At 40.7% G+C, this 57,671-nt stretch carries 50 protein-coding genes, 1 pseudogene and 1 riboswitch (1 of these 52 running past the window's edge); of the genes and pseudogenes, 10 read left to right on the top strand and 41 right to left on the bottom strand.

The window, feature by feature from the left end; all coding sequences use genetic code 11:
* From BMW61_RS00250 to aat, 5 genes are all read right to left on the bottom strand, one after another.
* A protein-coding gene (locus BMW61_RS00250; RefSeq protein WP_139176148.1) for a leucine-rich repeat protein crosses the window boundary here: on the bottom strand, positions 1-1,213 show its 5' portion. The gene continues 11 nt to the left of window position 1, outside the view; 1,213 of the gene's 1,224 nt are visible here — the first part of the coding sequence; the start codon lies at positions 1,211-1,213; its stop codon lies beyond the left edge, outside the window.
* 319 nt (positions 1,214-1,532) lie between these two features.
* Entirely contained in the window at positions 1,533-2,801 is a 1,269-nt protein-coding gene (locus tag BMW61_RS00245; protein ID WP_091819366.1) for a leucine-rich repeat protein, read from the bottom strand.
* Between the two features lie 621 nt (positions 2,802-3,422).
* On the bottom strand, positions 3,423-3,959 hold the full coding sequence (locus BMW61_RS00240; protein WP_175475055.1) for a rhomboid family intramembrane serine protease: 537 nt from the start codon (positions 3,957-3,959) through the stop codon (positions 3,423-3,425).
* 39 nt (positions 3,960-3,998) lie between these two features.
* Positions 3,999-4,376: a DUF1622 domain-containing protein gene (locus BMW61_RS00235; protein WP_022759805.1), complete on the bottom strand. Its 378-nt coding sequence runs from the start codon at positions 4,374-4,376 to the stop codon at positions 3,999-4,001.
* 101 nt (positions 4,377-4,477) lie between these two features.
* Positions 4,478-5,143 carry a leucyl/phenylalanyl-tRNA--protein transferase gene (gene aat, locus BMW61_RS00230; RefSeq protein ID WP_091819364.1) on the bottom strand — a complete coding sequence of 222 codons (666 nt, stop codon included), beginning with the start codon at positions 5,141-5,143 and terminating at the stop codon, positions 4,478-4,480.
* A gap of 113 nt (positions 5,144-5,256) precedes the next feature.
* On the opposite strand from aat, the gene BMW61_RS21730 reads away from it, so the two are divergent.
* Positions 5,257-5,394 (top strand): hypothetical protein, encoded by a 138-nt coding sequence (locus BMW61_RS21730; protein ID WP_175475054.1) that lies wholly within the window; start codon positions 5,257-5,259, stop codon positions 5,392-5,394.
* Positions 5,395-5,493: 99 nt separating this feature from the next.
* Positions 5,494-5,943 (top strand): hypothetical protein, encoded by a 450-nt coding sequence (locus tag BMW61_RS21725; protein WP_175475053.1) that lies wholly within the window; start codon positions 5,494-5,496, stop codon positions 5,941-5,943.
* Here BMW61_RS21725 and BMW61_RS00220 read toward each other — a convergent pair.
* The 7 genes from BMW61_RS00220 to BMW61_RS00190 form a co-directional block, all read right to left on the bottom strand.
* Complete coding sequence (locus BMW61_RS00220; protein ID WP_091819363.1) at positions 5,897-6,715, bottom strand: hypothetical protein; 819 nt, start codon at positions 6,713-6,715, stop codon at positions 5,897-5,899. The genes BMW61_RS21725 and BMW61_RS00220 overlap by 47 nt on opposite strands.
* 21 nt (positions 6,716-6,736) lie before the next feature.
* A complete protein-coding gene (locus tag BMW61_RS00215) occupies positions 6,737-7,960 on the bottom strand; it encodes a serpin family protein (RefSeq protein ID WP_091819362.1) in 1,224 nt (407 codons plus the stop codon).
* A 172-nt stretch (positions 7,961-8,132) separates the two neighbouring features.
* Positions 8,133-10,553 carry a phenylalanine--tRNA ligase subunit beta gene (gene pheT, locus BMW61_RS00210; RefSeq protein WP_091819361.1) on the bottom strand — a complete coding sequence of 807 codons (2,421 nt, stop codon included), beginning with the start codon at positions 10,551-10,553 and terminating at the stop codon, positions 8,133-8,135.
* A 25-nt stretch (positions 10,554-10,578) separates the two neighbouring features.
* Positions 10,579-11,598: a phenylalanine--tRNA ligase subunit alpha gene (gene pheS, locus BMW61_RS00205; protein WP_026497609.1), complete on the bottom strand. Its 1,020-nt coding sequence runs from the start codon at positions 11,596-11,598 to the stop codon at positions 10,579-10,581.
* A gap of 322 nt (positions 11,599-11,920) precedes the next feature.
* On the bottom strand, positions 11,921-13,738 hold the full coding sequence (locus BMW61_RS00200; protein WP_091819360.1) for a BspA family leucine-rich repeat surface protein: 1,818 nt from the start codon (positions 13,736-13,738) through the stop codon (positions 11,921-11,923).
* A gap of 31 nt (positions 13,739-13,769) precedes the next feature.
* Positions 13,770-15,386, bottom strand: coding sequence for a BspA family leucine-rich repeat surface protein (locus BMW61_RS00195; RefSeq protein ID WP_091819359.1), 1,617 nt, complete (start codon positions 15,384-15,386; stop codon positions 13,770-13,772).
* Between the two features lie 2 nt (positions 15,387-15,388).
* On the bottom strand, positions 15,389-16,960 hold the full coding sequence (locus BMW61_RS00190) for a BspA family leucine-rich repeat surface protein (RefSeq protein ID WP_091819358.1): 1,572 nt from the start codon (positions 16,958-16,960) through the stop codon (positions 15,389-15,391).
* A gap of 259 nt (positions 16,961-17,219) precedes the next feature.
* Here BMW61_RS00190 and BMW61_RS00185 point away from each other — a divergent pair, with 259 nt between their 5' ends.
* The 3 genes from BMW61_RS00185 to BMW61_RS00175 are packed head-to-tail and all read left to right on the top strand — an operon-like array spanning position 17,220 to position 19,338.
* Positions 17,220-17,711, top strand: a complete 492-nt coding sequence (locus BMW61_RS00185; RefSeq protein WP_091819357.1) for a hypothetical protein — start codon at positions 17,220-17,222, stop codon at positions 17,709-17,711.
* Position 17,712: 1 nt separating this feature from the next.
* Positions 17,713-18,819 (top strand): DUF6765 family protein, encoded by a 1,107-nt coding sequence (locus BMW61_RS00180; RefSeq protein WP_091819356.1) that lies wholly within the window; start codon positions 17,713-17,715, stop codon positions 18,817-18,819.
* A gap of 3 nt (positions 18,820-18,822) precedes the next feature.
* Complete coding sequence (locus BMW61_RS00175) at positions 18,823-19,338, top strand: DUF308 domain-containing protein (protein ID WP_091819355.1); 516 nt, start codon at positions 18,823-18,825, stop codon at positions 19,336-19,338.
* 45 nt (positions 19,339-19,383) lie between these two features.
* Here BMW61_RS00175 and BMW61_RS00170 read toward each other — a convergent pair whose 3' ends face one another.
* Both BMW61_RS00170 and pyk read right to left on the bottom strand, forming a co-directional pair.
* Positions 19,384-20,541, bottom strand: coding sequence for an N-acetylmuramoyl-L-alanine amidase family protein (locus tag BMW61_RS00170; protein ID WP_091819354.1), 1,158 nt, complete (start codon positions 20,539-20,541; stop codon positions 19,384-19,386).
* The gene (gene pyk / locus BMW61_RS00165) at positions 20,541-21,956 is read right to left on the bottom strand and encodes a pyruvate kinase (protein WP_091819353.1); all 1,416 of its coding nucleotides are present in this window, start codon (positions 21,954-21,956) and stop codon (positions 20,541-20,543) included. Before pyk ends, BMW61_RS00170 begins: the two co-directional genes overlap by 1 nt.
* Positions 21,957-22,715: 759 nt before the next feature.
* Here pyk and BMW61_RS00160 point away from each other — a divergent pair.
* The 3 genes from BMW61_RS00160 (at position 22,716) to BMW61_RS00150 (ending at position 25,190) form a co-directional block, all read left to right on the top strand.
* Positions 22,716-23,516 (top strand): heparan-alpha-glucosaminide N-acetyltransferase domain-containing protein, encoded by an 801-nt coding sequence (locus tag BMW61_RS00160; RefSeq protein WP_175475052.1) that lies wholly within the window; start codon positions 22,716-22,718, stop codon positions 23,514-23,516.
* A 59-nt stretch (positions 23,517-23,575) separates the two neighbouring features.
* Positions 23,576-24,058 (top strand): hypothetical protein, encoded by a 483-nt coding sequence (locus BMW61_RS00155; protein WP_091819351.1) that lies wholly within the window; start codon positions 23,576-23,578, stop codon positions 24,056-24,058.
* A gap of 385 nt (positions 24,059-24,443) precedes the next feature.
* Positions 24,444-25,190, top strand: a complete 747-nt coding sequence (locus tag BMW61_RS00150; protein ID WP_175475051.1) for a PDDEXK family nuclease — start codon at positions 24,444-24,446, stop codon at positions 25,188-25,190.
* A gap of 562 nt (positions 25,191-25,752) precedes the next feature.
* Here the strand turns inward: BMW61_RS00150 and BMW61_RS00145 are convergent.
* The 6 genes and pseudogenes from BMW61_RS00145 to rsxC all read right to left on the bottom strand — a co-directional run bounded on the left by BMW61_RS00145 (position 25,753) and on the right by rsxC (position 31,052).
* The gene (locus tag BMW61_RS00145; RefSeq protein ID WP_022759787.1) at positions 25,753-26,550 is read right to left on the bottom strand and encodes an RnfABCDGE type electron transport complex subunit B; all 798 of its coding nucleotides are present in this window, start codon (positions 26,548-26,550) and stop codon (positions 25,753-25,755) included.
* A gap of 89 nt (positions 26,551-26,639) precedes the next feature.
* On the bottom strand, positions 26,640-27,227 hold the full coding sequence (locus tag BMW61_RS00140) for an electron transport complex protein RnfA (protein ID WP_022759786.1): 588 nt from the start codon (positions 27,225-27,227) through the stop codon (positions 26,640-26,642).
* 215 nt (positions 27,228-27,442) lie between these two features.
* Positions 27,443-28,159, bottom strand: a pseudogene (rsxE, locus tag BMW61_RS00135) (electron transport complex subunit RsxE); the annotation flags it as partial.
* 10 nt (positions 28,160-28,169) lie between these two features.
* Positions 28,170-28,772, bottom strand: coding sequence for an FMN-binding protein (locus BMW61_RS00130; protein ID WP_022759784.1), 603 nt, complete (start codon positions 28,770-28,772; stop codon positions 28,170-28,172).
* Complete coding sequence (locus BMW61_RS00125) at positions 28,769-29,719, bottom strand: RnfABCDGE type electron transport complex subunit D (RefSeq protein WP_026497619.1); 951 nt, start codon at positions 29,717-29,719, stop codon at positions 28,769-28,771. The genes BMW61_RS00130 and BMW61_RS00125 overlap by 4 nt, the downstream gene beginning before the upstream one ends.
* A gap of 16 nt (positions 29,720-29,735) precedes the next feature.
* Positions 29,736-31,052 carry an electron transport complex subunit RsxC gene (rsxC, locus tag BMW61_RS00120; protein ID WP_022759782.1) on the bottom strand — a complete coding sequence of 439 codons (1,317 nt, stop codon included), beginning with the start codon at positions 31,050-31,052 and terminating at the stop codon, positions 29,736-29,738.
* Between the two features lie 255 nt (positions 31,053-31,307).
* Here rsxC and BMW61_RS00115 point away from each other — a divergent pair, with 255 nt between their 5' ends.
* A complete protein-coding gene (locus BMW61_RS00115) occupies positions 31,308-32,534 on the top strand; it encodes a ribonuclease H-like domain-containing protein (protein WP_091819349.1) in 1,227 nt (408 codons plus the stop codon).
* Here BMW61_RS00115 and BMW61_RS00110 read toward each other — a convergent pair.
* The 21 genes from BMW61_RS00110 to BMW61_RS00010 all read right to left on the bottom strand — a co-directional run bounded on the left by BMW61_RS00110 (position 32,518) and on the right by BMW61_RS00010 (position 57,185).
* Positions 32,518-33,801, bottom strand: a complete 1,284-nt coding sequence (locus BMW61_RS00110; protein ID WP_091819348.1) for an O-acetylhomoserine aminocarboxypropyltransferase/cysteine synthase family protein — start codon at positions 33,799-33,801, stop codon at positions 32,518-32,520. The genes BMW61_RS00115 and BMW61_RS00110 overlap by 17 nt on opposite strands.
* Before the next feature lie 37 nt (positions 33,802-33,838).
* Positions 33,839-34,063 (bottom strand): hypothetical protein, encoded by a 225-nt coding sequence (locus tag BMW61_RS00105; protein ID WP_022759779.1) that lies wholly within the window; start codon positions 34,061-34,063, stop codon positions 33,839-33,841.
* Positions 34,064-34,079: 16 nt separating this feature from the next.
* Positions 34,080-35,006, bottom strand: a complete 927-nt coding sequence (locus tag BMW61_RS00100) for an FKBP-type peptidyl-prolyl cis-trans isomerase (protein WP_022759778.1) — start codon at positions 35,004-35,006, stop codon at positions 34,080-34,082.
* Between the two features lie 122 nt (positions 35,007-35,128).
* Positions 35,129-36,304, bottom strand: coding sequence for a pyridoxal phosphate-dependent aminotransferase (locus BMW61_RS00095; RefSeq protein ID WP_091819347.1), 1,176 nt, complete (start codon positions 36,302-36,304; stop codon positions 35,129-35,131).
* Between the two features lie 35 nt (positions 36,305-36,339).
* Positions 36,340-37,425, bottom strand: a complete 1,086-nt coding sequence (gene cbiB, locus BMW61_RS00090; protein WP_242876562.1) for an adenosylcobinamide-phosphate synthase CbiB — start codon at positions 37,423-37,425, stop codon at positions 36,340-36,342.
* Between the two features lie 7 nt (positions 37,426-37,432).
* A complete protein-coding gene (locus BMW61_RS00085) occupies positions 37,433-38,215 on the bottom strand; it encodes an adenosylcobinamide-GDP ribazoletransferase (RefSeq protein ID WP_091819346.1) in 783 nt (260 codons plus the stop codon).
* Positions 38,212-38,793, bottom strand: coding sequence for a bifunctional adenosylcobinamide kinase/adenosylcobinamide-phosphate guanylyltransferase (locus BMW61_RS00080; RefSeq protein WP_091819345.1), 582 nt, complete (start codon positions 38,791-38,793; stop codon positions 38,212-38,214). The genes BMW61_RS00085 and BMW61_RS00080 overlap by 4 nt, the downstream gene beginning before the upstream one ends.
* A gap of 2 nt (positions 38,794-38,795) precedes the next feature.
* Positions 38,796-39,896, bottom strand: a complete 1,101-nt coding sequence (locus BMW61_RS00075; RefSeq protein WP_091819344.1) for a nicotinate-nucleotide--dimethylbenzimidazole phosphoribosyltransferase — start codon at positions 39,894-39,896, stop codon at positions 38,796-38,798.
* Positions 39,897-39,975: 79 nt separating this feature from the next.
* On the bottom strand, positions 39,976-41,364 hold the full coding sequence (locus tag BMW61_RS00070; protein ID WP_091819343.1) for a cobyrinate a,c-diamide synthase: 1,389 nt from the start codon (positions 41,362-41,364) through the stop codon (positions 39,976-39,978).
* The gene (gene cobK / locus BMW61_RS00065; RefSeq protein ID WP_091819342.1) at positions 41,364-43,454 is read right to left on the bottom strand and encodes a precorrin-6A reductase; all 2,091 of its coding nucleotides are present in this window, start codon (positions 43,452-43,454) and stop codon (positions 41,364-41,366) included. The genes BMW61_RS00070 and cobK overlap by 1 nt, the downstream gene beginning before the upstream one ends.
* On the bottom strand, positions 43,444-44,181 hold the full coding sequence (gene cobJ, locus BMW61_RS00060; RefSeq protein WP_022759770.1) for a precorrin-3B C(17)-methyltransferase: 738 nt from the start codon (positions 44,179-44,181) through the stop codon (positions 43,444-43,446). Before cobJ ends, cobK begins: the two co-directional genes overlap by 11 nt.
* Positions 44,178-45,239, bottom strand: coding sequence for a cobalt-precorrin 5A hydrolase (locus BMW61_RS00055; RefSeq protein ID WP_091819341.1), 1,062 nt, complete (start codon positions 45,237-45,239; stop codon positions 44,178-44,180). The genes cobJ and BMW61_RS00055 overlap by 4 nt, the downstream gene beginning before the upstream one ends.
* On the bottom strand, positions 45,226-46,251 hold the full coding sequence (locus BMW61_RS00050) for an ATP-binding cassette domain-containing protein (protein WP_091819340.1): 1,026 nt from the start codon (positions 46,249-46,251) through the stop codon (positions 45,226-45,228). The genes BMW61_RS00055 and BMW61_RS00050 overlap by 14 nt, the downstream gene beginning before the upstream one ends.
* Complete coding sequence (locus BMW61_RS00045; protein ID WP_091819339.1) at positions 46,241-47,263, bottom strand: FecCD family ABC transporter permease; 1,023 nt, start codon at positions 47,261-47,263, stop codon at positions 46,241-46,243. The genes BMW61_RS00050 and BMW61_RS00045 overlap by 11 nt, the downstream gene beginning before the upstream one ends.
* Complete coding sequence (gene cobM / locus BMW61_RS00040; RefSeq protein WP_091819338.1) at positions 47,256-48,017, bottom strand: precorrin-4 C(11)-methyltransferase; 762 nt, start codon at positions 48,015-48,017, stop codon at positions 47,256-47,258. The genes BMW61_RS00045 and cobM overlap by 8 nt, the downstream gene beginning before the upstream one ends.
* A gap of 174 nt (positions 48,018-48,191) precedes the next feature.
* On the bottom strand, positions 48,192-49,325 hold the full coding sequence (gene cbiD / locus BMW61_RS00035) for a cobalt-precorrin-5B (C(1))-methyltransferase CbiD (RefSeq protein ID WP_091819337.1): 1,134 nt from the start codon (positions 49,323-49,325) through the stop codon (positions 48,192-48,194).
* A 199-nt stretch (positions 49,326-49,524) separates the two neighbouring features.
* Positions 49,525-50,160: a precorrin-8X methylmutase gene (locus BMW61_RS00030; protein WP_091819336.1), complete on the bottom strand. Its 636-nt coding sequence runs from the start codon at positions 50,158-50,160 to the stop codon at positions 49,525-49,527.
* Positions 50,160-51,677, bottom strand: coding sequence for a cobyric acid synthase (locus BMW61_RS00025; protein ID WP_091819335.1), 1,518 nt, complete (start codon positions 51,675-51,677; stop codon positions 50,160-50,162). The genes BMW61_RS00030 and BMW61_RS00025 overlap by 1 nt, the downstream gene beginning before the upstream one ends.
* Before the next feature lie 12 nt (positions 51,678-51,689).
* Positions 51,690-53,213, bottom strand: coding sequence for an ABC transporter substrate-binding protein (locus BMW61_RS00020; protein WP_091819334.1), 1,524 nt, complete (start codon positions 53,211-53,213; stop codon positions 51,690-51,692).
* A 6-nt stretch (positions 53,214-53,219) separates the two neighbouring features.
* Positions 53,220-54,365, bottom strand: coding sequence for a sirohydrochlorin cobaltochelatase (locus BMW61_RS00015; RefSeq protein ID WP_242876581.1), 1,146 nt, complete (start codon positions 54,363-54,365; stop codon positions 53,220-53,222).
* A 702-nt stretch (positions 54,366-55,067) separates the two neighbouring features.
* Positions 55,068-55,296, bottom strand: a riboswitch (cobalamin riboswitch).
* Between the two features lie 149 nt (positions 55,297-55,445).
* Complete coding sequence (locus tag BMW61_RS00010; RefSeq protein WP_044958430.1) at positions 55,446-57,185, bottom strand: methyl-accepting chemotaxis protein; 1,740 nt, start codon at positions 57,183-57,185, stop codon at positions 55,446-55,448.
* 243 nt (positions 57,186-57,428) lie between these two features.
* Here BMW61_RS00010 and BMW61_RS00005 point away from each other — a divergent pair.
* The coding region (locus BMW61_RS00005; RefSeq protein ID WP_175475050.1) for a transposase zinc-binding domain-containing protein at positions 57,429-57,671 on the top strand (243 nt) is incomplete at its 3' end.

Here is a 57,671-nt window from a genome sequence, read left to right as displayed (position 1 = left end):
TTGTTCCCTTTGAAGATTGCTTTTGAATTTTACTTGCAAGATTCTTTTTTGCTTTTCCTTTACATCCTTTGATAAGAATTGTCGGATTCTTTACTTTCATATTCTTAAATGCACCTTTTCCAATTGATACATTTGCTTTTTTATCAGTCTTAAGAATAATCTTTTTAGCTGCTGATCCAGAAAAAGCTTTACCGTCAATCTTATTAACAGTCGAAGGGATTGTAATCTGTTTTGCCTTTGAGCCATTGAATGCCTTAGCTCCAATTCTAGTAACCTTTGCAGTTGTTCCGTTTGGAAGCTTGATTTCAGAAGGAATACTTATTTTCTTAGCCTTCTTATCTGTTGATTTTTTATAGGTAGCAACGGTAGTTCCATCGGCTTCTGTATTAACCTGATAATCTGCGCCTGATTCCTTATCAGACACTTCCTCATCTTTATATTGTTTTTGTTTTATTGTAAAGGTCAGATCAATGGTTCCTTTATAAGATCCAATACCGGTGATGGTAACTGTAGCTGTTCCGGGTTCAATATTATTTTTATATGTCACAGTGTAATCACGATCTTTTACCAGACCTTCTATAGTAACATCAGGTGTTATAGGACTTCCTGTGTAATCAAATTCTGTTGCCGAAAGTGTGGCTTTCTTTCCGCTGATATCTTCAGTCTTTTTAATCTGGAAGAAAATCTCACCAGTAAGGTAATATCCTGCATTACCTCTTGCCGCTAATACAACGTCTATCGTTGAACTATTTTTAGTAGAGCTTACTGCTTTCACTCTGTCTGCGTTTTCATAAGCAGGTGGTTCAATGCAATCAAAAACGCGAGTCAATGAAGCAGAATCATAGCCATCAGGAATCGGAAATGTTATTCTGACAGTCATGTATCTTTCAGTCCATTTTTGAGATGTAAAAGTCTCTAAATTACACCCAAGCGCAAACAAATCATATCCCTCATCCGCATGCTCCTTTGCTTCCTGATACCACATACCATCTTCCTCAGACAGTTTCCAAAATCTGAATTCTATGGTATCAAGCTCGTTATAAGTATCAAAAGCATCTGCCTCACTAAATACAAGTTTTGCTTTATCATTTGTCTTTTCGGAGTTCTTATCTCTGACAACTACCTCAACCTCAGTCGCAGCACGCGCAACCACCCCAGGCATTAAGCAAGCCACCATCGCAGCGCATAAAATTAAGCTTCCTACTCTTCTCATAAACCTCATAAACGCACCTCTCTTTCGATTAAACACCCTATTTAAATCAACATTTAAGTTATTTTCTTTATCAAAAATCCATAGCTTTTTCACAGATGAATTCATAATTTTATTTTGACATTTATCCTATAGCCTAATCAATACAAGAAGGTAAATTGTCAATGACTTCAGTCATGTCACGAAACGTGCCAAACCATTTTATAAAAATATTATTATTAAATTACCGTCAATTAAGAATAATCAATTATTAAATCACTAAGACTGTTTCCACTTATAGAAAAGAACAAGCAGGCACATGCCTGCTTGTTCCTATAATTGATTATTTAACCTTCGTACCCTTAGGTGCCTGTTTCTTAATCTTCTTTACTAGCTTATCTTTTGCTTTACCTTTGCATCCTTTTATAACAATCTGTACATTCTTGGCTTTCATATTCTTGAAAGCACCTTTTCCAATTGATATATTTCCCTTCTTATCGGTCTTAATTATAATCTTCTTTGCCTCAGATCCTGCAAAAGCTTTACTACTGATCTTAGTTACTGTGCTTGGTATTGTAATCTGTTTAGCTTTGGAACCTTTAAATGCGTTTGCATCTATTTGGGTAACTTTAGCTGTTGTTCCGTCAGGAAGAGTTATACTTGAAGGAATTGTAATCTTTTTCGATTTCTTATTTGTTGGTCCTGTATAAATTGCGGTTGTATTACCATTTGCATCTGTATTAACGATGTAGTTTGCTCCACCCGTTTCATCGACATATTCTGAATTACTGTATTCCTTTGCTTTTATCTTAAATGTTTTTGTTATTTTGCCTTTATAAGCTCCTATTCCGGTAATAGTAACCGTGCCTTCACCAACCTCTATATTGTTTGAATATTCAACTTTGAAATCAACATCCTTAGTCAGTCCTTCAATTTTAACTTCAGGAGTAATAGGACTACCTGTATAGGTGAACTCTTCAGCTGAAAGAACAGCTGTCTTTTGACTAATATCTTGAGTCTTCTTCATCTCAAGAAGTAACTCATCCTTAAGTCCCCATACCTTAGGATCTGCATAATAGTCATGAGCTCGTACACACAAATCTACCGATAATGTTACTGTTGTATCTGTATAACTTACACAATTAACCTTTTGTGCGCTTCCTTCATGCAAATAATGCTGATATATCCTTTTTACAGTTGCAGGACTATATCCTTCAGGCACCTTAAATGTTATATCCGCTTGGATAACGTCCTCTATATTCCAACTTGCTGCTGTAAAGTTGATAAAATACATATCACATACAAATGCATCATACCCCTCATCAACAACAACGCCAGCAAGACTATAAACATCATCTTCAGCAGCAATATATTCTTGTAATACAATTCCTTCCTCAGGATTATATGTATCATAAGGTTTATTGTTATTCTTGAGAACTACATTAGCATCACCTAATGATGTTTCAGAAATAGTATTACCATCATCATCAAGCTTAATTAATTTCACTGGGGCTTTAAAATCAGTAGCTGCCTTAGCTGTTCCCATTGGGAACAAACATGAACACAATGCTATGCAGATAATAATGGAAAAAATTTTCTTGATTTTTCTCATCAAACCCACCTCCTAAGTATCATTATTGTCAACCATATTCCCATTATAAAACACGCCCTCTATCATATGAGCGTGTTAATCGTTTTTTAAGCAAAAGGTTATATATAGTTTTTATTTAAAATAATGTACCACCGTAAACACAGTAGATATTCCGCAATATTCAAGTTCTCTGCGACTAATCAGATACTATCTATATTTGGTTTTATCAAGAACTTCTTCAAGTTGGTGACAACAAATGTCATATACAATAAATAAACAAGAAGCACCGATTTTTGTTGTACCTGAGGAAAGGCTCAAACAACAATTCAAGTAGCATTATCAATATTTATTGTGCTTAGAAAAAGGTCAAACAACAAATCAAGATGATATAATCACATTTGTTGTTCCCAGAAAAAATATAAACAACAAATCAGAATGAAATTACATTTTTATTGTTCTTGGAGAAATGCCTAACAACAAATCAGAAGGAAACACTCACTTTTATTGTGCCTGGCGAAAGGCCGAACAACAAATCAAGAATTAGTGTTAGAACTTGTTGTTTCCATAAAAAATCCAAAGCCCACATTTACCTTTTTACAACAAAGCAGGCACTTAAAGGTAATCAGAATAACAAGAGAAAGCTCATCCGAAATGATAGATATTCACTAACACAATTCCTCCAAGAATGCCGCAAAGAAGGCCTGTGAAATGGCCGATGGAATCTATCTTCTTGGAAGTGGTCATAAGAGCGAGTATAACAATTGTTGGAATCATGGAGGTTAAGGCGGAAAAGCCCCAGACAGAGAATGCAATTACCATGTAAATCCCGATGAGGCCGCAGATGACGCCGGAGGCTCCGATGCTGAGAGTAAAGGGCGAACCCTTTTTATGAAGTCTTGCGGAAATCGCGCCGCCCACGATCATGGTAGTGAAATAGCATACAGCAAAGACATCGGACTTCAGTGCGTTTTCGAGCACACATCCGATGTTATAAAGAGAATACATATTACAGGCAAGGTGCAGGAATTCCTTCTGAGTGAAGGCGCTTGTGGCAATCCTGTAGAACTCTTTCTCCTGCAGCGTCTTGATATAGGACGAGCCAAGCTGCCCTACGCTTAATACCTTGCGATTTATTAGAATGAAAATGATTATATTAATTGCGATTAACCCGCATGTCACGGGATATGTCATTAGATTTAAAGTATTCATAAGATGAAGTCAGACTTTATGCTCTTCCTTACTTTCAAGACTTTCCTTGAGAGTAGGCTGCAAAGCTTTCTCCTCGTTTTTAATTTCCCAATGGATAAGGAAGGTCAGCGTTGCCCTGAGCGCAATGATAGCGCCGAGAATTCCAAGCTCTGCCCATTCTCTGACAACTACTGTTCTAAGTACCTCGCCGCCAAGCTTAAATTCAAGCGCGAGGGCAATCCCCTGTGCAAGCTCCAGTCTTATAGAGCCATCCTTTTTTATCCAAAGGTAAAAGCTTTTTAAGCCGGTATACACAAGAATGCATATGCCAAAGAATTCCAATAATAAGGTTGAAAATTCAACTATGTAACGAAGCAGGTTTTCAGCGCTAAGGTATAATTCTTCCATACAGATATTCTCCCCTAAAATGCCGCCATCTTCTGGTAAAATTATAACATCACATATGAATAATAGTTGATAAAAAAATAATAAATTATCAAAAAATCCTATTATTTCTCTTTCCGTTCAAAGCCCTTGGTAAGGAGCTCCCTATACTCCTCAAAGCTGATCATTTCACCACCCATACTTTTCAGATGCTCTGTCTCAAACTGGCAGTCGATCATTACATAGTCATTTTCTTCAAGTACCTTTGAGAACAGTATAAGTGCGATTTTTGATCCGTTTTCCATCTCAGAAAACATGCTCTCTCCGAAAAAGCATCTGCCAAGGCTGACACCATAAAGACCGCCTGCAAGCTCCCCATCAACAAAGGATTCCACACTTAGCGCAAATCCGTTGTCACAGAGTCTCTTATAAGCCACTTCCATGTCATCGGTTATCCAGGTTCCCTCTTCTGTGAACTCCCTCTTGATCCTGCATCTGTGCATCGTGTCTGCAAAATCACGATTTATACGTATTGATATCTCATGCTTTCTGAAAAACTTTCTCATTGAATGAGACACATGAATGTTAGCAGGCCTGATAATAAAGCGTTCCTTGGGAGCCCACCACAATACCGGTTCACCCTCCGTATACCACGGAAAGATTCCATTGCTGTAGGCCAGAATAAGCCTGTCCATAGAAAGATCCCCGCCAATTGCAAGAAGACCGTCATCTTCTGCAAGCCGGGGATCGGGGAACATGATTTTTTTATCATCAAGTCTGTATACAGGCATTAATATCCCTTTCACAAAAAGCCTAAAGATCACATATAAAGCACATTTACATATGGTGCACCTTATGCTATCAAATAATAGTCGTGGGTCAAGCGAGAAAGGAGCGAAATATCATGGAGAATGAAGAAATGACTAACTATATGTTCATAGGCATCATCAAAATGATTATCAAGCTAATTGAAGAAGATACGCCAAAAGAAAAAATTTTGGCGTATCTTCAAGAACTAATCACAGAACCTGAAAATAAATAATTACTAATTAAGGGTCTCACGAGTGGAGCGAGCCCAAAACTTCTGCATCGCTCCACTCCGATTAGTTTTATTATAACAACTATAGGAGGTGATTACAACATGCCTGTAGGCAATCCAAAAAATCAAACAATATGGTCACAGCGCTATCAGGAGAAGGTCGGCTATATTACAAAAGGTTATAAATTAAAAAAAGACCTTACCGACAACTTTAAAGAAGCTTGCTCAAAATCCGGCATATCTCAAGCCGCTGCATTAACACAATTTATGGAAGTCTTCATAGATGCTTCAAAAAATAAAGCTTCAGCAAACAGCGATTCCTCTTCCACTCCTGAATATATGATTAATTCTGAGGATCCAAAACTTTCATTTATTATTGAAACATACGATAATCTCTCAGATAATCATAAAGATTCCATCTATAAATATGTCAAAAAGTATTATTCCAAAAAAAACAAAGTAAGCGTAATGATCAATAATCATTCGCTTACTTTGCATTTTCCCTTTAAATTGCGTCATTCTGATATCTTATTTGATTATTATAACGCGTGAATAATACAACTGTTAGTACCACCATGATAAATGCCACAACGAATGCAACACTTCCAACTCTAAGAAGTACCTTTCCCCATTTCATAGCTGCATCAATTGATTCCTGTCCCTGCAACAGTCTTCCGTTTATTTGTATTCTTGCCCCACTCGGATTTTTGGTAAATACAGCACCAAGAATGGATGTAATTGTTCCCATAAACGCGAATACCGCCGCATAAATACCTGAAATAATTGGTCCTATCGGAAACTTACCATAGTTTATGGATCTTATCTGTTCATTCATATATTTTCTTGAGAACATATTATAGACTTGATCATTCTGATAGTTTTGATAGTTCTGCTTTTCCTGCTTTATCTTGGATATTTTCTTTCTTAAAATTGTTATAAATACTGTTATAAATCCAAATATCGCGGAAACAGCCAGGAGCACAAATCCGTATATAACATGCTTCTCTTTACTAACAGTTTCCACATTTTTCATATATACAGGATCAAGCCATGCCCTATCAAGATTCTCGTTAGGAGCTATTCTGCTTACCTTTTCGACTTCATACTCCTGCCCTTCATAACTATAATGAAGTGTATAGTAATATTTCACATTATAATGACGTATATGCGAATGTCTGAAGCTTACATCAGTTATGTAAGCCGGAACCTCAACATATCTTTCCATCATTTTTGAAGTGACTATATTTGCTATTCCAAGCAAAAATGCACTAACTGTCAACGTAACAAATATCATATATATAAAGCTTTTTAATTTTCCATTCATGTCTAAACCCTTCTTGTAGTTTTATTCAACAATCTGTCCGTAAAATAGTAATTCCGGATCATCCGAATGAGTCATAATCATATACTTAAATGGCTCATCTGCATTAAATTCCTTTATTTCTTTCTCTTCCGGCATAGCGCAGGAATCGCATTTTGCAACCATTGTAACAGCGGCTGCCTCAACACCTTCTTCATCTATCTTTATTTTGGTCTTCTGAATTATCTCTGTTATTTGAACATCCATGGCTTCACACATTTTTGAATAATCCGCTTTATCATTAAATGCATCCTGTACACCCAGACTGTTCAAATACCCCATAAGCTCAGAAGATGTAAATTCAGATTCTGTCTCAAACCTGGGAAGTCTGACCGATACTGTCTCCTTTTTAGCCAGGTTCATTTTCTCCCTGGGATCATCTATATCACCCAGTATGAAAACTGCATCAACTCCACCATTCATAGGAATCACAACCAGTTTTCCGTTTTTATCCTCGTAGTATTTATAATCTTCCTGCTGTTTCATGAAGTCCTTAAGGGCTGTTTTGCCTTCAAAGGTCCTAAAATCACCGGGCTCTGTTCTGCCCTCATAGAATTTATTTACCCATGAAGATTTAAGATACAAGGCATTTATCAGCAAAAGATCATATTCTGAAAGGTCGCTGCTTATTTCCTTTATCATTCCATTAGTCTTTTTATTAACCCAGTCATTTACCTTACTTGTAATTTTCTCAGGTGATACTTCCTCTGCTTTAGCATCATAGTGCTTCGCTACATACTTTTTGTAGGAAGATAAAAATTTTCCGTTTGCCTTAGTATTTCTCCAGATTGAGTTTGATGAAATAAATGCTGATTCTTCAGAAGAATCCACCACAGATGAATACCACTCATTTACTTCTTCAATGCTGTTAAAGCCCATCGCGTGAAGAAGTTCTTCTTTGGTATTTCCATCAGCTCCTGCAACTGACATAGCAAGTGCTGCTCTGAAAGATGTAGGCGATATCATGTAGTTCTTGTTTTCGTACCCATTCTCTTCTATAAACTCAACAAGCTTCTTATCAAATTCTTTTTTATCCGTTACTCCGTAGGAATTGCTATTTTCACTGTATTTTAGCTCTGTTTCGCTTTCTTGAGCCATAGGCTCAGCAGGTACCAGTCTACGAGAATAAGCAATATATTTTCCGGCACCTACGAACAAACCGGATGCAAGTATAAGTCCTAATACAACTGCGATAATATTCTTTTTCATAATAAATCCTCCGAATAAATCTGCGTTTTTGAGGTTCTATACTATATACAGATTTGGAGGCAAATATGTTGCATCAGGTATCAAAAAATTTATGCAAATAGATTATGGGCATAAAGAAGCCTTCCACCCATTTATCTGAGGGAAGGCTTCCATCATTTTTTAGAAAATAATATTAGCTTCTAAGTGAGATGTTAAGGCTTTCAAGGCCATTAAGAATCTTCTTCATAGCTGCGTTTACTTCATCATCTGCAAGAGTCTTTTCCTTGTCTCTGAAGGCAAGTGAGTAAGCCATAGACTTGAAGCCCTTCTCAATCTGTGAACCTTCATAGATGTCGAAAAGTTCGAGTTTCTCAAGCTTCTTGCCACCGCGCTGCTTGATCATCTTCTCGATGTCACCGGCTGTTACAGCTGTAGGAACAACCATACTGATATCACGGGTTACAGCAGGGAATTTTGCAATACCTGTGTATACGCGCATGTAGCTTGCGTGCGGAACAACTGAAGGAAGGTCAAGAACTGCAATATATGCTCTTGTTCCGATTCCGTAGTTGTCGAGTACCTCAGGATGAACCTCTCCGAGATATCCGATAGTCTCACCCTTGAAGCTGATAAGAGCCTGACGTCCGGGATGAAGGAAAGGCTTGCCTGCCTTAGCATCATATTCGAGGTCATCTGCCATGCCGATCTGGCCAAGGAACTCTTCAACAGCACCCTTCATTGTGAAGAAATCGCCATCTCCATAGAATCCGAGAACAAACTGTGATCTCTCATCGGGAAGTTCCTTGAGCGGAAGCTCTTTTGCAATATAGATATTAGCTATCTCATAGAGCTTAACATCCTTGTTTCTGCGCTTGTAATTTGTAGCAAGGCTTGTAAGGATAACGTTAAGCGGGATTGTTCTCATAATTGAGAAATCCTCACCAAGCGGGTTGGAAATCTTAATCGCATTTCTCTCAGGAGCATCCTCAGGTAAAAGAAGCTTATCAAATACCTTGGGGCTCTCGAAGGAATAGCCGTATGCCTGTGAGAATCCGCAGAACTGAGCGACTTCGCGTGCTGTCTTCTCAACTGTCATCTTGAAGGTAAGCTTACCTGTTGTAGGTGCGTTCTTAGGAAGAGTTGAAGGGATCTTGTCGTAGCCATAGAATCTGGCAACTTCCTCTGCAATATCACACATACCGATAAGATCCTGTCTGAAGCTGGGAACAACGATCTCATTTGTTTTTTCATCATATACGAGCTCTTCTCTTGCGAAGATATCAAGCATTGTCTGTCTGTCGATATCAGTTCCGAGAAGTGCATTTATTCTGTCGGGCTCAAACTTGATTCTGTTAAGCTCCTTGATAGGTGACTTAGCCTCAACGATTCCGGATGTAACCTTACCGCAGCCAAGGATATTTACAAGCTGGCATGCGCGATTGATTGCGTCCTCAGCATTGTTGGGATCAAGGCCTTTTTCGAAGAAGCCTGAAGCATCTGTACGAAGTCCGATTCTCTTAGCACTCTTACGGATGTTGGGGCCGTTAAATGTAGCAGCCTCGAAGAGAACTGTCTTAGCGTCCTCTGTGATCATGGAGTTCTCGCCACCCATGATACCGCCGATTGCAACTTCCTTCTCGCCATCGCAGATCATGATAACTTCGCTGTCGAGATTTCTCTCCTGTCCGTCAAGTGTTATGAACTTCTCGCCGTCCTTAGCGCGCTTTACTACGATCTTGTTTCCTGCAATTGTGGAAAGATCAAATGCGTGCATGGGCTGACCATACTCGAGCATTACATAATTTGTGATATCAACGATGTTGTTGATAGGTCTTACACCATTTGCAGCAAGTCTTCTCTGCATCCATTCGGGTGAAGGACCAACCTTGATGTCTGTACAAACTCTTGCGCAGTAACGTGAGCAAAGGTCTGCATCCTTAATTTCTACTGAAATGTAATCAGAAGCCTTCTCAGATGTCTCCTCAACCTTAACAACAGGAGCCTTGAAAGGAAGCTTAAATGTAGCAGCTGCCTCTCTTGCAATACCGAGGATGCTGTAACAGTCTACACGGTTACTTGTTACTTCGAACTCGAATACTGTGTCGTGAAGTCCGAGTACTTCTACTGCATCTGCTCCAACCTCAGTGTCCTCGGGAAGTATATAAAGTCCGTCCTCGGGAGCATCGGGATAAAAGTCCTTGCTTGAGCCGAGCTCTTCAATTGAACACATCATGCCCGCACTGGGAACTCCGCGGAGCTTACCTGCTTTTATCTTGATTCCTTCCTCGGGATTCGGGCTGCCGTCATGTCCACCGGCAACTCTTCCGCCATCAAGAACTACGGGAACCTTGTCCCCTTCTTTCATGTTCTTTGCGCCGGTAACGATCTGAATCTCCTCGGATCCGATATTAACCTGGCAGATTACAAGCTTGTCAGCATCGGGATGCTGCTCGATCTTGTCTATCTGACCAACTACGATTTTCTCTAAGTTTTTATCAAGGCGATGGAATCCCTCGCCCTTTGTTCCGGAAAGTGTAAGTGCATCGAGGATCTCCTGATCACTTGCGTTTAAATCCGGTACGTATGCTTTAATCCATGATAAATTTGCGTCCATTGCGCAACCTCACTTTCTATTTAAGTTAAAACTGTTCTAAGAATCGAATGTCGTTCTCGTACAGAAGTCTCATGTCGTCGATTTCGTACTTAAGAACTGCGATACGCTCAAGTCCGAGTCCAAATGCGAAGCCTGTGTACTCATTAGGGTCGATTCCGCTCATCTCAAGAACGTGAGGATGAACCATACCGCAACCGAGGATCTCGATCCAGCCTTCACCCTTACAGAAACGGCAGCCCTTACCGCCGCACTTGAAGCAGCTTACGTCCATCTCTGCAGAGGGCTCTGTGAACGGGAAGTGATGAGGTCTGAACTTAACCTTAACATCCTCGCCGAAGATTTCCTTTGCAAACTCAGCAAGTGTTCCCTTAAGGTCTGCAAATGTGATGTCCTTATCAATAACAAGTCCCTCAATCTGGTGGAAGCTGGGACTGTGTGTTGCGTCAACTTCGTCTGCTCTGAAAACACGACCGGGAGCAATCATCTTAATAGGAAGCTTGCCCTTCTCCATCTCATGTACCTGTGTAGATGAGGTCTGTGTACGAAGAAGCAGATCTCCGCTGATATAGAAAGTATCCTGCTCATCCTTTGCAGGGTGATCTGCAGGAATATTGAGTGCTTCAAAGTTGTAGTAATCCTTCTCAACCTCGGGACCTTCAGCAACTTCGTAGCCCATTCCAATAAATACGTTCTCAACATCCTCAAGTGTAATTGTGTTGGGATGACGATGTCCTACGTTATTCTTCTTTGCAGGAAGAGTTACATCGATGGTTTCGCTGGCAAGCTTAGCTTCGCGAACAGCTGCTTCCATCTTCTTCTTGGTAGCTTCAAGGCTCTTCTCAATCTCCTCGCGAACCTCGTTAACCATCTGACCAACCTTAGGTCTGTCCTCGGGAGCAACATCCTTCATGCTCTTAAGGATGCTTGTAAGCTCACCCTTTTTTCCAAGGAAATTAACACGAATATCATTAAGCATATCGAGGCCATCTGTCTCGCCGATCTGCTTAAGCGCGCTCTCCCTGATTTTTTCCAATTGTTCTTTTATCATGTGAATCCTCCTTAAAAATGAAGTTCTGATATCGTTTTATCTAAGGAACTTTTTCTAAATACCAATAAAAAATCCCTTACATCAAAAACGATGTAAGGGACGAATATAATCCGCGGTACCACCCTGATTCCTGTCATCAAATGACAGACGCTTAATTCTTAATGAAATTGTAGCTCCGATGCGAAAATTCCGAACTGTCTTTACCAAACTGGCTCTCAGCCGCCGACCAGTTTCTCTGTTATGGAAAACAGAACATCTTGGGGCACGCCCCACATCTTCAACGCTCTGCAAACTAGTTTAACTATCATGTAATGAAAAGTCAAGAAACAGTTGCATTTGTTTGCTTCTTTATTGCCTTAACGAGCTTCTTCTTAGCATGGCCTTTGATTCCTTTGACATGAATCACAGCCCTCTTGGGAAGCTTTTTGAAAGCACCTTTTCCAACCTTAAGATTCTTATTGGCTTTAATTGTTACTTTCTTGAGTTTTTTGCAGCCCTTGAATGAGTTTTTACCAATAGATGTCACTTTTGAACCAATGGTAAGTGACTTTATCTTTTTATTTCCCTTTGCTGCACTATCTGCAATTTTTGTTACAGGGTGCTTAGCTCCGAAAGCTTTTACTTCGTCTATTTTTACTTTTCCTTTAGCTGCGATCTTAGTTACCGTAGCAGTTCCGTCAGGATGAATTATGTAGGTATTGCTGCCCACTTTTACAGTCTTATCGACAGGCTTGGATTCTACAACCGTATCATTTTGGTATTCCTGAGATCCGCTGTAATCTCCCGTCTGCTTCTCATCAGATATCCTGATATATCTGTGACTTGTCTTTGATATAGGAAATACTTTGTATTTTTCAGCAGTATCCGGCTTGCCATCTTTATTATCATCAAGAGCAAATGTCGCCTTAAGCGGTATAGCCTTGGTGACATTTTTAGGTGATGTAAGTACTTTTAAATTATCGCACCCTAAAATCAAATCAGCATAATAGGTTTTACTGCAAACTGTAGAAAAGTCCAAATCCTTTAAATCCAGTGATTCCAAGGAGCTGCAGCCGTAAAACATTTCAGCAACCGATTCAACTTTTCTTATATCAAGGCCGCTTAAATTGACTGTTTTCAAGCCTGTGCACCCTTTAAACATGTGTCCCATATCGGTAACATTTGATGTATTAAAAGTATGAAGGTCAGCAGATTCAAGGCTTGTACAACCCACAAACATCCATGACATATCTTTCACCTTAGCTGTATTAAGCTTTGACAGGGTGATCGACTTTAAGGATGTACAGCCATCAAACATCTGCTGCATATTGGTTACTTTTGCTGCGGTCATTTTTCCGAAATCAACAGACACAAGACTTAAGCAGCCATCAAAACAGAACATCATATCTGTTACATTTGGCATCGTAAACCAATCAGGAAAGACTATGGTTTTAATTGACTTGCAGCCGTGATATACGCCTTTCATCGTTGTAACTTTAGATGTATCAAACTTTTTCCAGCTTATATATTCAAGATTACTGCAACCATCAAAGATGTAGGATAAGTCTGTTACAGAACTCAAATCAATCCCGCTAAGATCAATACTTTTTAAAGACTGACATCCTGCAAACATTCCATATACATTTGTCGCTTTGATTCCCTTGAACATCTTTGCGTCAAAATAGGTCAGCTTTTTGCAGAAGTCAAACATATTCTTCATTCTTGAAACCTTAGTTACATTAACGCTTGAAAGCTTATCATATGTAATAGTTTCCAGATTATCAAAACCGGTGAACATGTTGCTGCAGTCGGTGTCAAAAATCATTTGATTTGCTGAGTAAACATAAACAGTACCTTCCGCTGCATCATAATAAGCAGTAGCGCCGCTTCCAACTGTTTCCTTAGGTAAAGCTACTGTTCTATTTTTTAATGCCTGATACGTTTTACTATCTCTTGTAAAAATAATTTTCTTAACACCACTGGCAATATAGCTGATATCCTCTTCGCCAACCGTAATCTTCTTGATTTTTTTATTAAAGGTTGTCCCATTATAGAGCTGTCCGGTAGTTTTACTTGCCGCTAAAGCTGTCTTTGGCGTAAGAACAAGTGCAAATAAAACAGCAAAGACAAACATCATATATCTAAATATCTTTTTCATACCTTATTTCCCCGTATTTCCTTCATAAAGGTCATCTTACCTTAGCATTTGTATTCTTTTTAATCGTCTTTACAAGCTGTTTCTTTGCCTTTCCCTTGATGCCCTTTACTTGTATCACGGTCTTTCTGCTCATCTTTTTAAATGCATCAGAGCCCACATGCAAATGATTATTCGCATTTATAGTTACCTTCTTAAGGTTTTTGCATCCGTAGAATGCACTGTTACCGATAGACTTAACTGAAGAACCTATTTCTATAGTCTGAATATTTTTGTTTCCTTTGCATGCGCCATCCGCTATCTCTGTTACGGGGTATCTCACACCCTTTGCTTTAACAGTATCTATAGCTACATTTTCCAGGACACTTATCTTTGTTACGACTACTCTTCCATCCGGATGTATATCATAGTCGATACCAAATGAGTGTACCTTGGTTATAGTCGGAGTCTTTTTAGGCGCTACAACGGGCTTTTCTACCCAGAATATGTATCTGTTACTTGTACTTGCAACCGCCATTTTAGAATATTTTGTCTTTGTATCAGGATTTCCATCTTTATTATTGTCAATATAATATTCGATTGGAAGATCAATCTCTTTTGCAACCTTCTTCGGTGCATCAAGAATAGTAATTGCTTTACAGCCCTTCAGGAATCCCGCACCTGTAATTGTATTCTGCGAAAGCTCAAAAGAGCTCAGGTTCAGATACTTAAGGCTGCGACATCCGTAGAACATCGCATTAAGATAAGTCGCACTGCTCACATCAAAGGAAGACAGATCCAATGACCCAAGATTCTCACAGCCTTCAAACATTGATCCCATGTTTAATACTGCCTTGGTATCGAAGGAGCTGAGATTCAAAGCTGTAAGACCATTACACTGTCCAAACATATAACCCATATACATTACTGCGGAAGTATCGAATGTTGAAACATCCAGTTCTTTAAGGTTTCTGCATTTTCCAAACATTCCTCTCATGTCACTGGCGTTTGATGTATCAAAGCTTCGAAGCGTCAGATTCTCCAATCTCTCACATCCGTAAAACATCCTTTTGAAAGAAGTAACCTTAGCAGTCTTATAATTTCCAAGCTTTACGCTCGTTAAGCTTTCACAATCTTCAAACATAGATGTCATATCTGTAACATTTGATGTATCGCAGGAGCTAAGGTCAACAAATTTAAGCTTCTGGCAGTATGCAAACATATACCTTGTTGAATCCGCATCTTTTGAAAAACAGACATTAGCCTTTGAAAAATCAATTTCTTCAAGTGCTCTAAAGTCTTGAAAAGTGCCCTGGGGCTGATCAAAAATAATCTTAGAAGCTGTTGTACATACATATGCTGCTCCGGTACTTTTATCATAATATGTAGATACTCCATACCCCACGGAAGCGCTGGGAAAGCTCTTATAAGGAGTCACATCAGCATTTGTTATGAAAATCATCTTCTTTATATTTTTATTTATAAGTGTTTGCAACGTAAAGCCTGATGACGCTGTATAAGACTCCACTCCTGCCAGACGCTTTAAATCACTCATATTGTTAATCGTACCGTTTTCGGTTGAATAACTTCTTGCCTCACAGTTTAATGTTGTCATACAAAAAATAAATAAAAATCCTGCGGCGATTATAAGTGCATTCTTTACTTTTTTCATACTCACGCCCCTATCTGTTTCTTAATTGCTTTTACAAGTTTGGATTTCTTCTTACCTTTAATACCCTTTACAGAAATCGTTGCCTTCTTTGCAATCTTTTTAAACGCATTTTTCTCGATCTTCAGGGATTTATTTGCATCTATAGATATCTTCTTTAATTTTTTACAGCCTTTAAATGCATCCTTTCCAACCACAGTTACATTTTTTCCAATGGTAAGCGATTTGATTTTTTTATTTCCCTTGCAGGCGCCTGCTTCAATCTTTCTTACAGGATGTGTCATCTTTTCATAAGTAACTTTATTGATAGACACCTTTCCCTTTGCCGTAATCTTTGTAACTACCGCACTTCCATCAGTATTGAAGCGATATGTTACGCCTTTTATAGTAACTTCCTTTTCCCCATACACATTTTCATTTACATTTTCAACAGGTTCATCCTTAGGAGTGTCCAATGCAGGTGCATAGGTCATTGTGTTTTCATCAAAAGGAATCATTCTATTAATAGTGTCTGAAACCGGGTTTTTATGGTAAGTACCTGCAACATCGGGTTTTCCGTCAGAGTTATTATCAATAACCATTAAAGTAGGAAAATCCATAAAGCCTCTGGTAGCCTTGGGTGTAATAACTGCTTTTAAGTTATAACACTCGTATAGCATTGAATCCGTAACTGGTGCTGCAGACAGATCAAGGCTTCTCATATCTATATATTCAAGTTTTGGGCAATTGGCGAACATGCTGTCAGCCTCGCAAACATTTGTCGCACTAAAATTGGGAATAATGATATTTTTCAAAGAATCACAGGCATAAAACATATTATTGATTTTTACAACCTCAGAAGGGCCGAAACAACTTAAATCAATGCTTTCAAGGCTTTTGCAATTAGCAAACATACTGCTCATAACTCCTACGCCTTTTGCATTGAATTTTCTGAAGATCACTTTTTTAAGCATGTCACAGCCTGTAAACATGCCTTCTGTAGAATAAACTCTGTCAGACTCAAAGCTGCTAAGATCAAGGTCTGTAAGGTTTTTACAGCCTCCAAACATCCAGCTCATATCATAGGCATTCTTTGTATTAAAATTCCCGAAGTTAACAGTCTTTAAACTGGTATCGCCACGAAACATGCCGGACATTTTGACTGCATTTGATGTATTTATTCTGCCGTTTCCAAAATCAATCTGTGCAAGGTTTGCATAATAAGAAAACATATATGCGGAATTTTCCGGAAAGATTATTTTCTCAGCAGCACTGTATACGGAAACAACGCCCTTTCCGTCATAATAAGCTGTAACACCTGTCCCGACAGATTTGCTGCCCTTTTGACCTGTAGGTGTTTTAGATACAAAAACAATCTTCGTAACCTTATTATCTGTAGTGTTGTATTGCATCCAGGTCTTACCGTTAGCAAGATTCTTAACTGCAGCACAGAAAGACTCTCCTTCCAAAAGAGTTCCGTTCACTGTTGCAGTTTTCGTTTCAGCTGCTTTTGATAGTATGGAAGAATTTCCGGATAATACAAAAAAACACAGCAGAGCTGTGATGACGAATAACAGATTCCCCAATTTCCTCTTCATTTAAAATGTCCCCTTTTAACTTTCTTCATGCCAACAGAAGGCACTCTTTAGTTCTTTATTTTACCAATTCCTGACTGCCTTTATCAATATGAAAATTGTTTAGTATTATTTTTTCATCATTTAATCATCTTCCATTATCACATATTCAAAAGTTACAATTATTCTGAGCGTTGTAAAAAGAATATTGCTAAGTTAAAATTATATTAAGTAGATAAATACCTATTTTAAATTTTACACTTTTCTTACCAGGGGTATAAAAATGGACAAAACAGAATTGGAAAGACGCCTTCGAAAATATAACAATGGTCTTGTTGTAAGTGGTGTAGGCATTATTATTTTCGGTATCTGGACTATAATAAAGGCTATTGAAGAAATTGCTTTCGGAGACATTGATTTCTTTGAATTTGTTACCGGCGGTAATACTGAAATTCCTTTTATGAAAGGAATAGTAACAGGTATTTTAGTCTTTGTTATTATCCTGATTCTTTTATGGCACCTTTATGTTGGAGGCTGTGCCATTCTTGTAGGTCGTGGAAAAAAGAACAAGAAAGCTTTCCTTTTTTGGGCTTTTTTTGCACTGATTCTGACCTTTTCCGGTTTTAATAGATTTTTTATCGAAACCAGCTCAGACCCGAATGATACTACCATTGCTTCATTCTTAACTGATGTTGCTTTTTGCTTCGCTATTCTCGATATGTTCGTATCATATTTCCTTTCGGCAAAAACCAAAAGACAACTGGGGAGGATGTGATATGCAGCTTGATTTTCATTATTACGCAACCTACTGTGCCGCATTTCTTGCCGGATACTCCCATGAAGAATGTATGGATATCTGTTACAGTGCCCAGTTTGTAGATGAATGCACGGCAGCTTTCCTGTCAAGGATAATGGTGCCTGATAAGTATGCCACAACACAGCTTAATCTTGAGCTCATGGATATGCCCACTGATATACTGGGGTTACAGAAAATCACAGGAATTTGGACCGCTTTTCACTTTTTGCCCTATGATCTGTATGCAGAAAAAAAGTGGGCTTCAAAAAGGTATAAAAACAAATACAGACTAATCTGCGGCCCCAACGGAGAACTGGTTTCCAAGACTATAGACCTTGCAAAGGACAAACCTCTCCAGGCGGTGGGCATTGCCATGCACATCCTTGCCGATACCTGGGCTCATAGGTATTTTGCAGGCACTCCTTCCCTTGTAATAAACAATACAAACTATGATTTTTATGAGCTTATTCCTGATGGAAACGGTTTTACTGAGCGACAGATCAGCTTCAGGCACAATGCAACTCTTCCCGATGATATAGAAAAGGGACTTTACACCAATTCTCTGTATCAGGGAAACGAAAACTCCATAATGAATCTCGGACACGGAAGAGCCGGTCATTTCCCGGATTATAGCTTTGCAAGATACAAATATACTCCTATGTGGGGGAATTATTCTATAATACTAAAAGACAATCCTTCCGATTATATGAATGCTTTTTGCCAGATGATATATGCAATGAAGTATCTACGCGGAAGTAATGATGTTTTCGAGCTTGAAAAATATGATACTAACGCCATCGCCGATTACAAAGATCGTATCCGCGGTATTCTCGAAAAGCGCCAGCTTAACGCCAACGCGGATTGGAAAGCTTTCGGAGAGGAACTCTCCGGCATGGAGATTGAGGACTTCAACATAAATAAATATCTGGATGAATACCGGGGCGCTCTTATTGAGCAAAAGAAACATACATTTCTCGGAAAATTTCTTAACGCTGCTTTAGATCAAAAAATGATGGTAAAAAGTGAGATTCAAAAATCAGGAAATTTCCTGGCAGGTTTTTCCTCCAGGAAAATAAAGAGGCACTAATATATGACCAGAGTTCAAAAAATCAAAAGTTTCATATTTTCCATATTTATGATCATCGCTGCGGTAGCACTTATTTTATATCCCGAGCATGCATATTCTTACATTGTCCTTATTCTTGGCGTCGGTCTTTTGTTTTACGGAATTAATACCCTAATATATTTTTTTACCATGGCACGTCATATGATAGGCGGCAAGTATATGCTGTACAAGGGTGTAATTTTCACTGATTTCGGATATCTGACTTGTACGCTGAACAATATTCCACGCATCTATGTTATTCTGTATCTTGCAATTTTACATAGTTTTACCGGACTTGTGGAAATTCTTCGGGCACTGGAAAACAGGAGCCATGGCGGAGCCTTTAAACTTAAATTAGCACACGGAATATACGATATGATTCTTGCAGCCTGCTGTATAATCTTTATAAAAGAAACTCACACGGTTGTAATTATATATTCCGTCGGGCTCATATATTCCGCACTATTTCGTTTTGTCGGGGCACTTAGAAAAAATGTTTAAAAAAGTACTGTCTTCTCGTAAATCGAGTCTGACAGTACTTTTTATTTATTGTGCAAAATAATTATCTATACCGTTTGCAATACCAAGCATCATCTTCTGCTGATACTCAGGTGATGCCATATTGGTATCGTCTGTAGGATTGGACATATAGCCCATCTCGATAATGGTTGATGGAACAGTCGCCCAGTTGATACCTGTCATGGTATCCGTCTCCCAAACATACTGCTTCTTAAATCCTGTCGCAGCAATATATGCATCCAGTACACAATCCGAAAGCTTTCTTGACTGAGAATACATATTCGCATTATAAGGATTTGAAGGAGTCTGACAGATAGTCATTGCTCCGTTTACAGAAGTATCGTCGGAACCGTTTGCATGTATTCTTACAAATGCTTCTGCGCCAGCATTATTTGCTATCTGTGCTCTCTCAATATTGGTTATCCTTACATCGTTGGATTCTCTTGTCATAATAACAGTATAACCGCGTCTTGTGAGCTCATCCTTAAGCATAAGTCCGATAGTAAGAGCGAGCTGATATTCTGCAAGGCCTGTGGTTTTTCCTGCCGTACCGCCGGTAACCTTCATTTTCATAGTGCTTGAACCGGGTCCGTTGGGCTCCTTATCCGTCATTGCACCATTCTGATGTCCGGGATCGATACATACGATGTGACCACCTGTGTGAGGTGTTTCAGCAGGAGCTGCCACAGTTTCAGTCTGTACTTCCTCGGCATTTGCCTGTTCCTCGCCTTCAACCTGAGTATCTTCGGAAGATGACTCTTCCTGAGCTGCATCCTTAGCATCCTCTGAATTTTGAGCATCTGCTTCATTCGTCTGTTCCTCATTTACATTTTGAGTATCTTCAGCTGTTGCCTGATCTTCTGCTTCGCTCTGAACTTCTTCTGCGCTTGTCTGCTCCTGCGCCTTGTCTGCCTCGGAATTTTCTGTATTTACGCCTTCACCCTGCACTTCGGCAGATTCCTCTGTTACTGTCTGATTATCAGTTGAAGTCTCGGGATCCTCCGCTGCATTTTCAGCGGCATCTACAGTCTCTGTCTGTGCTACAACCTGCTCGGCCTCATCACCTGAGTTTTCTCTTACCTCTACGGGATCCCGAAGCAAAACCGCAACAACTACAGTTAATAACACTACAAAGCTTACCCCTAAAGCTATAAAGGGAACTGCTCTTTTTGCTTTCTTACTCATTAAACATCCTCTATCTTGATAAGGTTTGTGTTACCTGATTCGCCGTTTGTAACACCACCTGTTATAACTATCTTGTCGCCTTCCTTAAGGTCAAAGGTTTCAATTGCAACCTTCTTTGCACTGTAGAAAAGCACATCCGTTGAAGGGAATACATCACACATCTTGGGTGTAACTGCCCAGGAAAGTGAGAGCCATCTCCAGGTCTTTTCATTAGTAGTAAGGCCGATTATATCAACAGGTGAGCGGAATCTTGAAACCATTCTTGCTGTGCGTCCTGAAAGTGTGCAAGCAACAATTGCCTTTGCGTCAAGGTCTATAGCCATTCCGCAGGTCGCATGAGAAATTGCATCCACATCACTTTTTATAATGAAATCATAGTTGTAGAAGCGCTTGTTGTAATGTATATTCTGCTCGGTTGTCTCCGCAATCTTAGCCATGGTCTCAACCGCCTGAACAGGATAAGCACCTGCAGCTGTCTCGCCTGAAAGCATGATTGCACTTGTTCCGTCATATACAGCGTTTGCAACGTCAGAAGTCTCAGCTCTTGTGGGACGCGGATTGTGGATCATAGACTCAAGCATTTCCGTAGCAGTAATTACACGCTTTCCGAGCATACGACACTTAGTGATAAGATCCTTCTGAATTGCCGGAAGCTGTTCAAACGGAACCTCAACACCCATGTCGCCTCGCGCAACCATGATACCGTCACACTCCTTGCAGATATCTTCAATATTGTCATAACCTGACTGGTTCTCAATTTTCGCAATAAGCTGAACCTTGTCATCCCCGCCGTTAGCCTTAAGGAAATTATGAACATCCACAAGATCCTGCTTTACAGAAACGAAGGAACATGCAATGAAGTCCACATCGTTCTCAACACCGAAAAGGATATCTGATTTATCCTGCTCTGAGAGGTAAACCTGCTTGATGTGTTTTCCGGGGAAGCTCATGCTCTTCTTATCCGAGAGCTCACCGCCTGTTACAACCTCTGTCTCAATCCTTGTGCCGTCTGTACTAAGAACCTTAAACTCCAAAAGTGCATTATTTAAAAGGATTCTGTCGCCCTTGTAAAGCTCCTTCGCAAGGTTTTTATAGCTAACTGAAACGATGGTGTCGTCACCCTTTATATCCTCGGTTGTAAAGGTGAACTTTTTACCTTCTTCAAGATGAACCTTGCCATCCTTAAAGGTTCCGATTCTGTACTCCGGTCCCTTTGTATCAAGAAGAATAGCGATGGGAAGTCCAAGCTCCTGTCTTACTTTCTTGATTCTCTTTATTCTAGTGAGCTGCTCTTTATGATCTCCGTGTGAAAAATTGAGACGCGCAACATTCATGCCTGCCTTGCAGAGAGCTGCAATCATCTCCTCTGATTCACTTGCCGGACCGATAGTACATACAATTTTGGTTTTTCTCATAAAAATCTCCTATATTAAATATATTTTCGAAACGCATGCCCTAAATATAATACATCTTATATTTTTTATCTACCCATTTATAATAAAGAAATCAAATTACAAAACTTCTTATTTTTTATGAGATTTTCCCTAACGTCAATTTTATTACTGCCTACCAAGATTATTTATTAAATAAGGATATCTTGGTATACATGAGCATGGCCAATGCCAATATATCGAGTAATTCACAATTTTATTGGTATGATGAAATCGTTGTATTACCAAGAAATATCATATTTACCCATTTTCTGGGTATAAACAGGATTGATAATAGCCAATATTTTTCATATATTTCAAATATCTTGGTTCGGTAATAACTTTTTTATACCAAGATTTTTATATAATTCCATATTTCTTGGTACGATATCGATTTTTCATCACCCAAATTTCACGAATTACATGTATATCTTGGTACTGTAACCCATTTTAAATACCAAGATATTTTAATATTAAATTTTTATGGGTACAGGTGCAATTAAGCATTACCAAGATAATGCTAATTTATAAAATATTCAGGCTCATAAAGCGGTCCTTATCCCAGAAGACTTGAGATCAATAATGTACCTGAGTCCAATGATATACTTCAGACAATTGTCCCCAAGATACACTACTCCTCTTATCTGATAAATAATAATCAAAATATTGATATTCAACTAATCATAGTTATCCAAAGCTGTGTTATCATAGATGAATAGAAAAACGATGGGGGAAATAAAAAAAATGCAGACCAAAAATCGACTTGAATCAATAGATACGATAAGAGGCATAACTGTAATCAGTATGATACTGTATCATTTTTGTTGGGATCTTAAGTTTATTAAAGGATTCAACATGCCATGGTACGGAACCATCGGAACATATATGTGGCAACAGAGCATATGCTGGAGCTTTATATTGATATCAGGCTTTTGTCTGCACTTTGCAAGACAGCCAATCAGGAATGGGCTGATCGTATCATTATGTGGGTTCATCGTTACAGGAGTTACCCTGATAGTACTGCCGGAGGATCCGGTTTATATTGGTGTGCTTACTCTCCTTGGCTCATCTATGCTTATTCTTGGACTGGTTATTTTTTTGCTAAAAAAGCTTGGAATCATCGATAATGCCAATCACACAAAAGAAAACAAGCATCTGTTTGATCCACTATGGGGATTTTTTATTTCTGCCATATTATTTGCAATCACAAAGAAAATCAACGTCGGATTATTGAATTTTGGAGTATATAAACTGGCTCTTCCCGATGCATTATACGGAAGAGGCCTTAATGACGGAATGTCCAATTTGCATCTGACTTATCTTGGATTTATGCAGGAGGGCTTTATTTCATCAGACTATTTTTCAATTATGCCCTGGTTTTTCCTTTTCCTCACAGGATTTTTTCTCTATGGTATTCTTGAAAAGCGGTTTAGTAAAAGTTATTTCAAAATAAAAATACAGCCTTTTTCCTGGATTGGAAAACATTCACTTTTAATATATATGATACATCAGCCAATTTTATATGGAATTACGATGCTATTATGATAGAATAAGCATATATTTTTTAGAGGGGATTATTGCATCATTAGGAGGAGACATAAGGTATGAAGAAAGAAAAAACTAAAGGTATGGGGTTTGCGATAGTTTTTACCGTTGCTTTTGTGGGAGCTATTGCATTGATCGCAGTTATTCTTATAATGTCAAACAAGCTCCGCAAATTCAAAGTAGATATGTTTGTCCTTTTCAATGAGGCAGATATATGCGTTGGTGAAGGCGTTGACGGACAGTACAGGATAAGTCGCGATAACCTTACAGCACTAAGCGCTATTCTCCAATCAACGAGAGGCTATTTTACTTTTGATAAGCCCGAGACGAGTGAAGAAATCAATCTTAAAATAACTCACGACGGTGAAGACTGGAATCTGTCCATTGCAAGAGCCGGTGATAATAAGTTAAAACTTGTTCTTACAGGAGAACGAAACTATGAGGTTTATGTAAAGGATAATAAGAAATTTGAAGATATACAAAAATGTGTATCCGGTAACGGCTATATTGCTGCCAATAAGCCGTTTAATGGAAAAAAATGATAATTATTTTAGGCATGGTTAAAAGTGAGAATAAGCACAGCTTTTACTATAAAGTATAAGCTTGTGCTTATTTTTATTTGTCGCCTTCAAAGTATGCATGTAAAAATCTACTGTTAAATTCGCACAAATCATCTCACTTGACATGAATGCAAATTTATGGTTATATATGATTCGTTATCAATCCGATAATTGATATGCGTTCAGCATATTATTTTCACAACTATGACATGTTGATATGTGAAACTAAATACACCCATAGGCCATGGGAGAAAGGAATAAATCAAGCAAAATTATTTTATTTTTTGCAATATAAAAAATGAACAAAAGTAATAATATAGTACCGGAGTATGAATTCATACCATTTCTTAAAAAAAGAGCTGAATTTTTGAAAAAGGAAATTGCAACTCGTAAAAAACGTCTGAAAAGTGCTCCCGCCGGTAGTCTTCGAATAGTAAAGAAAAAGCACTGTAGCCAATATTATCTTGGTGGTAAGAATAACATAAAAGGAAACTATATTTCTAAGTCAGAGATGCCATTAATTAGGTCGTTGGCTCAGAAAAAATACGACAAGAAATATGTAAGCGCCGCAGAAGCAGAACTTAAAGGCATTCAGAAATTCATCAATAGCAATCCCGGCAAAACAGCCACAATTGTGGCTACTTTTCCTGACGAATTAAGAGATGCATTGGATTACGCTGATATGACAATAAATGACTATTCTAATATCTGGCAAAACTCACCTTATACTGCTAAGAAAAATGATGGAGATAATACCTTACATATGACAAGAAGAGGCGAACATGTTCGATCAAAATCAGAGGAAATCATAGCTAATGCATTATTTAGACATGGCATCCCTTATAAATACGAGTGCCCTGTTTCACTGCACAACGGTGAAATCCGATATCCTGATTTTACGATTCTGCATCCTCATAACGGAAGTATTGTATATTGGGAGCATTTAGGAATGCTAGATAATCCTCAGTATATTGAAAACAACATATTGAAGTTCAGAGATTACGAGAAATCAGGAATACAATTAGGAAAGAACCTATTGGTAACATACGAGAATTCTAAGTCGCCATTAAATTCTATGATAGTTGAAAACTTCATAAAGGTTCACTTTTCCTGATTCATTGTTTCGTATTATCTTGGTTGTCGTAAATTACACTTGTACCTATATATTTTTTATATTTATTGTTTCTTGGTCGCGAAAATGGGTTATCGTACCAAGATATATAGTTTTTTCAGAAAATCTAGGTTATTAAAAATCAGTATCAAACCAAGATTATGCGAATTCTTAAGATATCTTGGTAATAATATTTCGTTACCAAACCAAGATATTTGAGATTTGTGAAATATATTGGTAATTAACAATTATGTTTATACCAATATATTGGTATATCTCGCTTTTTCTTGGTAATACATCAATTTCATCATACCAATATATCAGTGAATCACTCGATATATTGGTAATGGTCCCATTTACGCGCACCTATATATTTCGGAAACATCAGTTATCTTGGTATAGACTGTATTATCTTGAACTATCTTATATCCAATTTCTTGTACCAAAATGAATAGATAGAAAAATAGCCATAAAAACTGGGCATGCCTTTAATGGCATGCCCATATGTAATAAAAAAATAATCTAAAAAGTACCAGTACAGCAAGATATTCTTCTAAGAATTTATTCAGGAAATAACCTCTATTGCCTTCTTCGGGCACTTCTGCGCGCAGAGGCCGCAATGTGTACACTTGTCCTGATCGATGGAGGCAACGTTGTTCTCTACGGTAATTGCACCTGCGGGACAGTTCTTCTCACAGATGTGGCAAGCGATACAGCCGACCTTACAGTATTTGTTAACTGCCTGGCCTGGATCATTTGACTTACAACGAACCGACTCTGTTGCATCGTAGGGAACAAGGTCAATAAGGTGTCTGGGACAGATGTTGATACACTGGCCACAGGCCTTACAAGCTTCCTTATCTACTACTGCTATTCCGTTTACCACATGAATAGCATCAAACTGACACACATTCACACAGCTTCCGCCGCCTAAACATCCGAAGGTACAAGTCTTGGGACCGGCACCGGGAACCTGATTGATAACTCGGCAGTCTTCTGCTCCGTAATATTCATATCTCTGAGTTGCCTGTTCGCAATCGCCGCCACAGTGGACATAAGCCACCATACGCTTTGCTTCGCCCGCATCAACTCCCATAATTCCTGATATAACAGCAGCTACCGGAGGTCCTCCAACCGGACACTGTGAAACCGGAGCTTCACCTTTGGCGATAGCTGCAGCGCATCCCGAACATCCGGGGAATCCGCATCCACCACAGTTATTTCCGGGAAGTGCTTCCAAAATAGCCTGTTCTTTCTCATCTACATCTACATGCAGCTTCATGTCGGCAACGCCAAGGATTATTCCGATAAGAATACCAACACCGGCAACCACTGCAGTAGCAATGAGTACACCACTAATCATAATTTTCTCCTTTTTCCCCTCATCCGTCAGACTTCGTCTGACACCTTCCCCCCAAGGGGAAGGCAGAGGATTTATTCAGAATCGCTATCTCACCTCAATGCTGAGAATCCTGTAAACGCTATCGCCATAAGTGCAGATGCAAGAAGTACGGTGGGCATTCCTCTGAAAGGCTTGGGAATGTCATTGAACTGAATCTTCTCACGAATGCCTGCAAGAATTACGATGGCAATCGTAAAACCAACTGCTGTAGCAAAGCCGCAGATTGTACTCTCAAGAAGGCTGTAACCGTCTGTTACATTGTTGAGCGCAACACCGAGAACCGCACAGTTTGTAGTAATAAGGGGAAGATATACACCCAGTGACTGATAGAGAGATACCACAAACTTTTTGAGGAACATCTCAACAAACTGAACCAGCATCGCTATAACCATGATGAAAACGATGGTCTGCAGGAATGATAAATCGAGTGGTGAAAGTATAAATTTGTAAATTGCATTGGTAACAAGGGATGCAAGCGAAATAACGAAAACGCACGCCATACCCATACCGAAAGCTGTCTCTGTTTTTCTTGAAACTCCAAGGAAAGGACAAAGTCCGAGGAACTGGCTAAGTACTACGTTGTTAACAAGAGAGGCTGTAATCATAATGGACAAAAGTCCTATAATCGTATCTGTCATTTCTTATCCTCCTCTCCCGGAACAATTACTTCTTTGATCTGTGGCTCCGATACATTACCAACTACTACAGGCTCTTTCTCGGGAACCTTGATATCGGAAGGCTTTACCACATCTGCTTTAGCTTCTATTGGCTTAACAACCTCAGCCTTTGCCTCTGCCTTCTCTTTTGCAAGAAGCTCTTCCTTAACTTTCTTTGGATCCTTGATCTCCACATCACTACAGCAACCGCCGACACCAAACTTGGAAGTATCCTTGCCCTTCTTCTCAAGATTGAACTTAACCTGATTCATTATTGCAATCAGAACTGCAAGAACAATGAATGCACCTGCCTGCTGAATGAAAATACGAATCGGCTGATACTGGCTGAAGAAATATCCTACAGGTCCGGGAACAACACTGCCCTCACCAAATACCTGTACATCAAACATTGTGCCGCCACCGATAAGCTCACGGAAAAGACCGATAACTGTGATAGCGCAGGTAAAGCCAAGTCCCATTCCTATTCCATCGAAAAATGAAGGAACAACGTTGTGCTTGGAAGCATAAGCCTCTGCTCTACCAAAAATAATACAGTTAACAACGATAAGCGGAATGTATACGCCCAGTGCCTGATACATAACCGGAACATAAGCCTGCATAACAAGCTGAACCAGTGTAACGAACGAAGCAATTACAACGATGAATGCAGGGATACGAACGGTATCCGGAATCACTTTTCTAAGGAGTGATATAACCGCATTACTGAGTGCTAAAACGAATGTTGTAGCAAGTCCCATGGTTACACCGTTTATAGCGGAAGTCGTAACTGCAAGCGTGGGACACATTCCGATCATGAGAACCAGTGTGGGATTCTCAACTATAAGTCCATTCAGGAAGCGCTCGATAGGAGTGTCCTGTGTAAAGCCCAAGGCTCCTTTTTTCTCTTCACTCATACGAACCTCCTTAACCGTTAAGAGCAGCCTGGAAATATGCAACAGCTGCATTTACGCCGTAAGTAACCGCTTTAGATGTGATTGTTGCACCTGAAATAGCTGCTATCTCACTATCTGAAGAAGCTGCATTTTTTGTAACAGAAAACTGAGTTGCCGGTTTTCCCGGGAACTGAGGTACAAGTACCTTCTCAGCATTCATTCCAAGACCCGGAGTCTCATTTATGGAAATAAGTGAAATGCCGTTAACCACGGATTCATTTGTTATACCAACCGTGAAGACAATCTTATCTCCGTATCCTCCGCTTGTAACCTGAACGACATATCCAAGACCGTTGCCGGAACCGTCAACTGCTTTTTTCACACTATTGATCTCTATCTTGCTGTAATCGGGGCCGCTGAGTACCGAAGCAGCTGTAGCTTCATCAAGATCAACATCCTCGAAATTAGCTGCATCAGGAAAAACTGCCTGATTAGCTTTAATCTGTGCAAGCTCATTCTGATATGCTATCGGATCCTTCGTAACCTGATAAACAAATCCAAGAGAAACACCTGCAACAAGAGTGATTATGAAAAGAATGAGTGCATTTTTCAGCATAGTTTTTACATCTGTCATGCTTTTTTCTCCTCCTTCTTTTCTACGGGTCTGATACCGAAGGCTCTCGGAATTGTGTACTTCTCGATGAGCGGAACGATCAGATTACCGATGATGATTGCATAGGAAACACCCTCTGCGGAAGCTCCGAATACACGGAAAATTCCGGTAAGTACTCCGAGGAACACGCCATAAATATATTTTCCTTTTGTAGTTATGGGACTCGTTACATAGTCGGTAGCCATGAAAAACGCACCAAGCATAAGTCCGCCACCTGCAAGCTGTGCAGAAATATATGTGCCGTTTAATCCATGTCCTCCGAAAATGATAACGAACAGTACAAAGGAAGCAATGTATGTTCCGGGAATCTTTAAATCAATGATTCCAAGCATGATAAGAATACATGCACCTATCACTATCGCAATCATTGATGTCTCACCGATTGTACCGGGGATTTTACCAATGATCATATCGATAACGGTAACCTCTTCTCCTGCCTTAAGAGCAGCAAGAGGTGTGGGTGATGTATAAGTATCCGTTGCAAAATTGGTCATAAGTGCCGGGAATGATATAAGCAAAAAGCATCTTGCAGCAAGGGCAGGATTCATGAAGTTCTGTCCAAGACCTCCAAAGAGCATCTTTACAACAAGAATCGCAAACACGCCACCGACGATGGGAAGCCACCAGGGAGCTGTGCAAGGCAGGTTCATTCCAAGGAGCAGACCTGTAACAACTGCAGAAAAATCACCTATAGTGATTTTCTTATTCATTATCTTTTCATAGCAGAACTCGGTAGCGACAGTGGAGAATACCGAAATCAAAAGTATTATCAGGGCGTCGATACCGAAATTATAAATGCCAAAACCGGCAGCCGGAAGAAGTGCGATGACAACCCACATCATTATGTTTGAAGTTGTCACACCGGACCGAACATGCGGATTTGACGAAACTTTCATCATATCGCTCATTGTTTTTTCCTTTCTGTTACTTCTTCCTCTTTCCAAGTTGAATCTTACGCATACCCTTGATCAGCTGAGTAAGCTGTCTTCTTGCGGGGCAGATATAACTGCAGCATCCGCATTCGCAGCATTCCATACCATACTCGGCAAGGAATTTTTCTTCCTGACCATTCTCAACATCATCCGCAAGGTTCTTTGGGATGAGTCTCTCGGGACACACATCCACACATTTCGCACAGTTAATGCAGGCACTGGGCTCAATTGCGGAAACAGCATCCTCAGTAAGACAGGTAAGCGCTGAAGCAGTCTTGGTTGTGGGAACATCAAGGTCAAACAGTGCAAATCCCATCATGGGTCCGCCTGAAATGATCTTAGCCGGAGTTCTTACAAATCCGCCTGCGTCATCCAGAAGTTCTCTGTAGTTTGTTCCGATTCTGACCTTATAGTTACGGGGATCAGCTACTGCATCTCCCGTGATGGTAACTATTCTCTCCATCAAAGGTCTTCCCTCGGTAACAGCTCTGCTTACCGCACACAGAGTATCAACATTATCTACGATGCATCCTGCATCAGCGGGAAGCATTGAAGAATTGATTTCTCTCTTTGTGCACGCATATATGAGCATACGCTCTGCACCTTCAGGATATTTTGTCTGAAGGGCTTTTACCATGATCTTATCGTCATCCTTGGTAAGCTCACGGAATTTTGCTATACAATCCGGTTTGTTATCCTCGATAGCAAGAATACCTCGCGCATTCGGGAAAAGCGAAACCGCAATTCTAAGACCGCTGAGAAGGAGCTCGGGTTCCTCAACCATACGACGATAGTCACTGGTAAGGTACGGCTCACATTCAGAGCAGTTTGCAATTACATACTCGATTTTTTCAGGTTCTTTTGGAGATAATTTGACAGCAGTAGGGAATCCGGCACCACCCATTCCGACAACACCGGCCTCTCTTATGAGGTCAATCTTTTCCTGCGTGGTAAGTTCCTCCAAGGGTTTGGTAGGAAGCATCTCGCCTTCCTCGTATAGACCGTCATTTTCAACGATAATGCTGTCGCACATACCGCCGGTAGCCAGTCTTCTCTTCTCAATTCCCTTGACTGTTCCTGATACAGTTGCATAGATTGGTGCTGAGACGAAGCCTCCTGCTTCAGCAATCTTCTGTCCCACCAGTACATGATCGCCCTTCTCAACGATAGGCTTAGCAGGTGCCCCGATATGCTGAGATATCGGATAGACAAGATCACCCTTTGGCAGGACTTCCTTGATGGGCTTATCCTTAGAAAGCTCTTTGCCTTCGTAAGGATGAACTCCCCCCACAAAAGTTAATTTAGCCATTTCCTACCCTTTCTTTTATTGCCATATAAGGCTAATTTTTGCCCAGAAAAATATTACTTAAAAATGGAAAAATATAAAGAAAACACCCCCACCCCAAATAATGTTATTCTGAACGAATAAAAATACTGAAATTATTATACTACAATTATTTGGAATTAGTCAGATTTTAATAAGAAATATACTCATTTATTTTCACTATTTGTGTGCTACAATGAAAATGTTTATAGTTTTTCTAAAATTTTACGGAGTATTGGTATGAAAATAGTAAATGAAAAAATAGAAAATACTGCAGATGGATACCCGCTTAGCAGGATTTGTGATAATCCTGCAGATATCCTTTTTTTAGATATAGAGACCACCGGTCTTTCTCCGAAAAACAGTGTCATTTATCTCATCGGTTGTGCTTACTACAAAGAAGGAACCTGGCAGCTCCGTCAGTTCTTCGCCGATAAGCGCGGTGAGGAAGACGAACTTTTAAAAGCGTTTCTCGCATTTGCAAAGGACTTTAAGGTTCTGTTACATTTCAACGGTGACAGATTTGATCTGCGTTTTATCAAGTTCAAATGCGAAAGGTTCCATATCGAAGACACTCTCGAAACCGCAAAATCCATTGATATTTACAAGAGGGTTGCTCCATATAAAAACATTCTCGGAGTCCCTGACTGCAAACAAAAAACAATTGAGTTATTCCTGGGTATCGACAGAACAGATGTCTACACCGGAGGCGAACTTATAAGTGTATACAAGGATTATCTTATTTCTCAGAGTGAGCGCTCCTATGATCTTTTGCTGCTTCATAACGCTGATGATGTCCGCGGTATGTTTGCGCTACTGCCTGCTCTTTACTATCATGATCTTTTCCAAAAGCTTATAAATCAGAAGGTTATTCTGTTCAATACAGATGCTTCGGTATTCCCGGAGGTTCGCACTGGATTCCTGGTTGATGAAGGTTCTGAAAACGAAAATCCCGATGCTGTGATAGACCTGCCTATTCGCGCAATGAAAGTCCAGGCAAACTATTATAAGGATATTGACGGAACAAAAAAGGAAGAGATACTTATGAAAATATCTCTTCCCGATACGCTTCCTTCTTCTATAGGTGCATCCTATAAGGGCTGCTACTTCAAGGCTGAAGGCGACACTGCCACTCTTCGTATTCCGCTCCTTGAAGCCGAGCTAAAATTCTTCTACAACAATTACAAGGATTATTATTATCTTCCCGCTGAAGATCAGGCACTGCATAAGTCCGTCGCACAGTTTGTTGACAAGACTCACAGGGTTCAGGCAACCGCAGCTAACTGCTATACCAGAAAACCCGGGCAGTATCTGAAGGAATGGGATGCCATTTTCTCGCCTGTATTCAAATGGGACTATAACGATAAGACCATGTATTTTGAGTTGACCGATGCACTAAAGCAGAGCCGCGCCGCTATGAGCTTGTATGCGGTGCATGTGCTGGGGCATATTATAGCGAATGCATAGCCTGCTCGATGTCTGCGATAAGGTCTTCCTTATCTTCAAGTCCGCAGCTGATTCTGATAAGTCCAGCAGGAATTCCGGCTGCTTCGAGCTGCTCATCTGTAAGCTGTCTGTGTGTTGAAGTTGCCGGATTGAGGCAGCAGGTTCTTGCATCTGCAACATGTGTCTCAATAGCACAAAGCTTTAATTTACCCATAAATTCTTCGGCTGCAGCTCTTCCACCTTCAATTTCGAAGGATACAACTCCACATCCGCCGTTACCCATATACTTCATAGCTCTGTCGTAATAAGGATCAGATTTAAGTCCGGGATAGTTGACCTTAACTACCTTGGGATGCTTTTCAAGGAACTCTGCAACAGCTGTTCCATTCTCAACGTGACGAGGCATACGAACATGAAGTGACTCGAGTCCGAGATTCAAATAGAATGCATGCTGAGGGGACTGGATACTTCCGAGATCTCTCATAAGCTGTGTTGTAGCTTTAGTAATGAAAGCACCTTCTTTACCAAACTTCTCTGCATAAATAATACCGTGATAAGATTCGTCGGGAGTTGTAAGTCCGGGGAACTTGTCTGCATGTGCCATCCAATCAAATTTTCCGGAATCAATAATAGCTCCGCCGACTGCAGCTCCATGACCATCCATATACTTGGTTGTGGAATGTGTAACAATATCTGCACCCCACTCAATAGGTCTGCAGTTAACAGGTGTCGGGAATGTGTTGTCTACAATAAGTGGAACACCGTGCTCATGTGCTGCCTTCGCGAATTTCTCAATATCCAAAACAGTGAGCGCAGGATTAGCTATTGTCTCACCGAATACAACCTTGGTATTGTCCTGAAAAGCAGCGTTCAGCTCTTCCTCAGTACAATCAGGATCAACAAAGGTAACCGTGATTCCCATCTTTGCCATTGTTACAGCGATAAGATTAAAAGTTCCACCGTAAATTGAAGCAGAGGATACAATGTGATCTCCCGCTTCACAGATATTGAACAGCGCAAAAAAGTTTGCTGCCTGTCCTGAGGAAGTGAGCATTGCTGCTGTTCCACCCTCAAGCTCAGCAATTTTTGCTGCTACATAATCATTTGTAGGGTTCTGAAGTCTTGTGTAAAAATAGCCGGAAGCCTCGAGATCAAACAGTTTTCCCATATCACTGCTGGTGTCATACTTAAAAGTAGTAGACTGAACAATCGGAATCTGTCTGGGCTCTCCGTTAGTCGGAGTATATCCTCCCTGAACACATTTAGTGTTTAACTTGTAATTTTTCATAACTCCTCCTTATGTAGAAAGTTCATTTATTCACATATCAAAGCGTTCTGCCGCCCTTAAACCAGAAAATTATGGAAAGAATAGCAAGAACCAATGTAGCCACAACAAGAAGCGCCTCAATAAGAAGCGGTATCTTCCACTTAAGATTTAACTCTTTTATTTTAATCTCCTGATTATCCGGCCAGGAAATTACAAGAATCGCACCGAGAATACCACTCAGTGTCAGGGTTGTAGCCCCAATTATAATGAATTTATCCAGCATATTTTCACACCCGAAATTATACTACTTCAACAAGCTCTATCTTGAAATTGAGTTCTTTTCCCGCCATCTCATGGTTAGCATCAAAAGTGATAGTCTTCTCATCCTTAGCTGTAACCTTCACAGGAATCGGTCTTCCGTACATATCCTGGAGATAAACCTGCTGATCTACGGTAAGTTCCTCTGATCCCGGCATCTCTGCGATTTCCACAGTGAAAACAGCCTCAGGGTCAAACTCGCCATAAGCTTCTTCAGGCATAAGATGTACATCAACAGTCTCGCCTACTTCCATATTTGCAACAGCTTCGTCAAAGCCGCGGATCATCATGCCTGAACCACAGATAAACTGGAGAGGCTCACCTCTGTCATAGGAAGAATCAAACTGTGTGCCGTCATTAAATGTGCCCTTGTAATGTGTGCGGCAAATCTTACCGACATTTTTACCCTCGATCGGAGGCTGGGAACTACATCCGCTGCAGCCGCCGCAGCCGCCTTCGTGTCCGCACATAGACTCCTCTTCTTCGCCGCAGCCATGGCTACCGCAGTGGCCACCTTCTTCGTGAGAACCACAGGAGTGTTCCTCACCGTGATGATCTCCGCAAGTATGTCCTTCGCCGTGATGGTCACAGTTTACACCTGTGCTTTCAAGCTCTCCTCTAAGATAAGCCTCTACCGCTTCATCAGCATTTCCCTGCGCTCCTGCGCAAAGCTCAATTCCGCATTCATCAAGAGCAGCCTTAGCGCCACCACCGATACCTCCACAGATAAGTACGTCGATGTCATTGTTGCCAAGAAGTCCTGCAAGGGCGCCATGTCCCTGTCCGTTTGATCCGATTACTTCCGAAGACTTAACTTTTCCATCCTCTATTTCATAGATCTTGAACTCTTCTGTATGTCCAAAGTGCTGAAACACTTCACCGTTGTCATAAGTTACTGCAATTCTCATTGTATTACCTCCTAAAACTTTGTTCCGCCAAGCGTGTATATTCCCGACAGAACGTCGAACAATAATCACGTTCGACACTTACTCAAAACTTTCTACATTATAACAGTAAAAGCACATTATTTCTATGAGAAAAAGCAGTTATTGCAATTATGCATCAGTTCACAATTCGATAAAGAATCCTTTATGGCAATTCTGTAAAATCCTTCCTCAAGGCCTTTGAAGTTTGAACAGTCTCTTATCAGAATCCCTTTTGATAATAATTTTTCATATAAATTGTTATCACTTTTGATAAGAAGATAATTTGTATCGGAAGGATATACTCTAATTCCTTTTTCAGAAAAAACTTTTATGAGTTTTTCTCTCTCTTCTTTAATCAGCGCTTTGGATTCTTCTTCGAAGTTTGTATCAAGCAAACTGTTTGTGCAGGCTATCCCTGCCTTCTGTGCGAATATAGACATATTCCACTCAGGCAAACACTGTTTTAGTCTTGAAATGTTTTGTTCGCTCGAAATAGCATATCCGATACGCACTCCGGGAATTGAGAACAGCTTGGTATAAGCGTTAATAATATATAGGTTATCTGATCTATCAAGATATTTTACAGCGCTCGCCGCTCCTGTTGAAAGATGTAAGAAGCATTCATCAACTATCAGATTAGTTTGAGTTTCATTGCATTTTCTTATGATTTTCTCGAGGATGTTTTCGCCGACGCATCTGCCTGTGGGATTATTTGGATTTGCAAGAATTACAGCATCTGTATCATTTGTAATATTCTTTATAAAATCATCCTTGAGCTCAAATTGTTCTTCCGGCTTTAAAAGATATTCGTCTACAATTATCCTACCCGTAGCCTGTCCAGTATTATCATCTTTGCTATTCACGATATTCTCTGAATTATTCTCTGTGCTATTAAGTGCCTTCAAGGCATGTCTGTATCCGTAAAAGCTTGGAATAGGAAGAAGAACTTTCTTAGGCTGCAGCATCTTAATAATTGCAAGTATAAGTTCTGATGCCCCGTTACCACCAATGATCATATCAGGAGAAATATTCAAGTTCCTCGATTCATTATTTGCATTATTCTTTGTGCGGGTTAGGCTGGCTTCCTCTGCAAGATATTTATTCTCTGCTTCTGCCACCTTCTCCCTGAATTCTCTTTGTGTTATATCAGGATATTGATCTACCTGCTTTATAGCATCCACTAAAGACTGTCTTACGGAATCCGGGCAGGGATTTGGATTCAAATTTACCGAGAAGTCATATTTTATTTCTTTGTCGTATATTTCTCCGCCGTGAAGCACTTATTTCTCCTGTTTCATTTTTCAACTTACGTATATTATTTTGAATATACTTTTAAAATAATAATAACGGCCATAAATAAAATCAGCATGACTGCACACAAAACTTCAGTAATATACATCAGTTTACATGCGCGTCTGATATCCCTTCGTTCAATTTCACGAATGGGATCACCAATGAAAGGCTTTTTTACTAGCTTTCCAAAATAATAGGCGTCACCGGCGAGCTGTACTCCCAGTGCACCGGCGCAGACACTTTCTGCCTGAGCTGAATTGGGGCTCTTGTGATTGTACCTGTCTCTTCTGAAAATTCTAAATGCCCGCTTTCCTGAATATATGCCGGGCTCGATGAAAACCGAAGCAATAAATGTTGAAGCTATCATTAGAACAGCGCAAATTCTTGCAGGAATGAAATTCAAAACATCATCTGTTTTGGCTGCAGCTTTTCCAAAGTACTCATATTTGTCGTTATGATAACCTACCATTGAGTCCATTGTGTTAACAGCTTTATAGAAAAAACCAAGGACAGGTCCGCCAATAAAGGTATAGATAAGCGGAGCGATGACCCCATCCGAAGCGTTCTCTGCAACAGTCTCAACGGCAGCTCTGATAACTCCGGGTTCATCAAGATTCTTGGTATCTCTTCCTACAATCATTGAAACTGCGTATCGTGCATCCTCTATAGTTCCGTCTTGCAATGCTTCAGACACCTTAAGGCTTTCGACCTTAAGACTTTTTGCCGCAAGAATATAACAGGTGAGTATGGCTTCTACTATCAAGCCAAGATATATGCTGATAAAATAAGACGCAAACATTATGGTTCCTGTGATTAAAACTGTAGCAAATGTAACGCATATAACAAGAAGGATTCCTCCACTAAATTCAGCACTATATTTTCTCTTCTCAGCATCTCTAAGGTGAGCTTTACTTTCTAAGCCATTATTTTCGTGATTTCTCTGCGCAGGATTAAGTTTATGATCCAGAAAACCGATAAATCTTCCGATTAGTCTGATGGGATGCGGAAAGTTCATGGGATCACCGATTATCCTGTCAAGAACTGCGCCTAGAATAAAAGCGATGATATGCGCAAGTATTATGCTTTTTATATCCAATGAAAAATTCATTAATCAATCAGCTCCAAATCGAAAAAATTGCCAGTGCTACTGTAAGCAGACACTCCCCTGTTACTACAAAATATCCGGAAGTATCTCCGGTTATTCCTCCGAAAGTTTTGTCGCAAACTCTTTTGTAATAAAAAGTATAGAGTAAAATTACTGCAGTACAAATCGGTGCTGCTATTGTCTTTATGAACCCCATCAAAAGAATTGCTGCCAAACTCTCAAATATAAGGAAGATGAAATCTCCATTTCCTGCTCTCCCTGATTCCATATTCAGCATGCTGTCCTTTTTTGCATTTTGAATTTTGACGCAGGTAATGCCGCAAATCCCACGTACAAAAGCAAAAACAATTGCATAGATATATACCGTTTTGTAGCAACCCGTCTGCAGAGCTCTGTAAACAACATAATAAAGTGAACATATCCAGATGAGTCCAAGTCCTACAAGACTGATAACAGCGAAGGCTCCGATATGAGGGTCCTTCATTATCTCAAGTTTCTTTTCCTTCGACTGATATGACTTTATCACATCCTGGACATCCATGAATCCATCCAGATGAAATCCGCCGGTAACAAGAATTGGGATCAAAGTCAAAATAAGAGTTATGACCATACATGGCAATTCAAATAATATGCTAAGTCTTGCCACTGCGTAGCATATTCCACCAATCACCGCTCCGACAAGCGGCAGAAATGTTATCACATGCTCCATGTCCTTTTCATTCCAGGTAAACATAGGCATAGGGATTCTGGAATACATTGAAAATGCAATTATTATACTTTTAAAAATGCTCAATTATGTGTCCACCTTTCGTCTAGAAATTCGTAGACTTCATCCGCATATTTTTTCAGGTCATTGTTAACCAAATCTATTAGGCGCGTATACCTCTTTGTATCTTCATCATAGCCTTCGCCTTCAAGAGAAAAACTGTTGGATACGATGACCAGATTCTTTACACTTTTTCCAAAAGCTTTTACGGACTGCGTTATGTATTTTACAAACTCATCATCTGAAAGCTTACTATTATCATCTGAGTGCATCTCATTTCCAACAAGGTTTGACATGCATTCAAGCAGGCAGGTGTCCTGCGATTGAGGATGGATGCCACTCATGTTTTCAGTTTTGGTGCTGTTATCAGAATACACAGAAAAATCCTCTATCAGGCTTTGAATTTTCACCGGGCATTCAATGGTTTCAAAGCCCTTTCCTGCACGGAGTTTTCTGTGCTTTTCAACACGCTTTTTCCCTTCTTCTCCGAATGGAATCATGGTCGCTATATAAATTTTTCGCCCATCACCGGCCAGTCTGACAGCAATCTCTTCTGCTTTAGATGATTTGCCGCTGTCGGGAATTCCTAAAACAAATACAATCATATTCAAAACCTTTTATATTCGTCTATCTCATAATCGCTAAACTTGGCAGCTTTTTTATAAAAATCAAAAACCATATCGATAAGCGGAAACAGCATAAGTGCACCGGTGCCTTCACCAAGGGCCATATTTCCTTCGATGTAGGGCCTTAGTCCAAGTTCTTGAAGAGCCAGTAAGCATCCTGATTCTCTTCCGGCATGTGATGCAATCATGTAATCTTTCACACCGGGAATCAGTCTCTCAGCAATAAGTGCTGCGGTCGCACTGATTAGTCCATCAATAACAATAGGTATATGGTAGATAGCGCCTCCGATAAAAGTTCCTGTCAAAGCCGCTATATCAAGTCCGCCAAGGGTTCTTAATATTTCTAAAACACTATGCTTGCCTGTATCATCATCTCTTTCCAATTCTCCAAAATTGTTCCTATCTGGATATTTATTTATAGCAGTCTTTATTACCTGCCTTTTTCTGGAGAGCCCGTCATCATCAAGCCCTGCTCCTCTGCCGGTAACTGTATCACTATCAATCTGTAGTAGACATGCCAAAACTGCAGCTGAAGTTGTAGTATTTCCGATTCCCATTTCTCCGGTAGAAATAATACCATATCCCTTCTCCGAAAGTTCCTTCACAAGGTTGATCCCGCAGTCTATCGCCCTTAAGGTCTCCTCCAAAGTCATCGCCGGTTCTTTTAAAAAGTTACGAGTACCTTTTGAAACCTTCATGTCTCGGACACCGGGTATCTTTTCTTCGCAGTCAATTCCGACATCCACAGGGATGATATCTACACCCGCGTGTCCCGCAAGTGTACATGCAGAACTAATTCCGCTTCCAAGCGCCTTTGCTACAGATAATGTTATATCCTTTGAACTCTGAGATATTCCTTCCTCAACTATGCCGTTATCTGCGCAGTAAATAACCGCAGCACGCTTTGATATCACAGGTGTTTCCTTCTCCTGTATCGCAGCAATGCGGCATATAAGTTCTTCGAAATCACCAAGGCCATCAAGAGGTTTTGAGATATGGTCCCAGGAGGACTTAACGGAGTTGTAGATGGCTGCGGATGGCTTATTTATTTTTATATTTATAATATCTTTTTGCATTCTCATTAAGATCCCCTCATCCGTCTGCTGCGCAGACACCTTCCCCCAGTGGGGGAAGGCTATATGTCCTCCAAGGGGATAGTTTTTAATATAGGAATTTCCTTATAAAGTCTTTGCAGGAAGGATAGTAAAGGTGCGCGAATCCTGCAAAAACGTTGTTCATTGTCTGGTAGCCTTTCCATGAACGGGTTCCGGAAGGCTTTACGATGTCGCAGATATCTCCGTTATCAGTCGTATCATAATAATGATATTCATGACCGCGAACTGTACTTCCCACTTCAAGATAGGGATTGGCGCTTACAGCAGATACGTTCACATATCCAAAATGCGTTAGCTTACCTGTCATGTATGCTTCTCCGGGAAGGACATCTGCCATTTCAAAATTGTTACCATCAAGGTCTCTTAGACTGCTTTTCAGGTACAAAAACCCGCCGCATTCAGCAAGTATAGGCATTCCGGAAATTGCAGCTTTTTTTATACTCTCTTTCATGGATCTGTTTTCTGAGAGTTCTTTTGCATACAATTCAGGATAGCCTCCTCCGAGGATCAATCTTGAAACCTTAGGGAGTTCCTTATCATGAATAGGTGAAAAGGACACAATCTCAGCCCCCATCTCTCGGAGGAGATCAAAGTTGTCTTCATAGTAAAAACAAAAGGCTTCATCCATTGCGACGCCGACTCTGATAGGTGTATATGGTTTAGTCCCGTAATTCTCCTCAGCACTAATTTTCAAATCTTCAGCTTCCCGCGATATTTTTATAAAAGAATCAAAGTCAAACCGCTCTTCAAGCGCATCACAGACACGGTATATCTGAGAGAGTATCCCAGGAATCTCTGAAGGCATCACAAGTCCAAGATATCTGCTTCCTATTTCTATATCCTTCAGATCAGGAAGGTGTCCTATAACAGGTACACCGGTTTCCCGCAGAATCAACTCGGAAATCTCATCGCATAAATGATCAGAAATATTGTTAAGAAATAAGCCTTTTATATTATTTGAGCTAATTCCAATATTGCTATCTCCGGCTACATCATTTAAACAATAATCACAAAATCCCTTAACCATCGGAAGAATCGATCTGCTCATGCCCTTGCAGTCAACCACCAGAATCGCAGGAGTACCGGTAATTCTGCTGATGTCGTAAGATGATCCCTTCGCCGAGGTTGCACTCATTCCATCAAAATAGCCCATTACCCCTTCGATAATACCGATGTCATGTCCTTCCGAACCTTTGCGAAGTGCTCTGATTATCCCTTCTTCCTCCATGAGAAAAAGATCTATGTTTCTGGAAGGAATACCAAGCACGGTTTTATGAAACATGGGATCGATATAGTCCGGACCGCATTTAAAGGATGCGGGTTTATAACCTTTTCTTTCAAGCAGCCTTAAAATCGCGCAGGTAATCAGAGTCTTACCGCTTCCGCTTTTAGGCGCACTTATAAGAATTCTTGGAAGATCTAAGTCATAGCTCATCAGCTTCTCTCCTTTTGGAGCGTAATAATATACACAGGATTAATTGCATCAGACAGATGATAGTTCCCTGCCTTCTTAAACCTTGTAACTTGTACCTGAATAATGTCCGCACTTATATCCCGGACACGCCCCTTTAACTCCTCAAGTATTTGAATTACTTCCGAAAAGGTTTCCAAAGTTACACAGTTTATTACAATTCTGGCATACTCATTTTTCTCAAAAACAGCATCCAGAATCTCTCTCATGTTGCCGCTGCTTCCGCCTATAAATGCATGCGTCGGAGCAGGAAGTTCTGTTAATGCCAAAGGCGCTTCACCCTTTACTATTTCCATATTTGAAAGCGCAAATTTCTCTTTATTTTCTTTTAAAAGAGAAACCGCCTCATCCTTTTTCTCTATGGAATAAACTTTTATCCCCGGTGCTGTCAAAGCTGCTTCAAGCGATATCGAACCTGTCCCCGCCCCGACATCATAAAGGATTGCTTTTTTTGTAAGTGCCAGCTTTCTCATCGAAAGAGCTCTTATCTCCTCCTTCGTCATCGGTACTTTCCCCCGAATAATCTCATCATCGGAAAGTCCTTTTATGACCGAAGAATTATCTGCATTTTTATCAAAAATATAAAGAAGGCATTTACCCTTTTCCAGGCCGGTTAGAGAGTTTAAATCAGTCTCATCAAAAATCTCAATAATTTTTTCGTTCTCTGTTCCAAGCTCATAGCCTATCTTTATGACATATCTGTTCCGGCTATTATCTCCCCAAAGAAAAGCCTCATTAAGGATTTCTCTGCATATTTCAGCTGCATGTTCTACTCCGGAAGGCAAAATAATAAGTTCCTCTTCCCCTCGAATTGTTCCAAGGACATTGCACTCGCGGCCATGAGCGCTGACTATTCTGACATTCTCAAGGTGCAGTCCAAGCTTCTTAGCAAAAAGAGTTACAGAGGATATTCCCACTATGCGATGAAGATCGTAGCCATGTTCAGCAAAAAATTCAGTCGATGAAGAAGCTCCGCTGCAAAGACTTATGTCACCTGAATAAGCCACGACCGGACATTTGAATTCAGGATGAGCCTTCAGATATTCGTGTATTTCCTCCCCTCTGTAAACAGGGACTTTAGGGCAATCATTTTTCTCAAGCCTTGAAATTACTGTCTTTGCACCAAAAATGATGTCTGCATTTTCTAGTGCATCTTTTAATTCAAGAGTAAAATACCTTGCATCACCGGGTCCCACTCCGGCAAGAACTATTGTCTTTTTATTTAACGAACTACTTTCAGTCAAAGCATACTGAGCTTTTAAATTAGGATTTTCAATTCCTATAATCCGGCTTATTTCACTGATGATTCCCTCAAGGTCGTAGCAATCTCCCGCTTCATACTTACTTTCAGGATTCTTTATTACAACAGCCTTTATATTGCATTCCGCTGCAGCTTCAAGCTTTTCATCAAGGCCGCCAGTCTTCCCGCTTTCCTTCGTAAGTATTACCGAGGCATGCACTTCTTCAAAAAGAGCTTTGTTCATAGTTTTTGAAAAAGGTCCCTGCATCGCAATTATCTGTTTGCCCGAAAGTCCGGCTGCCGTGCACTTGGAGATACTATCCTCATTTGGAAGGACTCTCGCATATATTCGTGCAGTATCGTCTATACTTTCGCAGATCTTATTTAATTCCTTACTACCGGTCAAAAGAAGTATATTACCTTTTTCCTCTCGCAGTACTTCAAGTGCTTTATCAAGAGAATCCACATATAAAATATTTGCCGATCCGGATGCATTTGTTCCGGTATTTCTCGAAAGTCTCAAATATGTAACCCCTGCATTTTCGCAGGCTTTTTTAATCTCTCCTGAAGCAATCGTAGCAAAGGGATGTGTCGCATCCACAACAATATTATAGGAATCTTTTGCAATGAGCTTCTCAATATCCTCTGCATTTTTCCTTCCCACAAGAAGACTGTCCTCACCGTTTTCACGCAGTATCTCTTCTCCATACTGCGTTGCAACGCTGACGGCATGAGGGATATCCTCGCTTCGCAAATAATTCGACAGTTCTCTTCCTTCTGTAGTTCCGCCAAATAAAAGTATCTTATCCTTCACTCTTATATCCTCTTGAAGTTACCATCAAATCTTCTATCTTCTTCGTCGTTGAGTTACCTATAAAAACTGTTGAAAACATATCCGCATCTGCAGATTTAAGTTCTGATATCGTCATTACTTTTTTCATTTCACCATCCCGGCCAATGTTTTTCACTATGCCGCAAATCCTGTCAGGCTCCACAGTCTCAAGCAAAATATCGCAGGCATGAGATAAATATCCGCTCCGGCTCTTACTCTCCGGATTGTATAAAACAATTACCATATCGGCCTGAGCAGCAGATCTTAGCCTTTTTTCTATAAGTTCCATAGGTGTTAGCCTGTCACTTAAGCTGATAAGACAAAAGTCATGAATAAGCGGTGCTCCAAGGAGCGCAGCACCGCTAAGAGCTGCCGTTACTCCGGGAATAACCTCAAGTGATACATCACTAAACTCTAAGGACATGGAGACAGCAAGTCCTGCCATACCGTAGACGCCCGCATCTCCGCTGCATATAAGTGTAGCCTTACAACCCTCATCCGCTTTTTCAAGAGCCATACGTACGCGCTTTTCCTCAGTCATCATTGGCGTGCTTATGTATTCTTTGTCAGGGAAATGAGGCCGCACGAGATCGCAATATACCGTATATCCGATTATGCAGTCGCACTCCGCCAAAGCCCGCGTAGCCCTTATCGTCATATCTTCATAACTGCCGGGGCCAATCCCGACAATCTTTAATTCCTTAGTCATTCAGGTAATTCTCCCATATAATCCAAAAATGTATCCATTATGCCGAGGGCAAGCGTCATACCGTCTCTGGCTGTCTTTTTAAGAATCAGCCTCTTACAGCCGTAGGCCATAACCGCGCGCTCGCAGACATTATCCGCACCTGTCACTTCAAGCGCAAACTCAGATGATGAAAAATCTCCCTGCTGTTCCATCAATTCAGTCGAAGAATACGTTATGAAAGGTATTGCAAGATTTTCCGATAGTTCCACCAGACCCGGTTCATCCTTCTTTATATCTATTGAACATATCGCTTTTATAGCTCTGATATCTATGTTTTCCGTTTCAAGCATGCTCATTAAAAACGCGCTAAGTTCATCGGAAGATTTTCCTTTCCTGCATCCAATCCCCGCAGCGATGCATTTGGGAATCAATATGAGTGGTTCTTTATTATCACCGGAATTTTCTGCTGCTTTTTGAGGAGATATGAAAAACTGTGGACTTTCAGTTTCCCTTGTAAATTTGATATTCTCAGGAATTCCGTTCACATGTATTTCATCTTCGAACCTTTCATCAATGCTGTAAAAAGCTTTTCCTAATCTAAGAAAATCTGCCGTAAACCCCTTTGCCATCTTTATATCACTTATGGCCATGCCGTTCTTAGTAGCAAAGACGTCCACGGAAAACTCTCCCCTAAGGTCAGAGGCTGTGGTTATAACCGCCTTCGCTCCGATAAGCTCCGCAAGCTTTCTTGACGCATCAACTGCCCCTCCGATATGTCCTGATAATATCGGAATTACGTACTTGCCCTGTTCATCAATCACGATGACTCCAGGATCCTTAGTCTTATCATCTACGAATGGCGCAATAGCCCTCACAGCAATGCCGACTGCCCCGATATATACAAGGATATTTCCTTTCCGAAAAAAACTTTTTGTCCATTCGCCAAGGCTTGATTCCTTGTTAATCCGCCCTTCTTTTGCATCAGCGCTCGATAGCTTTTCTGCAATTTCCTGCATGAGTCTTTTTCCGGCATCGGTAAAACATATGAATTTATATTCAGAAACCTCAATGCTTTCCATACATTTTTTCCTTGAGTTTTTTTATTACAGCGCCGTAGTTTTCTCTCTTATGAGGAAACGTACAATTTTTACAGTTCTTAGCGCCCTTATCGGTATAGGTGAATTCTCCGCCGCAATCCTCCATGTCATATAAAGGGCAATAGCAAAACATACAGTTGAAATCCTTTTCATCAAGATCATGACATGGATAATACTCGCACTCTTTGTTTATGAAATAACTCGAATGACGTACAGTATTATCTTCAGCCTCATTGCCCGACAGTGTACATTCGAGCTGCATTTTTACTGACTTATACATCTCATCCGTAAGTCCGTAAAGTTCCTTTAGTGACCCGCTTTCAAGCACCTCTGTCGGTGTGGAACACTCCACACCCCCATCGCTTTTAACCATAAGGATTCTGTCTGATATCTGCAGTGCAAGCTGCGGTTCATGGAGTGACATTATTATTGTTGTTCCTTGCTCCGAAAGTCCTTCAAGTACATTCATCAGCTCCATCTTATGCTTTATATCAAGATAAGAAGTCGGTTCATCCATGATGAGATACTCCGGCTCCTGACATATTGCTCTTGCTATAAGTGCCCTTTGTTTCTGACCGTCGCTTAATGCGTTGTAATACTTTTCTTTAAGGCCATCAATTTTCATTAACGTCATTGATTTATCAGCAGCCGAATAATCCGTATCACTATATAGACCGAAACTGTCGCTGTAGGGAAGCCTTCCGGATAAAACCACATCTCTGCAGGTCATATGTTCCGGCTTTATTCTATCTGTGGTTACAATAGACATTTTCCTCGAAAGTTCTTTTAATGGAATCCTGTCAATTGCATCCTCACCAATAAAAACACTTCCACCGAGGAGCTTTATCTGGCCCGATATACTCTTTAACAGAGTTGACTTTCCGCCTCCGTTAGGACCTATCAGCGAAATGATCTCTCCTTTTTCAAACCCGGTATTAAGGTCTTTCACTATTATATTTTTATGATATCCCGCTTTCAGGTTTTCAATTTTCATGATTTCTATGTCTCCTGATTATCATAAAAATAACTATTGGCGCTCCGAAAAGTGAAGTAACCGCAGAAATGTTGAGCTCTGTTGGCGCGAATATTCTTCTTGCCAATAAGTCACTTAATAGGCAAAAGATCGATCCCGACAAGAACGATGCAGGTATCAGAACTATTGGTTTTGACGACTTCAAGGACTCTCTCATCAAAAACGGAACAGCGATTCCGATAAACGAAACGGGCCCCGCAAAAGCTGTAACGCATGCCGACAATATGCTTGATAAGAGGATTATCACCACCCTGCAAAGTCTTACATTGACTCCCACACTTCTTGCATAATTCTCGCCAAGCCTGAAGGCATCAAGACTTTTCGAAAGCAGCATTACAAAAAACATGGATATACCAACTATTACAAGGCAGTATATTGCACCGTTCATGTTTGCTCCGGAAAAGCTTCCCTGCGACCAGCTGTGAAGATTTACGATATCCGAATCATCCGCAAAGGCAATGAGAAAATCTGTAATCGCGCTGCAGATATATCCGATCATTATGCCGGCAGCAAGTAGCGATGCCATGTTCTTTACATTTCTCGATATCAGAATAATAAAACCGGTAGCTATGAGAGCCCCGGCAAATGCCGCAATTACAAGAAGCAGTGAGGATGTCTTTCCTGTGTTTCCTACTATAAAAATAAGAAACAGTGCAACCGTCATCTTGGCGCCTGAGGAGATTCCGAGAATATAAGGACCCGCAATCGGATTTGAAAAATACGTCTGCAAAAGGAACCCAGAAACTGCCAGACCGCCTCCCAGAATCATCGTCATAAGTGCTCTTGGAAGTCTGATATCCATTATTATGTTTTTGCTTTTTTCATCACCGCTTCCGGTAAAAATAATTTGTGCGATAGTTCGTAAGTCTACGTGAACATTTCCTACACAAAGATTTACCAGAAAAGCTGCAAGTACAAGAATAAATAAAATCACAAATACTGCAGCAATACGGCTGCTTGTCCTTTTATGCATCTATGCCCTTTCGATACTCTGTCGAAAAATCCGCAGCATATAATCTGGACTTTTCGTAGCCCGACTGCGCAACTGATTTTCCTACAATAATAAGTGCTGTCTTTCTTATTCCATGTTCGTTCATCTTATCCGGCAGTTCCTTAAGCGAACATGTGAATTTATCTTCATCCTCCCAGGTTGCCTTATAGACGACGCCGCAGGGAGTGTCGTTTGAAACTCCGCTTTTTATAAGTCTTTCCTGCAGTCTTCCTGCATCACCTGAGGATAGGAAAAATACCATTGTTGCACCGTGCTTTGAGAGTTCCTCAATAGATTCCTTCTCAGGTACCGGTGTCCTGCCATCCATCCTCGTTATGATCACACTCTGGGTAATTCCGGGAAGTGTATATTCCATATTAAGGGCTGCTGCAGCACCGCAAAAAGAGCTGACACCCGGAGTAACATCATAATCAATATGAAGCTTTTCAAGTTCATCCATCTGTTCTCTGATTGCGCCGTAAAGAGATGGATCACCGGTGTGTAGCCTGATGACATCTTTGTGATTTTTTTCAGCATTTTTGAAAAGTTCTATAACTTCTTCAAGATTCAATTTGCTGCTGTCATGTATCTCGCAGCCTTCCTTCGTATAGTTTAAAAGCTGCGGGTTCACAAGTGATCCGGCATAAATAATTACGTCGGCTTCCTCTATAAGTTTTTTACCCCGAAGGGTTATAAGATCCGGTGCTCCCGGGCCTGCGCCTACAAAATGAACCATGTTACCTCCAAGCTGTTGTATGAATCCCCTCATCCGGCACTTCGTGCCACCTGTCTTCGCTCCGCTTCGGTCCGCGCTGAACCGACGGTCTACGTTCCACTCCGGTCGTTGCTAAGCACTCGTCCCCCGGACGAGTAGCAACCCCGGACGTCGAGCGCCCCCAGAGGGAAGGCATTATATATTCCCAAAGGGGAAGGCATATATTAAATCTTTAAAATTATCTGTTTGGACAAGCTCCGTGTTTTCGTTTGAAAAGACGATCACCTCAACCTGGATTCTGTTATCAGCCCAGGCTTCCATGTTCTCTTTTATTCTTCCAGCCATCTCGGGAAATACTTTGTCTGCTATACCGGCCTGAGTAATGATCCTTACTGCTTCATCGGTCATGACACACTCTGAAAGTTCTTTATCGAGGTTCATGTATTTCCTTGAAATATCAGCAAGTATCTCCATCCTGTGGTCGCCGTACTTTGAATGAGTATTTTTAATTCCTCCTGCGACCTTTACAAGTTTACCGATATGGCCTGCAAATATAAGCTTTTCAAAGCCTTCATCAAGAGCAATGCGAACTGTATCATAAACAAAGTTGGAACTCATTACGGGAAGAGACTTATCAATTCCGTACTTTTCTTCAAGAAACGAAAGTCCGTAATTTCCCGGAGCTGCAAGCAATATAGGATATCCTTCTGCTTTTCTTACCCTTGTTTCAACCTTGATGGTTTCTATAATTGCATCATCACTCATAGGCTCCACTATTCCCGTGGTGCCAAGAATTGATATTCCGCCGGTTATTCCCAGCTTAGGATTGAAGGTTTTCTGAGCGAGCTCAGCACCTTTAGGAACCCTTATTATTACAGATAGTCCTGTATCTTTAAGTCCGTATTCTTCCAGGGTACTTTCCAGATTTTCTCTAATCATTTTCCTTGGTACGGAATTTATTGCAGCCTCGCCGATTTTTTGATCAAGCCCCGGTTTTGTAACTCTTCCTACTCCTTCGCCGCCGTCGATAGTTATTCCTGCTTCGCCTGTAAGAGACACTTTTGAATAAATAAGCGCTCCCGTTGTAACATCAGGGTCATCTCCGCCATCCTTTACAACGGCGCAGGATACGCTTTTTTCAGATCTTTTTATATCAAGTATTTCTGCGGTATAGATCGGGCCCTTGGGTGTCCTTATACTTACATTATTTATTTCTTTGTTTGTGAGAAGCATAATGAGGGCTGCCTTAGAGGCCGCGGCAGCGCAGCTTCCGGTGGTGAATCCGCATCTTAAATTTTTTCCGGCTTTTTCTATGTATAGGTCAGGCATATTCCCCTCATCCGGCACTTCGTGCCACCTTGTCTACCCCTCATCCGGCACTTCGTGCCACCTTGTCTACGCTCCGCTTCGGTCCGCGCTGAACCGACGTCCCCCGGACGTCGAGCGCCCCCAAGGGAAAGGCTGTAACTATTCTTTGCCTTCCCCCTCTGGGGGAAGGTGGCGCGTAGCGCCGGATGAGGGAAAGGCTTTAATTTATGTTATATAAAATGGAGTTGCAGATTGCGGCGGCGACGCCACTGCCTCCCTTCCTTCCTCTGTTAACAATAAATGGAACATTAGAGTTTATAATAAGTTCCTTGGCTTCAACAACATTAACAAAGCCTACCGGAACGCCTATTATCAGTTCCGGTCTGAAATTTGCTGTTTCATCATTCATTAGCTCCCACAGCTTAACAAGGGCCGTTGGAGCGTTGCCAATCGCAAATATCAAAGGCGCGTCTATCTTCGCTGCCTTTTCCATACTTACATAGGCTCTGGTAACCTGTCTTTGTTTTGCTTCAATAGCCACCTCTTCGTCAGCCATAAAGCAGTGAACTTCACCGCCATATTTTGCAAGAGTCTTCTTGCTTATTCCGGACAGCGCCATGTTTGTATCAGTGACAATATGCGCACCTCTCCTTATGGCGTCCTTTGCCTTTTCAATAACATTATCAGAAAACATTAGGGTATTGGCATACTCAAAATCTGCGGTAGTATGAATCACCCTAATTATCGTAGGTTCTAACTCCTCCGGAAGAGTTCTTCCCGCTTCTTCAAGTTCACTTTTTATTATTCTGAAACTCTCCTTCTCAATGTCGGAAGGAAGTATATGTTTTATATTCATTATCTGTTTATCCCGATTGCATTATATATAAGCTTCCAGTCAAGGCTTTCTCTCAAAACATCGGCAAGCCTGTTTAGTTCCCTGTTCTGTCTGACATCAGCGGGTTCAATATTTGGAACCCTAGCGGCAATTCCTTTTTTCTCATATAGAATCTCAAGAATTTTTCCAGTAAATTCAGGTGTATCAAAAACTCCGTGGATGTAGGTTCCAAGCGCATTTTTTCCTGTAATTACCGGAATATTCTCATCTATTACAGGGCTGTTTTCATCTGCGTAATTCGAGGCAGAAGCATCCATAAAGCTCTCACCCATATGAATCTCATATCCGGAAATATCTGTTTCTGAAAGTCTTTCAAATATTCCGCTTAGTTTTCCTATTTTAGATTTAGTCTGCCTTAAAGTTTTGTCTTTTTTGAATTCAGTGAAAATCGGAAGAAGTCCAAGTCCTTCCTCATCGCCTCCTCCTTCTTCACCTGAGATGTCCCTGACGCATTTTCCAAGCATCTGAAATCCACCGCAAATTCCGATTATCGGAGCGCCATCGTTGTGCTTTTCAATAATCTTATTTGCAAGGCCAGACTCTTTTAACCATCTAAGATCAGCCAATGTATTTTTCGTTCCGGGTATGATCACAAGGTCACAGTCATCAATATCCTCCGGAGAATTTGCATATATAAGACTTACTTCCGGCAGGCCTTCAAACACTGAGAAATCTGTGTAATTACTTATAAAAGGAAGCCTTATCACGCAGATACATATCCTGCTCTCGTCATCACTCTTTCTTTTCGAGATTTTAAGTCTCACCGAGACGCTGTCTTCCTCATCTAGATCAAGCGGGACAAACGGAACTATTCCTGCAAACGGAATGTCGCAGTATTTAGAAAACATGGTTAGCCCCGGCTCCAATAGTGAAACATCACCTCTGAATTTGTTTATTATCAGCCCTTTAATTCTGCTCTGTTCCTCGGGTGGCATAAGCTGCACTGTTCCAAGGAGCTGGGCAAAAACGCCACCGGGATCAATATTTCCTGCAAGCAAAACCGGGGCATCAAGAATCTGGGCAAGTCCCATATTAACAATGTCGTTTTCTCTTAGATTTATCTCAACAGGACTTCCCGCTCCTTCAATAACTATTATGTCATTTTCAGAGGATAGTTTCTCGTATGCCGCCTTTATATCAGGAATAAACTGTGTTTTTTTTCGGAAATACTCTGCCGCCTTCATGTTTCCATAGGGAACTCCGTTCACAATTATCTGAGAGGTTGTATCCCCCATGGGTTTAAGTAATATGGGATTCATATCCGCAGAAGGACTCTTGCAAGACGCTGCAGCCTGAAGAGCCTGGGCTCTTCCTATTTCCTTACCGTCAATCGTAACGAAGGAATTAAGGGCCATATTCTGCGATTTAAAAGGCGCAACGCTAAAGCCATCCTGATATAAAACTCTCAGGATTCCTGCTGTAAGTATGCTTTTTCCTGCTCCGGACATCGTGCCCTGGATCATTAGGTTCTTGGCCATGCTACCCCTCGTTTAGTTAAGTTTATGGAAGAATTCCGTGTCGGTTTCTTGATTCGTTATAATTTTATTTAAGTTGTCGATTATAGTGCCGGTTTTGTCGGCATATTGGTACAAGGATTTATCTGTGTAGAATACAGTTCCATCATTAAAAGCTTTGAAACTTGCAAAGGTTGGATCTGTATCCATGAGGCTTTGCAGTGACTGCGGAACCTCTTCTATGGAGGTGTTATAAATAAGAATGTCAGCGTTTTCAGCATAAGCATAAAAGCTTTCAGTACTTATTGTTACCTGGGAATTTGCCTTTTCGTCATCCTCACTGCTTGGCGATAGATACTTTCCTCCGGCTATCTCTACCATTTTTGAAAAATAGTCATTCTTTTTCCTTGTGACAATCTGATGGTTGGAATTAACCGAAAAGATTACCACCGTTTTTTCGGTGTTCTCAAATTCGTTTAAGGCCTCTACAAGTTTTTTCTGCTCTTCAAAAGCATCCAATGCTTCCTTCTCTTTTCCCGCGATGAGTCCGTAAACCTTCACCCACTCGCACCGTCCGAGAGGATCATTCTCATAGCTCGACCTATCTATGAAAACCGGTATACCAAGCTGTTCTATCTTTTCCTGAGCCTTCGGAACATGAAGTATCATTGTGTTTTCAATAGCAAGATTGATGTCATCAGCTACCATTCGTTCATAATCCGGTGCGCTGTATTTGCCACCATAGATAAGAGTTCCTTCATCCATGGCTTTTCTGGCGGATTCAATGTACCAGTCATCCTTATCTATTCCTGAAAGGTAAATGTCCTGCACAGAAGAAACTGCGTCAAACTGGCACATAACTCCTGAAGCTGCAAGATATATTCTGTCCATAGGTTTTTTTAAGATAATTACATCATCACCTACATCCTCAGAATAATCCTTATCCTCCGGAACTATAAGATAGTTTCTGCCATCATCGACACTTATTACAGCGAAGTCATCACTGTATCTGTGAATTGCAAAATTCTTCGCATAGCTGTTTTCATCAGTAGATATGTAATCCGGTCCGTTCAATTCAGGATCCTTACTGATATTATTGCCACCAACGCTCCCGTTTGATGCTTCGATTTCGTTCTTCCCATCTGAAGCATCATCTAATGACTCATTCTGCTTCGTAATAGAGAATCTGATTACATAATCAATAAGATGGGGCTTGCTCATTGCCACGGTATCCGCCTGAATCTGCATGTCCTTTTCAAGAACCACTGGAATTATAAACTCAGAATTCCCTTCAGTATTAACCGGATAATAAGTCTTGCCATTCACTATCATGTAATCATAATTGCTACTACTCCAGGTGATATCCGCGGTCGCTTTTCCTCCGTTAACTGTAATCCTACACGGACTATCAATGTGCGCCTTTCCGCTGCCTCCCGATAAAGTAACGGATGCGGTATATTCCCCATCGGAAATACTACCGCATCCTGCCATAATTACCGCGATCAGCAGGAACAGCATTGTATATTTAACTAATGAAATAAATTCCCGCTGCTTTTTCATAAAAGATTATTTAACCACCGCTCCTGTATGCTCGACGTAAATACTCTGAACATCTGCAATACCACCAAGTCCTGCAATCTGACAATCAATGCCCTCAAAAGAGCCGTCTGCTTCGAAGCTGCTCTTCCATGAATCCTCGTCATCACCTGCCATGTCATTATTTGCATGATCACCTGCAACAACCATAAGAGGACGAAGAATTACCTTCTTGTAACCATTTTCCTTAACCTTATTAATAACTTCTGTTAATGCAGTCTCTTCAGGCTCACCTTCAACAGTTCCAATGAACACATTCTCATAGCCAAGTTTATCCATCTGTGTCTGCATCTGGCTATAAGTAACCTTAGCTGTATGTGATGTGCCATGTCCCATAAATACAAAGGCTGTACCATCTTCTTTTGCTGCATCAAGGCTGTCAAAGCCGGCTGTCTTCACAGCTTCTGAAGTAATAGCCTTAGCTACGGCTTCTTTATCTTCATTTATCTCGGTTGCATCTTTTCCTACTTCGCCAAGAAGAGGCTCAGCAATAGCAACCGATTCGAATTTATCCTTATAGGATTCAACCACCTCGGTGAGCTCATCATACTCGGCGCCATGCATAAGATGTGTAGGCTGTACTACGAGATTTTTAACTCCGTTGTCTACAGCTCTCTGCATAGCCTGTTCCATGTTATCAATCTTTTCGCCGTCCCTTGCGTTAACGTGGTTGATGATGATCTGTGCTGTGAAGGCACGTCTTACTGACCAGTCGGGATATGCCTTTGCCAGTGCTTTTTCTATACCACCGATGTCCTCAGCTCTGCTGTCATTGAAGGAGGTTCCGAAGCTGACAACTAACAGCTCATTCTCGCCGATATCATCACCATTGAGCGGATCGTCCTTGGAAGCATCGCCTGTATCTCTTCCGAAGTAATCGGGATCAGCGTCTTCACCCTCTACCATTTCCTTCTGCTCATCAGTAAGGGCATCCCACGCTTTCTTAGCTTCCTCGCAAAGAGAGTCTGTCTCCTCACTCCAAGTCTGTACATATATTGAATCAATAAGCTCTGCTACTTTGTCTGCCGCCACTTTGTCGTCTCCTGCTTCTGCATCTTCACTCTGAACATCAGATACTGTTACCTCATGGTCATACCACTTACCCTTTGTTCCAATGAGTGCAAGCTGGAAGGGCTCATCAATTGCAGGAACGGGTACGTCAAAACCGTAAACCTCTTCTGTTGTTCCATCTTCGTAGGTAACGCTGTCTGTTGTGGGCTCAAGAAGAACTGCTCCATCCTTTTGTGCATCCTCAGCTGTTCCGGGGAACAGATTAACAATGTTCTGAGAAGGAAGTGTGATATGAATTGTCATCTCACCGTTTTCTACCTTGAGTGTCCCTCTATCATCAAGTGCTTCATTAATATGGAACATAGAACCGTCTGTTGTAAACTTAGCGCTGTAAGTTCCATCTTCAAGAGCACTGTCAGAAGACTCTCCTACTTCCTCTTTTACTTCTTCAAGTGCTTCCTCTGCTGCTTCCTGCACTTCTTCAGCAGCTTCTGTAGCCGCTTCCTGTACTTCATCTGAAGCTTCTGCAGCTGCCTCATTTACAGCTTCCTCACCTGCACTTGCAACTTCGTTTACTGCTTCCTCTGTTTCCTTGGAATCGCAGCCTGCCATAGCAGATGCGACCATCATTGCAGCCATTATGACTGCGAGTGTTCTTTTTTTCATAATTGTTCTCCTTTACAATTAAAAAGTCCTCACCGAAGCGAGGACTAATTTGCGCACAAAATATAAGCAAATGCATTGCATTTACCTACAGGCTTCGTACGGTCAATTCCTCGTGACCTGATATGAAATAATATCGTTCATATCCTTGTACGACGACAGGCAGGTCTCCCGGCTGATTGATTCCACAGTTGTTATCTATTAACTGATAAGATTTTCGCTGCTGCGCTTTTTCTGCCTTCCCGGATCACTCCAGTGACATATTAGAAAAAGCTCTCAAAACACGGTGACGAGATCGTGCGGGATTCACACCCGCTTCCCTTTTCACTTGCGCAGCCTAACGCCCGCAAGCACCTTCCGTCTTATTCAATTTACATTCACATATAATAGCACACTTATATGATCTGCTCAAACACTAATACAATGGGGGACCTCCAAAAATTGTACCTGGTCCCCCGTTTATAATAAATCCCTCTATTCTGCTATTTTTATTTACTAGCTCTTACATCTTGTCACAGACTATCAGTTTTCCTTGAAGTAGCTGATTGTCTTTGTAAGATCATCTGCAAGAGACTGAAGCTGTTCAGCTGATTCATTAATAACCGTAAATGTAGCATTCAGTTCCTGCATGGAAGCATTGGTTTCCTGTGTTGATGCTGCATTTTCTTCTGATATAGCTGACAGATCCGCAATTATCTCAATCAGCTGATCCTTTGCAGAAGTAAGCTGCTTAGCAAGCTCTGCTATGTTGTCTGCGCTGGTTGATACATTAACCACGTTGGATGCCATGGTCTGCATGTTTTCTTTTGTTGTTTCAAGCTGCTCTGACTGCTGTCCAAAATTCTCATTCAGCTTCTGCATTACAAGAACTGATGCTTCTGAATCCGCAACGAGCTGATCAACAATCTTCTTGATCTCATCAGCGCTCTTACTGGACTGCTCCGCAAGCTGTCCGATCTCTGTTGCAACAACCGCGAAGCCTTTTCCTGCCTCACCTGCTCTTGCTGCCTCGATTGAAGCATTAAGTGAAAGAAGGTTGGTCTGTGAAGCAATACTTGTAATAGCTTCGGAGAAAGTAGATATTGATTTAGCCGATTCATTCGTAGAATCGATTGTCTCACCGATCTCCTTAACTGATGTCTGCACCTCTGAGCTTGATCTGATCAGATTATCGAGAGCCTCCATCGCCTGGTCGCAGGCACCCTTCATCTCGGTTGCATAGCCATCAAGCTGCTCAACGTTATTTGCAATATTCTCAATATCGTTTCCGATATTCTGTGTATTGTTTGCTGCATTTTCAATGCTGTCTGCCTGGCTTACAGCACCCTTTGCAATCTCGTCAACCGCAGTACTTACAAGTCCTGAAGCTTCGGTTGCCTGTCCTGCTGAAGTAGAAAGCTCGCTTCCTTCACGTTTCAGCTCATTAGACATTTTTACTGTCGTTCTGATGACGTCTCCGAGCTTAGTACTGAGTGTCTGAGCTCCATCTGCAAGAATACCAAGTTCATCCTTCCTGGCAATAGATTCCTTGTCAATATCAAGATTAATTTGTCCCTGTGAGAGTTTATCAAGTTCTGCCGCAATCCCCTGCATCTTTGCAGATATTTTGTTTGCAATAACAAATCCTGTAATTGCAAGAATTAATACTATAAGAATAGTAATGATAGAAAGAAGAAGTATTACATTTGTTATAGCAGATGTAATATCATCACTTTCTCTTCCGGAAAAGACCATACCGATAATAGAACCATCAGTATTTTTCATGGCTACGTAATAGCCCATGTATTTCTTGCCTTCTATTGTGAGGTTATCGGCATAGTAATCACTCCCACCTTTTAATGTAGTACTAATAACAGCATCCGATGCCTTCGTGCCTACAAGACGTTCATTGGTTCCGGATTTCAATATTGTCGTTATTACACGTGTATCACCATAGAAAATGGTATAGTCTATACCTGTCATTCCATGAAGTTCATCCATCAAATCCTGGTATTCATCAAATACCTCTGTCCCGCCTTTTGTCAAAACTTCATTATCATAGGCCCAGTCACCATCCCAGACACTGTTCATCTCACTTGCAAGATGCTTAGTAGTTGCCTTTAATTCTTCTTCTGCAAGTTTTTTATAAGCTTTATTTATCTCAAAACCACTGATAAGGTTCAGTATAAGACCAATGCCTATAAATGAGCCAACAGCAATATAGATAAGCTTATATATTAATTTCTTTTTACGGGTAACGGGTGCTTGATTTACATTTGACATAGAAAAAGTCCCCCTCTCCAGACAAACGAAAAACCGAAAGAAAATTCTCTTATTAAATCTTATAATAGCGTACAAATTTATACAATATTATGTAAGCCCATATTATGCGGTTTAATAATGTTTTAAGAATTTGAAAAGAAGTTTTTTATAATAAAAAAGTGCCTACGGCACCTCAACTCCCCTGCCCCTCAATCATGAGGGGTGGGGGTTGTTTTTTGCCTCAACTCATTCATAATGATTTTTATGAAACGAAACATACTACAAAATCTGTTCCGCGATCATTACGAAGAAATTCAATATACTCTTCACCCCCGCAAAACTGAAATTGAAAACATCGATAAGATGCTCAATTGCGGAGATCCTGCCTATGGCGGCGCCATGTACGGCTGCCCTGATTGTGGTACTCTCAAATTCATTCCCTTTCGTTGTCATTCAAGATTCTGTCCTACATGTGGTGCCATGTATTCACAGAAACGTGCTCAGGCT

The organism is Butyrivibrio sp. ob235 (genome assembly GCF_900109475.1).
Taxonomy (GTDB): Bacteria; Bacillota; Clostridia; order Lachnospirales; family Lachnospiraceae; genus Butyrivibrio.
This window is presented reverse-complemented; position numbering and strand designations above follow the sequence as displayed.

Excerpts from the sequence above, each read along its gene's own strand:
- BMW61_RS00245 (WP_091819366.1), bottom strand. The coding sequence starts at position 2,801 with ATGAGAAAAATCAAGAAAATTTTTTCCATTATTATCTGCATAGCATTG.
- BMW61_RS00235 (WP_022759805.1), bottom strand. The coding sequence starts at position 4,376 with ATGGAAGAATTATACCTTAGCGCTGAAAACCTGCTTCGTTACATAGTT.
- aat (WP_091819364.1), bottom strand. The coding sequence starts at position 5,143 with ATGCCTGTATACAGACTTGATGATAAAAAAATCATGTTCCCCGATCCC.
- BMW61_RS21730 (WP_175475054.1), top strand. The coding sequence starts at position 5,257 with ATGGAGAATGAAGAAATGACTAACTATATGTTCATAGGCATCATCAAA.
- BMW61_RS21725 (WP_175475053.1), top strand. The coding sequence starts at position 5,494 with ATGCCTGTAGGCAATCCAAAAAATCAAACAATATGGTCACAGCGCTAT.
- BMW61_RS00220 (WP_091819363.1), bottom strand. The coding sequence starts at position 6,715 with ATGAATGGAAAATTAAAAAGCTTTATATATATGATATTTGTTACGTTG.
- BMW61_RS00215 (WP_091819362.1), bottom strand. The coding sequence starts at position 7,960 with ATGAAAAAGAATATTATCGCAGTTGTATTAGGACTTATACTTGCATCC.
- pheT (WP_091819361.1), bottom strand. The coding sequence starts at position 10,553 with ATGGACGCAAATTTATCATGGATTAAAGCATACGTACCGGATTTAAAC.
- BMW61_RS00200 (WP_091819360.1), bottom strand. The coding sequence starts at position 13,738 with ATGAAAAAGATATTTAGATATATGATGTTTGTCTTTGCTGTTTTATTT.
- BMW61_RS00195 (WP_091819359.1), bottom strand. The coding sequence starts at position 15,386 with ATGAAAAAAGTAAAGAATGCACTTATAATCGCCGCAGGATTTTTATTT.
- BMW61_RS00190 (WP_091819358.1), bottom strand. The coding sequence starts at position 16,960 with ATGAAGAGGAAATTGGGGAATCTGTTATTCGTCATCACAGCTCTGCTG.
- BMW61_RS00185 (WP_091819357.1), top strand. The coding sequence starts at position 17,220 with ATGGACAAAACAGAATTGGAAAGACGCCTTCGAAAATATAACAATGGT.
- BMW61_RS00180 (WP_091819356.1), top strand. The coding sequence starts at position 17,713 with ATGCAGCTTGATTTTCATTATTACGCAACCTACTGTGCCGCATTTCTT.
- BMW61_RS00175 (WP_091819355.1), top strand. The coding sequence starts at position 18,823 with ATGACCAGAGTTCAAAAAATCAAAAGTTTCATATTTTCCATATTTATG.
- BMW61_RS00170 (WP_091819354.1), bottom strand. The coding sequence starts at position 20,541 with ATGAGTAAGAAAGCAAAAAGAGCAGTTCCCTTTATAGCTTTAGGGGTA.
- pyk (WP_091819353.1), bottom strand. The coding sequence starts at position 21,956 with ATGAGAAAAACCAAAATTGTATGTACTATCGGTCCGGCAAGTGAATCA.
- BMW61_RS00160 (WP_175475052.1), top strand. The coding sequence starts at position 22,716 with ATGCAGACCAAAAATCGACTTGAATCAATAGATACGATAAGAGGCATA.
- BMW61_RS00155 (WP_091819351.1), top strand. The coding sequence starts at position 23,576 with ATGAAGAAAGAAAAAACTAAAGGTATGGGGTTTGCGATAGTTTTTACC.
- BMW61_RS00145 (WP_022759787.1), bottom strand. The coding sequence starts at position 26,550 with ATGATTAGTGGTGTACTCATTGCTACTGCAGTGGTTGCCGGTGTTGGT.
- BMW61_RS00140 (WP_022759786.1), bottom strand. The coding sequence starts at position 27,227 with ATGACAGATACGATTATAGGACTTTTGTCCATTATGATTACAGCCTCT.
- BMW61_RS00130 (WP_022759784.1), bottom strand. The coding sequence starts at position 28,772 with ATGACAGATGTAAAAACTATGCTGAAAAATGCACTCATTCTTTTCATA.
- BMW61_RS00125 (WP_026497619.1), bottom strand. The coding sequence starts at position 29,719 with ATGAGCGATATGATGAAAGTTTCGTCAAATCCGCATGTTCGGTCCGGT.
- rsxC (WP_022759782.1), bottom strand. The coding sequence starts at position 31,052 with ATGGCTAAATTAACTTTTGTGGGGGGAGTTCATCCTTACGAAGGCAAA.
- BMW61_RS00115 (WP_091819349.1), top strand. The coding sequence starts at position 31,308 with ATGAAAATAGTAAATGAAAAAATAGAAAATACTGCAGATGGATACCCG.
- BMW61_RS00110 (WP_091819348.1), bottom strand. The coding sequence starts at position 33,801 with ATGAAAAATTACAAGTTAAACACTAAATGTGTTCAGGGAGGATATACT.
- BMW61_RS00105 (WP_022759779.1), bottom strand. The coding sequence starts at position 34,063 with ATGCTGGATAAATTCATTATAATTGGGGCTACAACCCTGACACTGAGT.
- BMW61_RS00100 (WP_022759778.1), bottom strand. The coding sequence starts at position 35,006 with ATGAGAATTGCAGTAACTTATGACAACGGTGAAGTGTTTCAGCACTTT.
- cbiB (WP_242876562.1), bottom strand. The coding sequence starts at position 37,425 with ATGAATTTTTCATTGGATATAAAAAGCATAATACTTGCGCATATCATC.
- BMW61_RS00080 (WP_091819345.1), bottom strand. The coding sequence starts at position 38,793 with ATGATTGTATTTGTTTTAGGAATTCCCGACAGCGGCAAATCATCTAAA.
- BMW61_RS00075 (WP_091819344.1), bottom strand. The coding sequence starts at position 39,896 with ATGAGAATGCAAAAAGATATTATAAATATAAAAATAAATAAGCCATCC.
- BMW61_RS00070 (WP_091819343.1), bottom strand. The coding sequence starts at position 41,364 with ATGAGCTATGACTTAGATCTTCCAAGAATTCTTATAAGTGCGCCTAAA.
- cobJ (WP_022759770.1), bottom strand. The coding sequence starts at position 44,181 with ATGACTAAGGAATTAAAGATTGTCGGGATTGGCCCCGGCAGTTATGAA.
- BMW61_RS00055 (WP_091819341.1), bottom strand. The coding sequence starts at position 45,239 with ATGGAAAGCATTGAGGTTTCTGAATATAAATTCATATGTTTTACCGAT.
- BMW61_RS00050 (WP_091819340.1), bottom strand. The coding sequence starts at position 46,251 with ATGAAAATTGAAAACCTGAAAGCGGGATATCATAAAAATATAATAGTG.
- BMW61_RS00045 (WP_091819339.1), bottom strand. The coding sequence starts at position 47,263 with ATGCATAAAAGGACAAGCAGCCGTATTGCTGCAGTATTTGTGATTTTA.
- cobM (WP_091819338.1), bottom strand. The coding sequence starts at position 48,017 with ATGGTTCATTTTGTAGGCGCAGGCCCGGGAGCACCGGATCTTATAACC.
- cbiD (WP_091819337.1), bottom strand. The coding sequence starts at position 49,325 with ATGCCTGACCTATACATAGAAAAAGCCGGAAAAAATTTAAGATGCGGA.
- BMW61_RS00030 (WP_091819336.1), bottom strand. The coding sequence starts at position 50,160 with ATGAATATAAAACATATACTTCCTTCCGACATTGAGAAGGAGAGTTTC.
- BMW61_RS00025 (WP_091819335.1), bottom strand. The coding sequence starts at position 51,677 with ATGGCCAAGAACCTAATGATCCAGGGCACGATGTCCGGAGCAGGAAAA.
- BMW61_RS00020 (WP_091819334.1), bottom strand. The coding sequence starts at position 53,213 with ATGAAAAAGCAGCGGGAATTTATTTCATTAGTTAAATATACAATGCTG.
- BMW61_RS00010 (WP_044958430.1), bottom strand. The coding sequence starts at position 57,185 with ATGTCAAATGTAAATCAAGCACCCGTTACCCGTAAAAAGAAATTAATA.